Origin of the sequence: Hymenobacter mucosus (genome assembly GCF_900188255.1) — a bacterium.
GTDB classification, from domain to species: domain Bacteria; phylum Bacteroidota; class Bacteroidia; order Cytophagales; family Hymenobacteraceae; genus Hymenobacter; species Hymenobacter mucosus.
The window spans coordinates 53528-108656 of record NZ_FZNS01000011.1 but is presented as its reverse complement, the minus strand read 5'-3'; the positions used below and the strand labels follow the sequence as shown (position 1 = coordinate 108656).

Below are 55129 nucleotides of genomic sequence, written 5' to 3'. Positions count from 1 at the left end.
GGAGTAGATTGCTACTTCGACAACGTGGGCGGCGCCATCACGGATGCCGTGTACGACCTACTCAACAAACACGCGCGCATTGCTCTTTGCGGTCAGATTTCAAGCTACAACGACGCCCAAGCTCCTGTAGGGCCACGCCCCGAAGGCAAGCTGCTCAAGACTAGCACAAAGCTGCAAGGATTTATTGTGAGCGACTACTATACGCAGTGGCCCGAAGGTACTCGCCAACTTACGGAGTGGTACCAACAAGGCAAGCTACAATTCGAGGAAACCGTAACCGAAGGCTTCGACCAGATTCCGACGGCTTTCCTTGGCCTGTTTAAAGGCGAAAACACCGGTAAAGCGATTGTAAAAGTTGCCTAACAGCCGAACTCTCTGCTGCGGACTAGGCCTGCACCTATAACCTTGTCATCAACGGTTTATTAGGTTTAAACTCGCTTGCTACAGCGGACGTACATCCTTCTTCCCATGACCAATCAAGCCGATGTGGTTTGCGTAGCCGCCGAATGGCGCACGCAGCCTGAACATTCCGAAACCGTGCGCCAGCTGATGCAGCAAGCTGCGGCCGCGGTGCGCGCCAACGAGCCTGGCAACCTACAGTACGTAGGCCACCAGGACCCCAAAGATCCGACGCACTTCCTGTTCTATGAGCAGTATGCCAACCAGGCGGCCCTGGAAGCGCATGTGGCCTCTGCCCATTACAAAGAACTGGTAGCAACTCAAATTGTGCCCTTGCTTACTGAGCGCAAGGTGACGCTCTACAAACTTTTGGCGTAGGGGCCCTTCTTTTTCGCCCTCTTTATACCCACCTCAACCTCTCCTACCATGCGTATTCTATTGGTGCTGACTTCTCATGATCAGCTCGGCAACACAGGCAAGAAAACCGGCTTCTGGCTGGAAGAATTTGCTGCTCCGTACTATGTATTTAAAGAGGCTGGCGCCACCCTTACCCTGGCTTCTCCTAAAGGCGGCCAACCACCCCTGGACCCCAAAAGCGACGACCCCAGCGCCCAAACGGAAGCTACCCTACGCTTCAAGCAGGACGCGGAGGCCCAGCAGGCCCTTGCTACTACCGTTGCGCTCAACACCATTGCAGTAGCCGACTACGACGCCGTGTTTTACCCCGGTGGCCACGGTCCGCTCTGGGACCTAGCCGAGGACCCTACCTCTATTGCCTTGCTTGAGGAGATGTACGCTGCCGGCAAGCCCGTGGCGGCCGTGTGCCACGCGCCCGGAGTTCTGCGCCACGTGAAGGCTCCCGATGGTTCTTTGCTCGTGAAAGGTAAATCCGTAACCGGCTTTACCAACACCGAAGAGGATGCCGTGCAGCTCTCCGACATTGTGCCCTTTCTGGTGGAAGATGAACTGAAAAATGCCGGCGGCATCTACTCCAAAGTAGCCGACTGGCAACCCTACGTGGTACGGACCGATAACCTCATTACCGGCCAAAACCCCGCTTCTTCGGAGCCTGCCGCCGAGGAACTGCTTAAGCTACTACGCAAGTAGGCCCCGCGTTTCGTAACACAAGCGCCCTGGTTACTCTTCAAGTGAGAGTAGCCGGGGCGCTTGTGTTGGTACCTAGGCCTAGCTGACAAGCTCCGTATCTCTGGCTAGGCTTTTCTACTGCTGGGGTGCTGAGCTGGCGGCGTCTAGTGGGCGGTTTCGGCCAAAGAACAGGGCATAGAACCCCAGAATACGGCGCTTTTCCACCAGAAAAAACAGGATGGTACACAGCACGGTGGTAGCCATAATAACCGCAAACGTGATGGTCTGGATGGCCGGGCCACTGGGTACACCGCGCTGAGAAGGCAGGGTAGCTAGCACAGCGGCCCCGAGTCCCTTGGGAATCATCACGCTCATAAAGGCCATGTCGAACTGGGGGGTACGCAGGTCGGTGGTGGCGAGTACCACGGGAATGCGCACCAGAAACAGCAGCACCGTCATGCCCACACCCAGGGCAATAAGCTGCCAGTTATCCAGTACGATGGACATGCCCACGTACACAAAGAAGAAGGTGCGCAACAGGAATACGATTTCCGCGAAGAAGTCTTTTTCCATGGCCGTTAGCTCCACGTGCTCGGTAGGCTGGGGCAAGAAGCGGCCCAGCCCCCAGGGCCGCAGCAGCGCCACATTGCCGAGGGTAATGCTGAAGAACAGCACCGCAATGGGGCCACTAAACTGCATCATCTCTACCAAGCCGTACAGGATAAACACAAAGGCCGGCGTGGAAAACCGCGTCTTGAGCAGCGTAGGCACCCGGTTCAGCAGCACCGACCATAGGTAGCCTGTTGCGATACCCGCGAGAATGGCAACTATCAGGGAAGAGAGAATCTGGGTGAACAGGGTGGCTACGTTGAACGAGGAGCCGGTGTAAAAGCTGATTAAGGCAATGGGCACGGCTAGCGTAAACACGTCGCTCAGGGCCGACTCCATTACCAGGGTAGTAGAAGTTTGCGGTAGGATATCCACCTTACGAGCCAGCGTGGTAACCACCGCCGAAGACGTGCCTCCCAGAATGCTGCCCAGAATGAAGGAACTCAAGAAATCTAGTCCGCCGAAGATCTGCGCCAGGATTGCCACTAGCAGCGTCGTCATAATGAAGTTGAGCGTGGTAAGCCCCAGGGTGCCGCGAAATGCCGACCGAAGCTGCTCAAAGCGCACTTCCAGCCCACTTTCAAAGAGAATGAAGACCAGCACTACGTTGGAAAACACGCGCCCCGCCTGCCCAAACGCCGCAGGATTTATGAGATGGAAAACCGGTCCTAATAGGATTCCTACCAGCAGCAACCCCACCACGTCGGGGATTCTGGTACGGTCGAATAGTTGGGCCAGGTAATGACCCAGAAAGATTAGAAAACCAATCAGAATAATGAGAATGGGTGTAGTCATGCGCAGCGGACGAAGCCGAGTAAACAAGCCCGTAAAAGAAGGGCAGGCAAGACCATGCCTAGGGTAAAACTACTCATTCAGGCGGGGGTAGCCGCACTCCTACCCAATAAGGGGAGCAGTTTAAGCAACACTTCTTCCTGGCATTGTGCTACAAGCTCAACTGTCCAACTCTTGCTTTTATCCGCGCACTTTGGTTCGCTTTTCAGCTCTTCACTACCCGGTGTTTGCTACCCCAGCCGGCCATCAGCCGCGTAGCGCAGCTCGCCCAAGTCTACTAGTTCTCGCAGCAGCCCGGTAACGGCTTGCGCCTGCCCTGGCGCAAACTGCGTGAGCACCTCCCGGGGTGTTTGAGGTGTTGCCTTTACTAGTTGCAGCACTTGCTCCCGCAGTTCCGGTACCGGGGCCGCCTCCTGCCGGGCTTTTTTCTGCGCCAGGCAGTAGTCGCACACATTGCAGGCAGGCGCATCCAGTTCCCCAAAGTATTCGAGCAGCAGTTGCTGGCGGCAGCGCCCTCCCGCCGCGTACCGAATCACCGACTCGGTTTTGTGGCTGGCCAGTTCTCGGGCCTGGGTAAGACGCTTCTGATCCAGGGGTAGCTTGTCGGCATCGAAGCGGGGAGTAGTGAACAAGGCCTGGGGTGACTCGTGCTTGGGCTGATACTGGATGATGCCGGACCGGTGCAGGAACACGAGCATCTTGCGCACATCTACCACACTCAGGCGCAGATGTTGGGCTAGGCTGTTTTCCGAAATCCGCTGGAAGCCCGCAAACAACTCTCCCCCATTGAAGCGTAGCAGACTCTTGATGAGTTGATCGTGCTGGGCGTTGGCAACCTGAAAGCGGTACAGGTCGGTGTGGTCAATGGGGATGTGGACGCGGGCGGGGTTATTGACCGCCTCATTCAGCTGCACAAATCCTTCTCGCTCTAAGGTGCGCAAACTATTATGGGCATCTAGGGCCTTAATGCGGTAGGTTTCGGCAAATTGCTGAAGGTCGAAATCAAAGGCAACTAACTCGCCGCCGCCCAGGGCAGTGCGGGAAAAATTGGCCAGGGCCTGATACACACGGCGCACGGTATCGAGGGGCGGGTGGGCCTGCTGGGTGCGGCGGCGCAGCTCGTCGGCATCGTTGGGCCCTTGCAGTAGCACCGCAAAGGCGTACTTCTCGTCGCGGCCCGCGCGGCCTGCTTCCTGATAGTACGCCTCCAAGTTGTCGGGGGCGTCGAGGTGAACTACCAAGCGCACATCGGGCTTATCAATACCCATCCCGAAGGCATTGGTGGCTACTATGCAGCGCGTTTTGTTTTGCATCCAATCCTGCTGAGTGCGGGTGCGCTGCTCACTGGGCAAGCCGGCATGGTAGGGAGCCGCCCCTATCCCTTGTTGCCGCAGATACGTAGCCGCTTCCTCCGTTTGGCGGCGCGTGCGCGCATACACAATGCTGGTTTTGTCAACCCCTACCCCGCGCACTACCTCTAGGAGGCGCTTGAGCTTGTCTTCGGTACTCAGCACAGAGTAAGACAGATTGGGCCGCGCAAAGCTCTGCTGAAATACCTGGTACGAGGGGCCAAATTGCAGCTTCTCCACAATGTCGGCGCGCACCTGCTCGGTGGCCGTAGCCGTAAGGGCAATGCAGGGCACGCCGGGCAGCAGCTCCCGCAGTTCCTGAATACGCAGGTAGGGCGGGCGAAAATCGTAGCCCCACTGGGATAGGCAGTGGGCCTCGTCAATGGCCAGCAAGCGGACCTTCATTTTAGCCACTCGGGCCCGGAATATATCCGTCAGCAGGCGCTCAGGACTCACGTACAGGAATTTCACTGGCCCGTACACGCAATTGTCCAGGGTCTGGTCGATTTCCTGGTGGCTCATGCCCGCGTACACAGCTTCGGCCCTGATACCACGCTTACGCAGGTTTTCAACCTGGTCCTTCATCAGCGCAATCAGGGGCGAGACAACTAGGCATAAACCGTCCCGCGCCAGCGCGGGCACCTGAAAACAAATGCTCTTGCCGCCGCCCGTTGGTAGCAGTGCCAGCGTATCCTGCCCCGCCAGCACCGCCCGGATAATATCCTCTTGCAGCGGGCGAAACTGAGTGTGCCCCCAGGTTTGGCGCAGCACGTGCAAAATATCGTCGGTAGCAGGTAACAAGGCAGTGCGCAAGATATGAGGACTACGAAGGTAACGCCGCCTTAGCGTAAACCGCAACCGACAGGACTACTACTATGCCGCCTGCCTCCGCTACGGTTGTGCTACAAGTCAGACTCAGCCATTAAAAGCCGCGGCAGGGTACTGTGTTGAATTTTGTAAGTGCTCGGTACTGTGTGTGCCTTATCTGAATAGAAATAAATCAAGGTTATTTAGTTTTATATTTATTAACTCATCTATATATTGTTGTCCAGCTTACCCTGCTTAGATGCTGTTTTGCAGGTGTATTGCTAGTTCCGCACTCCTTTTCTTTTCCACAACCTGGTCACCCGTAGCCCATGAGTCTACAGCTACTTACTGAAACGTCGGCTATTTCCATCTATCTCGATGTGGACAACCAGTGGCTCTATGCTGACTGGCACGGACATCTTACCCTAGCGCGGGCTCAAAAGTGCTGCACTACCTTAGCCTACTACGTTTTACAGGGACAATACACGAAAATTATCAACGACAACACCAATGTACTGAGTATGAGTGCCGAGGTGTCATCGTGGTTGGCCAACGAGTATTTGCCTTATGTGGCAGTGGGTGGCATTAAGTTTATTGCCTGGGTGAACTCCCCGAGCATGAGTGCTCAGTGCTACACCGATATAGCATTAGGTAATTTAGCATCGCCTGTTGTGGTGCGCTTCACTGACACAGCTACGGCCTGTAGCTGGTTGCAAGGCGCCCAGTTTCATTCGCCCAATTCCATAGGTGCTCCCGTACAAAACACCCACCAGCTGGTAGAGCTACTGCAAGAACACCGCACTACAGCGCCCCTGGCCGAAGCCCTCAAAGCTCGGCTTATGAGCGGTTCTGTGTATGGGCAGAACAGAAGAAATGACAGACAATAAAAAAGCCTGACTTCAATAGAAGTCAGGCTTTCATCACCAGTAAGCGCAGTAACCTTAGGCCGCCGCCGATTGACCGTTCTCACGATCATCAATAGCTTTCTTAAGCTTGGCAATGGCTTGCGTAGCGCGCTCCTCATCCAAACGGTTGATGTTTAACAGCATCTTGGTTTTCTCTGGGCGCGTGATGACCGGATGGTTCAGCAAGCGAATGATTTCTTCTTTCTGCGAAGCCGAAGCGTAGGATGGAGCAGGAGTCTCTGCTACTACCGCTACGGGCTCAGCAGGCACTGCTTTCATAGCAGCCGGAGCTTCGGCCGCTGCCGGGGCTGGAGTAGCAGCTGGTGCTACCGTCATGGCAGGCTGAACGGTGGGCGTGTTGCCACCATACTCCATCTCCTCAGCTGGAGTAGGCTCGTAACCCGCCGCCCGGATAATCCAAGCCAGGATATTACGGTATGCTTTGCCGATGGCACGCGTCTGCGCCATACTCATAATGGCAAACTCCTGGTAGAACTTCTTGCCCTGCTCTTTATTGGAACAGATTGCGAAGCCCGCACCTACCGTGTGGCCCGACTTCATGTCGAACAGGGTCACCTTGGCCTGGTACTTAATTTCTTGCTCCGTCGAAACGTTGATGACATGGTCCACGATGGGCACAATACCTAAGCGCGAACCAGCGTACTGCCAGCCTTCCACGTTTACGAACTCTTTACCCTGCACCGTAGTGCTGAGCTTGTTGTCTTTGATGAATTTAGCAAGGTCCGTCGCCAAGTGCAGCGTCTCGTCGGAGCGCGAGATGTCAAAGCTCTCCACTTTAGTCTTACGAACCGGCTCTTTGATGTTCTTAGTTGCTTCGCTCATGGCGTCTTTCCTTTATGTCCTGTAGTACCGTTTGGTGTTCTGTGAGTATAACCTTTGCAGCAGCTAAAAGGTGCAAAAATCGTATATTTTTTATGTATTTTTTATTGTTGAAAACCAGATACTTATAAAACACATTTCCAAAAATATTAGTCACCCAACGATTTTGGAATTCAGGCCTGAATTTCTTCTTCTAAAACGCGTAAGACCCGCCCATAGTTCGGGCAAAAAAGAACCCACTGGCTTGTTTCCGGAAAACAAGCCAGTGGGTTTCGCTAAGCGGTTCTGGTCAAGGAGAACGCGCTACCAGGGTCAAACTATAAAGCGTATCTAAGCATGGCCCAGATACGCTTTATACGTGCTACGGAAGAGTTTGTTTAGCTGTTTGCCACTATACCCAGCGCAACAGCGCCTGTAGCATTCTACCCTTCCCAGATGTTGCCATCCTTCATTGTAATCTTACGGTCGGCCATTTCGGCTAGCTGATCGTTGTGGGTCACGATGACGAACGTTTGCCCCAGCTCTTTGCGCAATAGGAAGAAGATTTGATGCAGTTCCTGCGCGTTCTGGGAGTCAAGGTTACCGCTCGGCTCATCAGCAAAGATGATTTCGGGGGAGTTGATAAGGGCGCGGGCCACGGCGGTGCGCTGTTGCTCGCCCCCGCTCATTTCGGAAGGCTTGTGGTCGGCCCGCCGCTCTAGGTTCAACATGCCGAGCAATTCGCGGGCGCGCACCCGAGTTTCCTTTTCCGAGCGCCCCGCGAGGTAGGCTGGCAGGCACACATTTTCAAGGGCCGTAAACTCAGGCAGCAGGTTGTGAAACTGGAAAATAAAGCCAATATGGCGGTTACGAAAGCGGGCCAAATCGGAGCGGCCCAGGGAGCTAACCGACTCTCCATCGAAAAGCACCTCCCCGGAATCAGGATTATCTAGGGTGCCGAGGATATGCAGCAACGTGCTTTTGCCGGCGCCCGACGAGCCCACAATGCTCACAATTTCTGACTTCTCAATCGTCAGGTCGATGCCCTTGAGGACTTCCAGCGTGTTATATTTCTTGCGGACGTTAATGGCTTGCAGCAAAATCGAAACAGATAAAGTGAGCTGGCTACGGGAAACAAATCTACGCAATGTCGGCCGTTGCGGTAGTGCTGGCCGCTCAGAAACCTCACCCCCTGCCCCTACTAGTTGTACGCAGGCAGAAACAGGCTCCTTGCTTCACAACTAGAAACATGCTGCTTCACCTGCGTGGGGTAGTAGCGCGCTTTTCCGGTACAACTACTACCTTTCTTCCACCATGCTACCTGCCATGTTCGTCCCCCGTCCTGCTAGTTACCGTGTGCTATGGTTGTTACTAGTGGTAGCAGTAGCGGCTGGCAGCCGGTACTGGCAGTACCGAAGCCGGCTACTCCGCGGCACCGCCAGCGCCACTACCCAGCCAACCCTGGCTGTGCCCCGGGCAGAGCGAATGCGAGGCGTGAACTGGGTAGCCGCCGATTCCCTATCCGCTCAGGATATGGAGCCGCTAGTGCAGGCCCACGTGACGTGGATTGCCCAAACTCCTTTCGGCTGGCAGCCCGATGCTGCCAAGCCCGAAATCCGAGTGCGTACCGCATCCAACGGCCGCGGGTTCTGGGGCGAGGGCGACCAGGGGCTGCTTCGTACGGCCCAGTGGGCCCGGCAGCGCGGGATTCGTACGCTACTGAAACCGCATTTGTGGCTGCGCACCGGTGGCACTTGGCCCGGCGACGTGCGCATGACCAGCAGTGCCGACTGGCAGGCCTGGTTTGTCAGCTACTCCGCGTTCATGCTGCACTATGCGGCTCTAGCTGAGCAAGGCCACATGGAGGCGCTGTGCATTGGGACGGAGCTAGAACACGCCAGCACGGAGCACGAGACCGAATGGCGCGAACTGATTCGCCAGATTCGGGCGGTGTACCATGGCTCCCTCACGTACGCGGCTAACTGGAGCGGAGAGTTTGAGAAGATCCGCTTCTGGGACGCGCTCGATTTTATCGGCGTGCAGGCCTACTTTCCCCTCAGCACTACCAACCACCCCGATAAACAAGCCCTACTAAAGGCCTGGGCTGAACCTCGCCGCCGCTTAGAAGCCGTGCAGCGGCGCTACCACAAGCCCATCGTTTTTACGGAAGTTGGGTACAAAACCACGCCCGACGCCGCCATTGAACCCTGGAAGTGGCCCGACCGCACCGCGCTACCGGCTACCCCCGACGAGGCGACGCAAGCGGCCTGCTACGCTGCTATGTTCGAAACTTTCTGGCCCCGACCCTGGCTGCAAGGCGTATTTGTGTGGAAGTGGTACCCGGGGTTGCAGGCAGATGGCTCCGCGCGGCGCCATCTTGACTTCACCCCCCAGCACAAGCCAGCAGAGCGTATTATGGCGGAGTGGTTTGGCAAATAATAGCCCTTTGAACTAATGCCAACGGATCCTTTTAGCCTCGCTAACTCCTCAATGTGGCTCTCACTAAGCCTGCCAAACAGCAAAAACTAGGGTACCGAAACCAGAAACCAAAAACTCACAACTCATTTCTGCCTACTTTCGCGCTCAGTACATATACCACCCCCGAAACCCCTCTTAACTGACCTCTATGAACATTCACGAGTATCAGGGCAAAGAAATTCTGAAGCGCTACGGCGTGCGCGTACAGGAAGGCATCGTGGCCGACACGGCTGAGGAGGCCGTAGAAGCGGCGAAGAAGCTGACCGAAGATACCGGCACCAGCTGGCACGTGATTAAAGCCCAGATTCACGCCGGCGGACGCGGCAAAGGGGGCGGGGTGAAACTCGCCAAAAACCTGGAGCAGGTGAAAGACATTGCTGGCCAGATCATTGGCATGCAGCTCGTAACCAAGCAAACGGGTGCCGAAGGCCGCAAGGTGCATAAGGTGCTAGTAGCTCAGGACGTGTACTACCCCGGCGAGTCGGAAACCAAGGAATTCTACATGAGCGTGCTGCTGGACCGCACTACCGGCAAAAACGTAATCATCTATACCACCGAGGGTGGCATGGACATCGAAGAGGTGGCCGAAGCTCATCCCGACAAAATTCACCGGGAGCACATTGACCCCCGCGTGGGGTTGCGCCCCTTCCAGGCGGCTAAGATTGCCTTCAACCTGGGTCTGACGGGCCCCGCCCAGAAGGAAATGGTGAAGTTTGTATCGGCCCTGTACAAAGCGTACGACGAAACCGACTCCAGCATGTTCGAAATCAACCCCGTGTTGAAAACTTCGGACAACAAGATTCTGGCCGTTGACGCCAAAGTGACGCTGGACGAAAACGCCCTCTACCGCCACAAGGAGTTTGTAGAGCTGCGCGATACGAACGAGGAAGACCCACTGGAAGTAGAAGCTTCGGCCTCGAACCTGAACTACGTGAAACTCGACGGCAACGTGGGCTGCATGGTAAACGGTGCGGGTCTGGCTATGGCTACCATGGACATCATCAAGCTGTCGGGTGGTGAGCCTGCCAACTTCCTCGACGTAGGAGGTGGAGCCAACGCTCAGACCGTGGAAGCTGGCTTCCGTATCATCCTGAAGGACCCGAACGTGAAGGCTATTCTCATCAACATCTTTGGTGGCATCGTGCGTTGCGACCGGGTAGCAAACGGTGTGGTAGAAGCCTACAAGAACATCGGCGACATTAAGGTGCCCATCATTGTGCGCTTGCAGGGTACTAACGCCGAAGAAGGCGCCCGTATCATTGACGAGAGCGGCCTGAAAGTGTATTCGGCTGTGCTGCTGAAGGATGCCGCTCAGAAAGTAAAAGAAGTGCTAGCTGCCCAAGGCGCTTAGTAGTTTTTTTGTAGCTTGGAAGGCCCGTCTAGTCTACTAGGCGGGCCTTTTATTGTTTCGGCCAACCTGTTGGCTTACTGCTCCGTTAAGATCCGCTCACCACACCTACTTGTATGGAAAGAAATACCTATACTCTTTCCCTGCTGACTGCAGGTTTTTTGTTGGTAGTTCAAAGTCTCGCACAGCCACTAGCACTCCAGGCGGCCGACAATCCGGTAACGTACGTTACCGCCCCCGACCCAATTCCTTATACGTTTCAGTATAGCCCACCTAGTACGGCGTACCTCACCCGCCTGCGGGAGATGTACGGACTGGAGGCAGTAATAGCTTCTGAAACAACCGATTTGGGCCGGGCACGGGCCTTGTGCCAGTGGGTGCATCACCGCCTCGACCACGATGGCCATAAGCAGTTTAAGTCGCAGGATGCCTTTGCCATCCTGAACGCATCCATGCTAGGCCAGCAGGTACAGTGTGTGGAGTTTGGCCTAGTGCTCACGGCTGCTTTCAACGCCGTCGGCATTCCAGCCCGACCGCTTTATCTAAAAGCCGCTGATGTGCAAACGCGTACTTCGGCCGCTGGCCATGCACTTACCGAAGCTTGGCTGCCTGATCAAGGCAAGTGGGTTATGGTCGATAGCCAAGCTGACATCATCCCGATGCTGGGCAAAACCCCGCTCAACGCCGTGGAATTGCAACAAGCAATTCTTCGCAACGATGAGCAGCTCGCGGTGCTAACCTCCACCGATGCCAAGGCCAAACCGTACTTTAAATGGGTTGACCAATACCTGTTTTATTTCGATACGGTGATGGACAACCGCTATGGCGTGCGTTCGGCCCGCACTGGCCTGATGCTAGTGCCCGTTGATGCCCATAAGCCCGTCATTTTTCAGCGCACGGAGGCCATCCACAATATGCACTATACTAACTCCGTCACGACGTTCTACTCCCCTCCTACCGGAACTGATTGGATGCTAGCCGAACGAGAAACGCGTTAACTCGATACCCCACAGAAAAGGGCAGCGCACTCTATTGTGCGCTGCCCTTTTCTGTGGGATGTAGTAGCTAAAGTATGCTACCCTACAGTGCTATTGTACGCCGCCTTTTTCGGCTACGCCAGCATTTTCTTCGGCGTCTACTGGAATGACTTCGCCCTGCACGCGTAGTTCTACTTCCATGTTGCCACGCGTTCCTACTGAGTAAGGGCAAATTTTGTGTGCCTGACGAACCATATCAATGGTCTTTTCTCGGTCAAAGGCCTTCAGATCTACGTCTAGGATTGCCGACAGGCCATACCCCTCGCCTTCCTGGAACAAGGAAACCGAGCACTTCACTTCCGTTTGTGGGTCCAGCTTATCCCCAGCACGCTGAGCAATTACGAGCAGAGCTTGTTGAAAGCAGGATGAATAGCCCGCTGCGAAAAGTTCCTCTGGGTTGGTAGCGCCCTTCTTGCCGCCTAGCCCTTCAGGTACCGACATGTCGAGGTCGATGATGCCAGTTGCGGAACGAACGTGGCCACTCCGGCCACCTATAGCCGTAGCATCAGCAGTATACAGGGTCTTTTTTTCGGTGCTTGCCATAGAAATTTGGGTTCAGGGAAAGTTTGTAGGTATGCTAACTGGTCTGAGCCGTGGAAGGTTACTTGAAGTGAGTATAGGATTTTGCAGAAAAACCCGCTACGCGTTTGGCAGCAGGACATTTTCTCTCTAGTTTTGCCCTTCATTACTGGGTCGCGTAGTACAACGGATAGTATAGGAGTCTCCGAAGCTCTTGATCCAGGTTCGATTCCTGGCGCGACCACACAGATAATAAGCGGCCTGCCGACTGAGGACTTTCCTTGGCCGGCAGGCCTTTTTTTGGCCCCTACTGCCTGCTTTCGCGGTTGCCAGCGCGGGGCCTGGCCCGTAATCCGGCAACCAACTCGGGGGAATTGCCAAAACCGTTGGACAACTCGGTAACCGAAAAAGTCCCTTTATTCGCCGTTTTATCCACATTCGGCGGTTACCATGTACCTACAGTCTACTAATAGCGTTAGTATTACAGTTCTGTACCACTACCCTATTGCTATGACTGCTTACAAATTAAAGATGTCGCTACGCTTCTGGCGGCGCGCCAACCGTGAAGACGCGGTGGGGTGCGCGCCCATCTCCTTGCGGCTTACGCTCAACGGCCGGGCCGAAATCACAACCAATGTGGACGTACCCGCCGCCTACTGGGGTGGGCATAAAATCCGGGTGCAATTACCAGCTGCTAAAAAGGATCGCCGCGCGGGCATGAACGCGGACTGGGTGGATGAAATGAACCGCCGCCTGCAACGCATCTATGACGAACTCGATGAAAAGCGCGAACAGTACCGCAAGAAAGGCAGGCCCTACACGGCCAAACAAGTAGCGGAAGACTGGCGCGGCGGTGGATCGGCAGAGTCCAAACCCCTGCGACTAGTTGAGTTATTCGACCAGTTCGAGCAAGCCATGCAGCGGGCGGCACTGAAAAAAAGCCCCAGTACCCTGCGCTCTTACGCAACTCGTCTATCCAATCTGAAACTATTCTTACAAAAAGGCCTACGCCAACCAGATTTACTGGCTTCCGACGTGACCATGCAAACCGGCCTGAAGCTCGAGCAGTGGAGCCAGGACCACGGCCACAACGACTGGACCATGCGCAAGCAGGTAAACATGCTGCAAATGGTGCTGGCCTACGCCGCCAAACATGACCTGTTGCCGAGCAATGTGCTGTATGGGTTCCGCTACGAGTCGGCGGCCGAAGCCACCGTGCCCGTTTCGCTCCCGAGAGAAGACGTGCGCAAGCTGGAAACGGCGGTGTTTACGGACCTGTACTTGCGCGAGGTAGCCGATATGTGGCTGTTCATGTACTACACGGGCCTTTCCTACGTGGACTACATCCGGTACGCTACTGAACCTAGCACCTTCACCTACCGAACACTAGTCGATGGCAATCCCCAAGACTGGATTCGCATGGTGCGCCAAAAGATGATTCGTCGTAAACCCGAAGGCTTCTCGGTACCCATCTTAAAAGACGCTTCTCGGCTGCTGGAACGGCGCCGCTACGTGCTGCCACGACTAGACAACGCCTACACCAACCGCAAGCTTAAGGAAATATCCACGGCGCTGGAGCTGTCCCTGCCCCTTACCTGCAAGATTGCACGGGCCTCCTTCTCGCAGCACCACCGCGACCAAGGCGTAAGCGGGGAAACCGTCGCGGCTATGATGGGTGATACGGAAACTGTGATGAACCGGCACTACTCCAAGATTCGGGAGCAGCGCATTGCCAAGGAACTCGGCATCATGTACGTGAGCCGCACGGAAGACACCCCGCCCATGCGCGCCACGGGCACCGATGGGCCCGGCTGGCTCCCTCCCACCCCCGATGATTGGCGCGGCGCTGGCCCCGCCGCAACAGGTGATGCAGCTTTTAACTAACCTTCTCTCTTCTGCTATGAAAACCCTCTCCCTCCCCGGCACCCTAGGTAGTGCTACCATTATCTTTCCCCCTACCCCTGGCACTGTTGTAGTATTGCCACCCCCACCGCTAGAACAGCAGCAGCGAGCGGCTTAACCCACCACGAGGGTTTATTCGGATCGTCGTAGTCGTAGCGTGCGTACCGGGCCATAGAGGGTAAGATAGAATAAGAAACACGTTATTATACTTTCAGCCATCAAAGTATAATACTCCGCCCCACCTGTTACGAGCAGATGGGGCGGAGTTTGGGTATGAGACACAAAGGGGATAACGCTACTACGTTGCCAGCACCACCGCAAGTACAGAGCACAACACCACGCAGACCGCCTTTAAGCCAACGAATACCGGCCCGCTGATTCCCAGTTGGGCTACCTTCTTATCCGTTGCGGCTGTACTTAGGTCCGTACCGGTGTAGTGCCAGGCTAGCCCCCGGCGCTTATTTAGGTACAGGTCAAAGAGTAACCCAAAGAAGCTCAAGGCGGCGCCAAACGCAGCCACAGGTGCTAGTACCTGCCACCAGTCCGTTAGGCGTACGAGCAAGGTAGAATACGCCAGGAGGGTAAAGAACCCTAGCGCAATACCCCGTTGCCGCGCTTGCCATAGATGCGACACATCATAGTTGCGGGCAATCAAGTAGGCATCCTCTCCGGCGCAGGCGTTGGCGTACGCGGCTGTTGCACAGAGGGTCAGTACCAAGGGCAGCCAGTTCACGACTTATGCGCTTTATAGGACGTGTACCACGTCCCTAGAAAGAGGGCGAACCACACCAGAAAGGCGAGTACCCTAGGAGCACCTTCCGGCAAGTCCAAGAGCGAGATACCCCACAACAGCAGGGCAAAGACAACAAATACAAGCCAGATAGGCAGCCAACGAAAGAAGGAGTTCATACGAGTAAGAGAGTAAGGAGTGAAGAATTAAACCACGGAAACGGGAGCAGCTACCCCCGTGCTTTGCAGGAAGATGCGCCGAACATTGGGGGGTTGTCCTACTTGGAAGGGGGAGCGCCGGAAACCCACGGCGGCCGATTTGGGTAGGCGGGCAATGCACACCGCATTTCCCTGGTTTCCACCGAGCGTATGATAATGGGTGGTGTCCTCTCCCACGTACAGCCCGACGTGCCCACCCCCTACCCGGGTATAGATAATGGCATCCCCGAGCATGGGCTGCCCTACCGGGCGCCCCCAATTCAGCCAGTCTTTGGCACGCAGGGCAATGCGGGCGGGGGTGTACCCGGCATTCGCGGCACAAACCGCCATAAATAGGCCACACCACGGCGTTTCGTCCATCGTGTAGTCGCGGCTCATACCTAGTTTTCGAGCCCACGCTAGTATCTCGGGGCTGTGCTGCGCGCCAACGATTTCGCGGGTGCCGTACAGCTTCAAGGCTTCCACTAGAATCTTGGGTGCCCCCTCCCGGAGCAACCACACGTACTTGCTAGGCAACGTGAGCATATACTTAGAAGAGTAAAAGGAACCCAACCACTAGCACAACCAGTACTCCAAGCACCCACTTCCACCTACTGCGGGCGGGTAACCACACCTGAAGTTTCCCCCACAGCGTACCCGCGAGTAGGTACCACACCCCATAAAGCGCCGCTGGAATTAGGAACACCCAGGGGCTAATGCCTTTCGACTGAGTATTCGTGGCCGTGGCTCCCCTCCCACTCGCGGCGGCCCCGCCCCGCTGGCCTTGTTTGGTGTAGTCCTGCGCGACGGCACTATCCCCAATAGCCGTGGGAGCCTTGACCTTGCCGACCATAGTTGCGGTGGCCGTACCGGAGCCCGTATTAATACTGATAGCGCCTTTCTTATTATTCCGTGGCAGGATGATGGTGCTGCCCAGCGTCTGCACCTGCGCGGGCTTCTTGCCAAATACCTTGGCTAGTACTCTGCCGGCCCCTGTTTTGGGTGGGGTAGTCACACGTACCGTGGTTGTGTCTCCCGATGGCTGGACCACCTTGGTTACCGTGGTCGTGGGAAGGGCGCGGGCGGCCTTCGCTTCCTTGCGGGCGGCACGGCGGGCGGTGCTACAGCTGGCAAGCAGCAGGCACAGGATAATCGCCAGGTATAATAAGGATAGACACAGTGGCCTTTTATCAGTTAGGCGCCATGCCTCCCGTATTTCTAGGCGGTCACGCTTAAGGACGTAGAGTAGTTGTTTCATGAAGTAGGTGGTGCTGGTGGCACGTTAGGGTTAGGAACTTGCGGCATTGGAATGGGGGGCGAGTAGCCCGGCTCTGTGAGGGGTTGCCCCGCATCGGTGGCCGTTTTGCGGTTGGCGTAGTTCTCGTACACCTTCAGCCCCGCTGCCCCAAGGGAGTAGGCTAATAGAAATAAGGCTGGCTCGGGGCTAATGGGGCGACCTTTATTGAAGTCTGCATAGGCAATGAAGCAGCACAGGCTCACGCCCACGTAAAAGGCGGTGGCCTTGAACAAGTCTTTGGCGACGGTATGACCCGTGCGGGTATCCACGGTGATGTCGCGCCAGGTCTTTAGAAGTCCTAAGCGAGGCACGACAAACACCACCAGAAAGCATAGCAGGACAATTCCTAGTAGATGCAACTGCCCCGGTGGCAGCGTAGGCAGATCCCTCATAGTGGCGGGGTGAACACGTTATAGGAATGGTATTCTTCTAGCACTTCAAAGCCGTGCTCCTCATGCGGGGCTATCTCAAGGGTCTGCCCAGCTACTACTTCGCGCGCTTGATTGCCGGTATTGGCTTGCCACCAGCGCAGTCTCCCTTGGAGCACGTAAATGCGAACGTGGTGGTGTACGCTTACTTTCTCGCACCGCACCCCCACCCGACCCACGACACTCATATGGGAGTATGTCGCCCCGTGCGGGGAAGGAAGCAGGGCCATCTGCACTCCTTCCATACCGTGGGCGGAGGTGAACAAGGCCGCTTCGAGGGCCAGGGGTTGCGTGAGGTCGCCAATGCGCAGGGCCAGCGTGCCGTGCACGCGCAGGAGTTGGTCGCGCTGTCCGGCCAGATCGGCGGCCACTTCGCGCAGTGCTTGGCGGTACGAGGGTTCGGGCGTGTTACGGAGCATGACGGGGGCCGGCGCGCAAGGCCAGCTGGTTTAGGTGGTCGCGAATGGTGTCGAGCGTGTCGTTGTAGTGGCGGAAGTCCGCTTCGTGCCGGTCTAGGCGCTTTTCGTGGTTGGCGACGTTGGTCGCAATCCCAGTTAATAGGCGTTGGGCTTCGGTGAACTCTTTGAGAATGCCTGTGACGGCGGCCAAGTCGCTTTCGAACTTGAGCTTGTCTTCCGTGCGGGCGGCATCGGCCAGTCGTTTGCGCTCTTCAAAAGAGGCAGCCAAGGTGGTGTACACCCCACGTAAGGCAGCGACTTCGGCAGTTTGCTCCTTTTCAGCTTTCTCGCGCTTCTCCTTCTGCGCACTAGTCTCAGCAATAGCCCGGTTGCGGCCAGCTAGCCAGTACCCCACCCCAGCGCTGAGGAGAGAACTAATAAAGGGGATTAAGTAGGGCCATATTTCTTTGAACATGTGTCACGACCCAGGCGGGCCGGTGGGTATAAGGGTGGCACAGAAGGCGCTAGGTGTGATCGTAGAGAGGGGGCAGCTCAGCACCACCGTAGTAGTGCCGAGCGTACCAGGTAGAATTAGGCGGGGAAGGCTCGGCCAGCGCCGTTGTTGTAGAGGTAGAGCAGCTCGTTTTCAATCAGCGGGCGGCTGTAGTAAGAGAGTTCATCCCAGATGCCGTTCATGGTGATGTCCGTCGATTCTGAATACCCACCCACGGCAAAGGGGGTAGACGAGGGAGGCATTAGCGGGGTCACCAAGTCTTGACTAACTATCGTCGTAACGACTGCACCAGGGGCTTCTGCGTTGGTAGTTACGTAGCTGTTTTGGCCGTTGAAGCGCAAGGCCACGAACACCCGTTGCCCTGCGGCGGGGGCCAGGCACTCACTTTCCCGGTAGGCGTCGGTGCCACTGCCCGTAGCACGTATATTAAACTTGAGCTTACCGCCGTCTTGGTAGAAGACAAACTCCTGCCTTGCTGTATTGCCATCGGTCCACTTGGAGAGCAGGATTTGCGTGGCCGTGTCGTTGATTTTCATCCACCCGCACAGGGTAAAGCCAGTACCCAGGTTGATATTCGAGCCGCCGAGCAGGCGTTGCTGCAGGTTGCGGTCGAATGAAACCCCGCGCCCAAACTTACCGTCCGTAGTGCTGGCGGGGTTATTGGAGCGCGTGAGCGTGTGAGAACCAACGCGGGACGCGTAGTCACCGCTGGTTTCCTCAAACGACCAGTGTGCCACCAGGGCATTCGTGGGATACGTCCCCACGTTATCCCCCTCCTGTGGTGGCGGCGGGGGCGTAGCTCCTGTTTGCGGCGTGGCTGTTGCCGTATCCGATACCGTGCCGTTGGCGTTGGTGGCGGTGGCGTAGTAGGTAACCGGGGTGCCGTTGGCACGTCCTGTATCGGTATAAGGAAAGCTGGTGGAGAGCAGTATGCCACTGCTGTTGGTGCCTCTATAGAGCGCATACGAGGTGGCGCCTTGGCCGCCGCTGGCCTGAATCGTCACCTGCCCATCGCCTGGCGTGGCCGTGATGTCCAGTGCTGTGGGCGCGCTGCCCGCGGGCGGGGTGGTGCCACCGCCGCTGGTGGAAGTGCTGAAGGCATCTCCCCGCGTCAGGGTAATGGAGCCGTTATGATGGGTCGTGAAATACGGATCAAACCCGCTCATATTCGCCGCAGCGAGTGTTTTACCGCCCAAGTCGATATGTCCGTGCCCACTGAGTAGCCCCGTGCCACCGGCCCCTACCGTGTGAACTAAGCCGATGCTGCCCCCACTCCAAGCGATATGAGCCCCCGTATTCTTGGCGTACAATCCATTGGTTACAATGCGGCCCGTGCTGCCGGCTTCCTGCCGGAAGATAGCCGAGTTGTTGGCCGACCCCGGCCGCTCGTAGCTGATCGCGTTGAGAAACAGGTTGGCAATCTGTCCGCTGGAACGAATCACGTCTACCGTGGCACCACTGCCACTGTAGGCTTTCACCTGCGCCCGCAAGTTGTTGATTTGCCCCGTGCCGTGTACCCGGATAAAGGGCTCACTAGAACTAGTATCCAGGAAGTGACAGTCGATAAACTCCACATCCCGAATGCGGCCACCGAGGGCAAAAAAGCCGAGGCTATTCTGCCCCACCAAGCCGCTTACGTTTACATTCTTAAAGGTGAGGGTACTTAGGTTGCCCCCTCCATCGCCGGGGGCATTGTCGTAGAGAAAGTTTGGGCTTTGCCCCCCGATGGTGAAGTTGTCAATCAGGAATACCCCGCCTTGGGTGGAGCCGCTGACATTCTCGAACGTGTGGTTGTCCAGCAGGCTATTCTTGCTCATCACCCGCACGCACATGGCCGTATCTTCAAACACCAGGTTGCTGATATAGCCATTGGTGGCGCGGCCGTAGGTAGCGCGGGAGTCTACCCCCGTGTTGGTTTCGTTGCCGCCAGCGGGGAGTTGGGCGGCGGTAGGCACCCATACGTCACAGGCCACGCAGCTCAGAATATCGTCCTTGGTGTAGCCCCGCAAGCCTACTACCCGCAAATCATTGTAGGGGCCGCAGAACTTGAAGCCATCCAGATTGCCGTAGGGCGCCTCTTTTGGCTGGTCGGCAAAGGCTCCCATCACGCGCACGGCGTGGAAGTTGTTAATGAAGGAGCAGAACGTGCGGCAGTTGCGCATCCACGGATTAACCAGCACCACGTTCTCTACGCCCGCTAGGCGCAGCCCCACATTCCAGCCATCGGACCGGTGGTGGATTTGCTGGAAGGCACCGTTGCTGTAGCCGTTGCCGTTCACTCGCAGGTTGATAAACGACAAGTTTTTAGTGGTGTACACGCCTGCTTGTGTGCTATAGGTTGCATCCTCCAACACGTTGCAGTTGGAGTTAGGCTTCAGTACGATGGCCCCGCCGTTGATGAATTCAAGCGTCGTATCGGAGTTGAGCTTCAGCGGCGCTGACGTGGGGCACACGCGGTCAATGACAATGTGCTTCGGCCCGTTGATACTGAGCAAGGACTGTAGTATCGCCGTGTCGTCGGCGTCGGGCACGGCTCCGGTCAGGAAGTTGGCCCCGCCGACAGCACCCGCAGCGGAGGCGTAGTACTTGCCGTCAGTCCCACCACCGGCTACTGGGGGCGGAAGGCTACTTAGCCCGTCTGCAATAGACTGTACCAACTCCCGAAAATTGGCGTCTACTTCCTCTTTGGTCAGCTTGCGACCAAGAACATCTCTGTAAAACATACTTAGTCGTGTAAGGCGATGAGGTTGATAAAGCCCGCATTGGCGAGCAGGGTAATTCCATTATTGCGGGCCGTGAGGGTAATTCCTGTGGCTAGAAGCTTCTTTTGTTTATCTCCAAAGGCCATATCAGTCCACGTAATCGTCGTCTACATAGTCGTCTTCCACGTAGCTATTCCCTGTTGCTGGCGGGTCTACTGGTGGTGTTACCACGGTAGCCGGGCGGGCACCTGTTGTCCAGAGCATCGTATGCACCTTATCCCCTGGGTTTAGCTCGGCTAGCACACCCGCTGATAGCGTCATGGTAGGTAGGCTACCCGCGAGGTTCAGCGTGAAATGGCCGTCGTCCTCAAAGAGGCTTTCGTTCTTGTCAGCCACCACGGCGTGCACAGATAGTGTCCCAGCTAGCAGTGGATAGGTAGCTTGGCCTGCTTGGTAAGCGAACCAGTAATTCACTGGCCGGGGTGGGCGTGCTACCTGCACGTTGCTGGTTCCCGCGGCTGGTTCGGGGTGCTTTGGTTCTGCGCACCCCGCGTCTAGGATGATGGTTCCCCCGTTCGTACCTGCGTACCACGGCTGGGTGGGGCGGTTGATGGGAACAAGACTGGTCCCGTAGAGGTGGAACTGCCCACCCTCTGGCTTGAATGTGGTATCGTTGATGATGGAATTAAACAGCCGGGTACCTGGCACGCGGAAAGCGCCCGTAGGATGGGGGAGTACGCTTCCTCCGTCGCCCGCCAAGCGCACGTCCCGCACCACCGCCGGTAGTTGCAGGGTGTGGCCGTTGAGATACAGCACGTTGTCATTGCCGTTGAAGCCTTCTACTTGCGTAGTGAGCACATCCCGGCTTACATCGTAGTGGCTAACTAATTGCTCAATGGTGCCAAACCGCATGCGGGGGTCTTCGAGTAGACTCTCCAGGTCGTGCGAGTAAATAGGGAGAGCTTGCCGGAACCCCCACCCCCGAAACGATGCGTAGGCTAGGCTAATAGCGGTGTTGGCGTCCTGCCGAGCCCCCGTGGCTAGGTTCCGTAGCTCCGAATCATTGTAAGGAGCCGGAATAGTCGGCTTATTCGCCAGGTCGTTGTAGCTATTCGATTTGGCAACGGGAGCAAGTACCGAATCATCATAGCCAAGGCGCGTCCAGAACTGGGACCAGTTATTATAAGAACCGGGGGCTGCCGTCGCGTTTAGGTCTTGCTTGGCCCGGTACGAGAAAGTATCAACCGGATTGTAGGTGCCTGTACCTTTCTTGAATACCCCAGGAGCAAAGTCCGGGAACGGAACTCCTACGGTGTAGCGAGCATCGAAAAACGCCTCAATGGTCGTGCTATCGTTGGCAGTTCGGGGTAAATCCCGCCAGCCGTTGCGTACATCGGTGCGCTCGGTGAGGGTATCACTGGGAACGTAGTAAAAGAATACTTCCTCTACTCCTTCTACTCTAGCTAGGTGAGCATAGCCTGGGTACGGCTCATCAAAGCTGGCCCACACAATCGCACCAGCATGGTCATCCGTGTGCGCAGGGCGGTTGGTGATGCGGTAGGTTTGCCCGGGTACGATGGCCCGGTTTTCCGCCAGCGCAACCAGCGCCGCGTAGGTGATGGTTACCACCAGCGGGGCGTCCTCCCCCGTGGGGATAGTCGGCTTGTTGGCTAGATCGTTGTAATCATTCGTGTAGGCAACTCTTCCCAGCCCGGTTACCTGTTCGGCCGGGTGGGTGTGCTCGCTATTTGCTTTCCCGTTAAGTGCGTCCGTGGTGGCCTTTTGGGTCATGGCCCCATCGGTGTTCTGCCCCGTGCCCGTGTACAGCACGAAGTCGGCGCCCGGGTCCGTGGGCGTCCCATCAGTTCCACCCGTTGCATACAACTGCCACCCGGCCGCAGTCCCAATGTTCGCGTCGTCAACGAGCAGGACTTCTGTCGGCGTGTTGCTGTTCTCTGAGTCCGAGAGAATGCGAACAATGCTTACGTCTTGCTTAAGCTGATCCGCCTTCTCAACTAGCGCATACAGCTCCGCCCGGCTGGCAACAACGCGCCGCCCACCCCGCACCCCGTCGCTATCGACAATGGCGAGGTCGTCGTTTTGGTGCTCGTATAAATCAGGGCGTTTAATGGACATTACGAGAAGGCCAGCGAGTTGTTGAGGAAAGCATTGGGCGCGTTGCTGCGGTACACGCGCATGGTCACGGGCACTCCGTGGACGTTCTGTCCACGCACATCAGCTAGTTTTTGAAAGGCGCCTAGCACGGGGGCGGCGCCGTCTAGGATGATATTGGTTAGGTCGCCTGCGCTGGCTTCGTAGGCGTAGTAGAGGTACTGCCCACTGGCCGCGGTTACGCCGGTTACGGTTCTGCTGCGGCCGCTTTGCAACACCCCCCCGCCTAGCGCAAGCAGGCCCGCCATGTCTAGACTCGTTGCTGTAGATGTGCCGACATAGCTTTTCCAACGACCGCTAAAGAAGAGCGTACCACTCTGTAGATTCGCTTCTGCTGCTTGGGGAGCGCTAGAATTGCGCACTTGGGGCGTCCGCTCGTCTAAGCGCCCCGAAGGGAGAACCGGTTTGCGCGGGCCCGCGGCGTAATCCGCGCGGGCGTAGATGCGCTGAGGCGCCAAGGTGCGTGTCATGTTGACCTGCACGGAAAACGGATTGTCGAAATCCGCGCCGCCTTCCACTAACTGATCGTTTAGATAGATGCGGTGTTCCTCTAGTGCTCCCGCGTCGCCTTGGTTGAATCGAGCCGTGAGGGTGTTGGGTAGGGATTCGCCTACCTCCCCATCACTAGCCGCGGATTGCTGAATGCTTTCGCTTGCCGTGGAATAGGTCGGATAAATGTCCTCAATGGCAATGTCCCGCAGTACTTGCTCGAAGGATTTTCCTAGCGCTGGAATAGTAGACCCGTTGGGATATTTGCCCAGGGTTTTGCCGTTGCTCAGCGACACGGGAATATCGGCCAGGAACGTACTCTCTCCCCCGCCCGCGCCACCCATGCGCGCCGAGGTAAGCCCCGTGGATAGCGCGTAGGCCACAGGAAACAAAGGCTCATTCGCATCAGAGGCTACCTCGTAGGCTTCCTGCGCGGCGAAGGCAGAGGAAGTAAACGCTACCGCGAGCACGTCCACCAAGGGGTCGTCCACGCGGTTGGTGATGCGGTAGAGCAGACCGGGTACAAGTTTCCCGAGTAGGGCTTGGGCTTGCACAAACGCTTCATCAGCCACCACAAACAGCGGAGCGGGCGCCGCCCCGCTGACTTCCTGCCAGTTCACATCATCTAGCAGTCCCGTGGGCGCGGGGACTTCCCCACCGTCGTAGTTGGTGCGGAGCAGTTCTTGTGTGGCCGAGAAAAACCGATCCTGCCCCGCGATTGCATACCGAACCAACTCATCTTGTTGATAGTCCCTGGTGGAGGTGAACCGGCGGGCGCTGCGCTCCCCTCCCATTTCGTTCCACTCCGTCGTGTAGGGATTGCCCGTGTACGAATGGGTGTAGACCAGGCGCTTTTGCAGCTGGCTTGCGCTGTCGTAGGAGAAGTACAGGCCGAGCGCCGCCCCACCCACCGGAGCAAGTAGCTCCACAACGGTATAGCCGTCCTGCTCTTGGTTGTCGCGCTGCTCTAGGCCAATCTGCACCTGCGAGGCGTTGGCCCGCTGAAACAGGGGGTTGACGTAGCGGGCAACCGCTGTGGGGGGGTACTTGACGTTCTGCTTCGCTGGGTCAGGATTCTCTAGGTCTATCCCAGGAATAAAGTCCGTTGCATCTAGCTCGGACTTGTACTGAAACTCCGAAATCTTTCTATTCTCCGTCGCCATCTTCCGCTAGTGCGTACCCGCCGGATTGGAGAAGGATTGGGTCCTCATCTTCGGTGACGAGTAGCCCGTTGGGTTCAGCGGCCGGCAGCCCGAGCGACAGCAGCTCCACCGCCGTGAACTCAGTGGTGGCATCCACGTCGTTGATGGTGGCCGCGGTGATGAGGTAAACCGTAGGGGTCAGTTCCTGCGGGTCGGTGAGCAGGGCGCACGGATGCACCCGCCCACGTAGGGTGCCGGTGAGCTTTCCTACTGGCGTTGCTTGGAGTTGAGCCCGCTCAGCAAGCAAAACAGCAGGCAGCGTTGTAAGGGTAGTAAGTGCATCACGCTGAAACCAAGCGGAAGTAGGCAGCCCTGTAGGGCCAAGCATGGTGCCTTGTAAACGAGCGCCCGGTGTATCCGTGTGAAAGAGCGTAAGCGCTTTGTCCTCTAAGGTGAATAAGGCGTCGGATATTTCTTCGATGGAGTCTTGGTAGTTTTCGCGGGCGTAGTAGCTTCCCTCCCACTCCAACGCGAGCTTGGTGATTTCCACATCGTAGCGGGGCGCCGAGCCGCGGGTAATCTGATACAAACGAACAACCACCGGTTCAGCCAGTAAGCCAGGTTTGGAGTAGGCGTTCAACTGAATCGTGATGTCCTTATCCGTGGCATCAAATACCATTGGTTGCGTAAACACTTGGGTTTCACTCGTGCCCGAGTTACCCACGGCCAGCCACGTAGACCCCTGCCGCACGGCTACCTGCATGCGGGGCAGGGCGGCGTAGTCTAAATTCTCTGACATGGTTCCTCCCACGGCCACGATGCGCGCCGTAATCGTCACGTGCAAGGGGCCCACCGGATGCGGAGGCGAGACCAGCGGAATGGTGGGAGGCGTTTGGATATACAAGCCGGGCGGGCCGGTAATCGAGCCCTGCAACCGCAGCCCGTTGGGGTCGGATTTTTTAAGCGGGAGGGCGCGCGCCGTTGGAGCTGAGCCACCCCAGCCCACGGGCTTACCCGCCTCGTCAAAATCCTTTTCTGCCCACCGCACACTCGTGCCCAGTAGGTTGAGTAGCTCTCCTGGTTCAGCCGTAATTTCCACCCGGCCAACGGCTTCCAAAAAAGCTTTGCGCTGCTGCCCGCCCACGTAGAAGGGCCCGCCATCATCATTTGGGGGAGGTTGCGAAATAGAGTAGAACAGTACTTCTGGTTCAGGGTCCGGCAGCCGCTCCCCATCCGCCGAGTAGGCGAAGTACTGCATGGGGGTGATGGACAAATCAGTTAATCGCTCCAGTCGCCAGCACCGCACAAACGGGTCTTGGTAGATCCTTGCCCCGCGGCTATCCAGTAGGTGCCGTAATACTTGCTCGCAGCTCATCGCCTTCCCCTTGTCGGTTCGGTACGAGGCTACATCGACGGAAAACTGCGTAAATGAACTCTCTTGGGTGCTGGCTTCCTGGGGGTAGAGCGTATCAAGGACGTGAATCGGCAGGTCTAATTCTAGTCGATTAAGGCAGTGCAACACCACCTGTAAGGCCGTCCACTGCCCCGTGAGTAGGTTGCCCGCCGGATCAGCGAACGGCACCCCCGCTAACGCGCCTAGCCCATCCGTGCCCATTAAGTTAAACTCGTTAGGCGGAGACAGGTGAGCAATATCATATTGCCCAGGTAAGAGCCACCCACGCCAGCATTCTATGCCGTCCCGCAGCAGGCGCAGGCGTACGTACCGCTCATCAGAGGAGTAGGTATCCAGTAGTTGATTGCGCTCGGTGATGAGCACCCGAATATCAATGCTTGACCCCCGCAAGGCATTATCGACCACGTGGTTGCTTCCTTGGGGATAGTCCAGGCTGCACGCGTTGGACTGCCCTAGTAGGTCTTCGGTAAGGCCCGTGTAGCCGCGAAAATCAAAGAAGAGTTCGCAGGCTGTGTTGTCAAAATCCCGGTAGGGCATCCGGTAGCGGGGCCCGTACGTTGCCGTTACCCGAAACGGCAGGCTGGCCCGGCACCCATTGTCGCGGGTCTCCCGTCCGTACCCCACGTACCGCCCCACGGGGAGGGATTCAAAGTAGCCTTCGGGCTGTTCGGGGTTGTCGGGACTGCCCAGGGTGTACACCACCTCCCCCGTATTGCGCAAGGGGAGTAGTTCTTGGGCGCCCCGCCCCAACGGGCCCGCTGCTACGGTTCTGCCCAGGGCTAGGGCAAACGAGCAGGGCGGCACCGTGCAGGTACTCACGTTGTCAACTGGGGTGCGTAAGCTGGCTCCCTCCCCGCCGTGGGTCACGCGGATCTCTGTAAACGGAGCAATACCGTAGTCCGCGCACCAGCGGTCAATGATTTCCGTGGTGGGGCGGTAGTAATCCGGTAGGCGTCGCTCTTCGTTGCGCGTAGAGACGACCTCTACATCAGAGCGGGTGGAAGGAACGTAGTACTTATCGGTGTAGCGAAACACATCCACCCCACCCGAAACGGCCGCCCGGTAGAGCCGACGCAGCAGAATCCCTCCTACCGGGGCGTTGCGGTCATTGCCGGGGTGAACGCTCGTGGTGGCGCCTTCTCCCTCTCCCGTCCCACCACCTGCTACCGCACACTGCGGCGAATTGGCGGTAAAGACGAGGCGGGAGCGCCCATTCTGTGCGTCGGCGTGGTAGACTTCCACCAGCTCGGTTCCCTTGCAATAGGAACCGAGTAGCGTTGGATACGGAGGGGCGGATACGGTATCAAACCGGCGGGGGCTGAAGTTGACGTCACGCCGGGAGCTATCCTTGAACGTAGTCGTATCGTGGTAGTACGTCACGCGGTCGTACTGCCCTTCGGCGTTCAATTGAGCAACTTCTTTCAGGTCGATAAACCCCATGCCACGAAACTACCCGCCCCCTGAATGGAGTGGGGGCGAAGTGCGGGCAAGTTGTCGAACGGATCGGGCGGGGCGGGCTACAGGGGAGGGAAGTTCTCTACCCTAGGCTAGTAGGAGAGTTGAGGGGCAATTGCAGAAATGTGCATATGAGTGCATACTAGATGGGAGCAGCGCCCGTATATTTGGTTATACCAGGAGCCAACCAACCACAAACTACCATGTCAACCCAAGTCTTGAAACTCACTGGCCTTATTCAGCCAGGAGCATCGCCGGGCGTATACGTCGGGCGGATTCAAGAGATTGGTGGCATCTTCGCCCAAGGCAATACAGAAGAAGAGGCCTATCAAAATCTCTTAGAAACCACTGCTCACATGATTGAAGTGTATAAGCGCCCACAAGCGTTAGCGCTTCTAACCAGTCAAACGCACAATCCCGCTTTGGATGCCTTGCCAGCGGAAGAGAAGCTTGAATTTACACTTGAAAGAGAGCTTGCCTCTTGTTAATCAATGGACTTAGCTATTTTCGATAGTTATTTAAGCTATAAATACTGTTATCGAATTGACCAAAGGCGAACGCATTTGGTCTTTCGTAACCTTAAAAACGGCCAGATTACGTCTGTTCCTCGCTATTCTACACTTGATCAGTACATCATGTACCATGCTTGTCGAGAACTAGGCATCCCCATGCCAGAGGAATACCGCGAGTTTGAAGAGAAGATGAACAAGATTGCATAAAGAAAAAGCCCCGGTCAGCAACTGGGGCTTTTTTTCGTGCCTAATCACTACATTCATCCCCATGAAATCTATTCTATCTCTTCTGGCTCTATCTTTTAGTGTATTAACATCCTGCGAGAGCCAACCAAAACAACAAGGGCCGTACGTGCTTGAAGGGCAGCCCACTATTGAGCAAGATAGGGCCTTACTAGACAGTGCAGATAAGGCAATACGTCGGGCGGATTCAGTGCTTGCTCTGCCATAAAAACGAACAACCCCAACCGAATAGGCGGGGTTGTCAAATGCAATATAGCTCGCTAGCCGCGAAGCCTGACGCGTAGAAAAAGGCTTTTAAAGGTGATGTTCGGTAGCTACGCGGGCGCACTATAGAGGGAACAACACCGCTTGTTCTTGGGCTGGTTGCTTAAGCACGCCCAAGCTCTGTGCGGCCAACGGATAGAGAACATTGGTTATTAGTCCATCAATGTTGCTAAAGCATTCTTGGCGGCCTGCAAATACCTGTGAAGGAATATACTTACGTCCTTTATACAGAGCCTTAATTCGCACTTCTAAACGCCAAACAGACACGGCGTCCATTGACTGATACACAGCAAGTATCTGATGGGTATAAGGCAGGCCAGATAGCCGGTGCCCTACTTTGTTATAGGTTATGCCGACCTTATAAAATCGCTCTTGCTCCGATTTCATTTCTACCACATACAAGCTTGCAAAGCGTTCCTTTTGTCTTTCTGCCCACTTTGTACTACCCCAACCGCTACGGCTTCTTGCTTCTTCCCGAACGCACTTAGGGCAGCGGCTAGCCCTTACATGGTGCGTAGCCACTGGATTAAACAAGCCATGTTCAGGGCACAAAACAGGAATCTTGCGGGTGGCTAATATAGTGTCGGGTAATAGTTCATAGCTATACGCTGCGCCATGTTGCGCTTCAAATCGCGTTATCCATTCTTCACGCGGTACACCTGCTATTCCTTTGTTGTGCCCCCTAGAGCATTTTTGGCAACCAAAGACAGTCTTTGAACCAAGGTCTTTAATCACGTCAGCAGCCGTACGTTGGAACCGCCCATGTGTGGGGCAAATTAACGTAACCTTGTTATTTGCGCCAGTATAGATAGTTTCAGAAAAATCTAAACGAGGGCAAAGCTTTTTTGCCGCTGCTATAAATTCCACTGTTGTCCTATATTGCCCGTTGCACTTAGGACACATGCCACTTTTTTTGTGATTATGAGGTAGCACCGAAAAGACGCCATGCGCGGGGCAGATAACATTTATTTTGACCTGGGTAGTTATTTCATCTGGCAGTAAAGAATAGTCATACTGTCGGCCGTGCCTCTTTATAAACCGCCCCACCCAAACAGCCTTTGCTAGTCTTGCCCCCTCTTTACCTTCGTTCGCGCAACCCCAACAGCCAAAGCCGCCCTTCCCTTGGCGGCTCTTTCGATTAGTCACCAGTTCGCTCGCTACGGCTGTAAACTCCCCGTGTCTAGGACACACAACGCGAACCCGACCAACAATACCTGTATACTCAACTAGCGAGAAGTCTAAGTGTGGATACCGCCGCTTACACTCTTGCTTAAATGAGTCGGTATTCCACTTGCCCCGCCCAACACAAACAGGGCAACCAGTGCCCTTTTTGTGGCCGGATACATAGGGATTGAACACGCCATGTTCACGGCAAATCACAGGAATCTTGTCATTGGCAGTAAACCGATCGGGGACTAGTGAATAGTCATACCTATCCCCATGCATTTCTGCAAACCCAGTCAAAAAGTACTCGCGTCCTTTCCGTGATGCGCCAGTCCGACCGCAGGCTGCGCAGCCGCCATTGCTCCGAACAAGATTTGCGGCCTGCTTGGTAAGCTGCCCATGAACAGGGCAGCTTACTGTAACATAGCCGCGAATACCAGGATACTCTAGTACTTGCGAGAAATCAAGGTTAGGGTGCAACTCCTTGCACTTGGCTAAAAATGATTCGGTTGTATAGGAAGTTCCTTTGCTCATACGTCAGCAGTAATATGCTTTAAAATAAACGTTTTAGGCGGCAACAAGGCAAGCACTTGTTCAGCCGACGCGTAGCACTCCGTTTTACCCGCGAAGTCCAGCAAGGGCACGTAACGGCTTAAATCGGAGCTATGCAAGCGTTGCTCCAAGTCCCACACCTTGCCCGCACTGTAAGACGAATACCGGGCAATGGTGCGCCAGCGGTACGGCAGGTTTAGTTTGGTGAAGCGAGAGGCTAGGCAGAACGTAATGCCGACCTTGTAAAACACTTCCCCGTTGCCGTACAAGCGTATCACGTACAGCACTGCTTTGCGGCCCTTTTGGCGGGCTGCCCACTCCGCCCGACCCCAACCACAACGGGCTAGGGTCGGGCTTTTGCTAGTGGCTGGCATTGCTTACTTAGCCGGGCGCACCTCCCCTTCTATTGGTCGGATACTAGAAGGCAACTCTTGGTAGCGTTGAAGGACTAACGCGGCTGAAAGTGACTTAGGACGAGATTCTAGTATGTCAGCTACAATCAAGTTCAGCACCTCTCGCATCGTTGCCAAGGTTGTATTGCGTTGTTCTGCTTTAGGCCATTCAGCCCTAAAGCACTGCCCTTCACTATCCCAGTTACGAAAGCAAGTTGTGAGGCTGGTCTTAAACTCCCGAACATCCTTGCCCGCTACGGCTACTGTGCAGTACACCGTTCCGACCCTATCGGGTGTTGGCAAGTCTACTACTAAATCCCCTGGCTTGAGGCTTGCTAGTAGTTCCTTGCGGGCTTTGAAGGAAAGTGCGTTTTTACGCAACCATAATCTGACGTGAACAAGCGGGTGTTCTGGGTTGGGCACTAGCATCTTGCTTTTGCCCTTTGCGCCCTTTGGCTGCCGCAGGGTTGCCCGCCGCTCTCGCAGAGAGGGAATGGCAAAAAGCAAGCAGTCAGCAAATAGAATAGATGGATACTGTTGCATCGTCTTAGGCGCTAAACTTGAATTGCAGAACACGACACCCTTCCTCTGAATCAAAGCCAGGGGCCGGTAGAGGCGGTTCCGGCAAGCCTCCAAAGACCCGTTCAAACTCATTCACCACCGTGCGGTCTAAGAGCTTGGCGTATAGCTTCTCTGTTATCTTGATGCTGCTATGACCTAGTACCTTGCTAACTATTTCCATGCTGAGTCCAGCATTCAATAACTGTACTCCGGCGGTTTTGCGGCCAACGTGCGAGCTAATTTGCTTGCTGTCAAGTCCGGCCATTTCAACCACCTGCTTTAGATAGCGGTTGTACACTTGCAGGCAGGGAAGCGGCATCTTATTGCCGTAGAAAGCAAGTAGCCGTTCTGGTTCTTCTAGCAGCGGAATAACGCACTCATACCCTTTAAACAGGGTACTTTTCGCCCGACGAATGCGTAGGAACCGCCGCCGCTTGTAGACTTCCGCGTCCCGTTCTACATCCATTGCGGCAAGGTCGGAATAGGCTAATCCTGTCCAGCATTGGAAGATAAAGCAGTCTCGAACCCTACCCAAAGCAGGGACGGCAATCTCTAGGGTTGCCAGTGCTTCTAGTTGCTCAGGCGTCAGATAGGTTATCTCTTTCGGGGCGCTGTGTTTGAACTCGTACAACTCCATCGGGTTCTTCTCGATATACTCCCGACGCACTGCCCACCGCAGTACTTGGTCTACCCCTTGCAGATGCTTAAGCGCCGTGCTACGCTCTAACTTGTCCGTTATCAGTAGCCAGTGCAGGTACTTATCAGCCATGTTCACGCTGAAATCTTCGGGCCGTATATCTTCCAGCTTATGCGCTTGCAGAAAGGCTATAAACTTGTTGCGGCGCGACAAGTGAGAGCGTTGCGTATTGTTGGCAATCTCAATGCCTATCAAGCTTTGCCGTTCTTCTATGAAGCTGCCATATACAGCTTGCAGTGACAAAGGCGACACACCGAGCGTCTTATAGAGTTGGAATAACCGACGCGTAGTAACCGGGCGCTTTTGCCGTTCAAGGTCGGCGTGTATGTCGTTTAGGTCGTTTTCCAGCTTGACCAGCGCCCGATTAATACGGGCGGCGGTTTCGTCTGTGCCAGCAACCCGTTTGGCCTTACTATCCCATCGCTCTACCTCAATGAGTTGACCAGTTGAGAAGTTGACGCGGGGCTGGTCTTTGATAGTTAGTCGGCAGTTAATAACCGCCCTGCCGTTAATAGTACGGTTCTTGCGTACTAGAAAGAGAATGCGAAGGCGCGTTTTCATGCGTTCTCCCCTCCTTTCTCCATTAGAAGCTTGGCTTCTGCTACCAACGCCCGCCCAATAGATTCTTCGTACCGCTTTTGCAATACAGCAAGCTCGCGGCCACTATCGGCGCGAAGGATTTTGTAAATCCATAGTGCCGCTTTTGCCGACACGTTTTGCGTCAACACTGGTTGGTTTGCCCGTTGCAGGGTTACCGCACAATACCCCTCGTAAATTTGCTTTTGATAGTGGTTCTCCCTCCAATCCACTTCCGTGGGATTAGTAGGCGCGGCATCTTGTTCCCCGTACGTGATGTAGTGCGTTACCTCATAGAGGGCGAATGATTCATGCCCCCAATGCAGATTGGTTCGGGGGTCTATCTTGTCAGGGTATCTATCCCATTGCGTTAGAATACCCCGCTTTCGCAAGCCAGTGATGCGTAGTAGGCTGTACGTGTCGCACAGCGCCCACAAATACACGCGCCCTACTACTATATCCTGGCGACGCTTAATTGGCTTCATACCGAGCACGGTGCCAACAGGGAACCGCTCACCCATGAAGTCATTTTGCACCGTCCAATGAACAAGGGCGTTAAGCTCCTTAAAGCGGGCAACAGGGTAAAGCAATTCCCCTATGAAGCGCACACCGGGTTCTAGCTGCACAGCCGCAGGAACAGTAGCGGCTCCCGCCGCTACTGCCTTTTTGTTCTGCCGTGCCATTACTAGGCTTGTACTGGAATGTGAACGTACGAACCATCAGCAAACCCCATGCGCAGCGAAGCCTCGCGCTCTTGGTACACGCGGTACACGTTGCGGAACCAACGCTGCAACTGTGCCACGCACTCGCACTGATACACGCTATCATTGGCGCGCAGAAGCTCTACTTCGCTAAATAAGTAGGCGTCATTCATTACGGCCATAATGTTTGCCCGCATAGCCCGTAGGGTTTCGGCTTGCTGGGCGGCTTGCTTTACTTCTTCCTGGCGTTGCAGGAACCGGCCTAATGGCCCGGTGTAAGCGGGAAGGTGTTGGGCAACCGTTGCCGTGGTTGCTTTGGTGGTTGCAGTTTGCATACCTTTGTACTTGAACAGTGGATAATGGCCCTTGCCGGGGCTTTTGTCTGTGGGAGGTCAGCCCTTGCCGGGGCTGGCCTCTTTTTGTTGGTGCGACCCAACACTTCAAATATACGAACTTTTCTTACGTAACAAAACACGTAAGGAAATATTTTTATTAAGTATTTACTTACGTAGAAATATTAATTTATTTCTACCTTTACTCCCACTATGGAAGAGAAACCTAAGCGCACCGGACGCCCCGCAAAAGACCCCGCCCGGTTAAAGAAGGGCCGCACCCTTTCCTTTACCGATGCTGAGTACAAGCGGCTAGAAGAATTGGCGGCGGCGGCGAAGGTTGGCGTAAGCGAGTATGTGATTCTTAAGTGTGGGCTTGCGCAAACTCCATCCCTTTGAAAGCTCGGAGCGTTGTTACTACGCGTCCGGTTGCGCGGCTAGCGCGCTACATTGCTCTATGGTAAAGAAACGGCTATCTTGTATGCCAAAAATCCAGTCTGCCTAGCTCTAATGTTTACTCCTACCCCCGAAGGGAAATCAAGCATAAGCACCAGCAAAACCATTTTTCTTAGCTTGGTTGGGTTCTTTGTGTTGGGTATATTCTTCATGCAATGCGCCTGGCTAGCTGCCAATCCCGACGCGCTCAAAAAGGCTGTTGACGTGATTTTAGGGGCTAACACACCCTTGTAACAGGAATAGCGCGCTACATCGAATCGTTGCCGTATCTTACCACTTGCTGTTAGTGCAGTTAGAGGGGGACGATTCTCTAGGGCACCTAACAGCGAAGCCCGGCCGGTATCTGGTCGGGCTTCTTTGCGTTTACACCCTAGCTGAACAAGTGCTATACTGCACCCATGCAAAAGCTACCCCCTGAACAGCGGCGCTTGGCTCGCAACATTGGCTTGACCGATTCGGAGTTCAAGCGCCTGAAAGAACTAGCGGAGAAGGCGCGGTTAAGCCCTGGGCAATACATAGCTCGGCAACTCAATCTGTCTGACCTACCACCGAAAGAACCTAGCTACACCCTGCGGTGGGATTAGGTAGGCGTGTTTGAGCGACGTTTGAGCGGTGTTTAAGTTGCGTTTGGGCAACATTTGCTTGTCGTTTGGTTTGCGTTTGGTTGACATAATGTGAAAATATTTTTCACATGAACGTCTGTAAAAACGTTTTGCTTTTTACGTGCCGAAACATCAAACTGTGGCTTGCTAAGGCTTTTGTAATTGTACTTTAACCGGCAAATTTACTGTCAGCTACTGTCAGTGATAGTACATAAACCTGACAGCACAGGCACCCATTGCTTGCCGTTTGCGTTTACGCCTATATCTTTGGGCATAGAAAAGGCGGCTCACCAGTAGGGTAAGCCGCCCAATCGTTACCAGTAGTCCTTGATAAACTCAGTGACTACTGCTCTGAATCCGCTAGAAAGAAGTGCTAGAGCAAGTCTTTCTGCGAAACTTGGCGAGCCGGTTTCCTTCGGCTGCCTCACTTTACGCCGCTTCTTCATAGGGTAGAAGATTAGGTGTTTCCCCACCTACTTCTTCAGAACGCCGAGCTGCTCGCAACAGTCTCGGCGTTTCCTTTTTAACGGATACCCGTAGGGTGGCAAGGTGGGGGTGAATCCACCGTTAAGCGTAATGCCTCAAAGATAAGATAGTTTTCTTGAGGCGTATAGTCAAAAGCACGCTTGCAGGGTATCAATTCCCTACAAGCTACCTTTCACCCCGTATACAATCTCAGGTGCGCCGCTGTTAGGAGGGGGGCTATTTTATTCTTTGTCCTTGCCTCCTATCACACGTCCTAGGCGGTCAACATCCTGTTCTAGTTGACCTAACAGGTAGCCTGTGGGCAACTCTATACTTACTTTTTTACGTTCTGTTGCCTGTGCTAACAAGGTGTCTACTTTGGTAAGGAGTAGGTCAAGTTTTGCGTTGAGTTCGGTTGGGGTTGCCATGTTCTACTGCGGTTTAGTACATTGGTGGAATGAAAAAACTACTAGTACTATCGTTATTTACTTTGCCTGTTGGCGCTTTTGCGCAAACTGTGTCAAGCCAGCCTTTTAAAAAGGCGAACATTATTCTCATACAAACGCCTGATAGCGGGGTCGTTGCACTTAAAAAGATCGGTGCTCTCTTAGTAGATAAGGGGTTTGTTATTCAAAAACTTGATACAGACTTCAATACGCTCACTACCGAACCTAAGCAAATCAAGTCGGGTGTTACCCCAACCACGCTTACTGTTAAGGTAACTACCAAGGGAGCCCTTTTGCGCCTTAGTGGCTGGGCGGCTGTAGACATGAGTGCCTTTGATAGCAAACAGCATATCGTTCCTATTCGAGTGATTGCAAATGGGGTGAAACCCGGCTCGCTCTTTATGCAACTCATGGAACCCGCGCAAGCATATAGCGGCGCGTCGGTTCAGTACACCGTTGAGTAGGCTCTTACCGGGCCACAATCCGTCCAAGTCTGTCCCTATATAATTCGACGGACTGTGCAATCTGCTTGCCATCCACCATCACATTTACATACATCGTATTATTTTGCTCGGCGGGCGGCGCAACGGTTGGCGCGGTGGCGCGGGCTGTTGTTGGGGTAGATACCGTGGGAATGCCGGTTCGCGGTGTAGCTGTGGCTCCGCCACCTCGCGAGGCGGTTAATCCAGACCCAGCAGAGGAGGCAACCCCAGCGGCGGCGGCGAGTGCGACCCCAGCGGCAATTTGAAGCGCACCTTTCACGGGGTTAATAGCTAGGTTGGCAATACCCAGTGCAACAACCTTCTTGGCGTACTCTTTAATGAAGTCGCCAAGAATACCGAGAGCGCCAGCTAGCGCCCCGCGCATGGCGTCTCCAATAGAAGATACACCAGTTATCACCCCGCCAAAGGCTTCCCCTGTTAGTACTGCGAAATCAGTAAAACGGGTATTGATGGAGTCTAGCAACGGCTGCATGCTATCATTAAATGCCGCAATTGCGCTAACTGCGGCATTTGACATACCCGTTGTCGAGTTCACTACCCTGCTTGTTAAGTCTTCAATAGCCGCAGTAGAGCCTTGAAAGGCGGTGTAATCAAACGGCGCAAGGGTAATTGGCACACCCGCAGCGTTTCGGGCGGCATTCAGTTGTTCAAGAAGGGCACTAGAGTCTAGGGGTGAGAATACAAGCGGTTGCGAGAGGGCCGTGCGGGCCCGAATCAGACTTGCATCAATATTCTCCGGTAGCTCTGCCAGCGGGTTGGTATCAATTGCTTGTACCTGCTCTACCTTGGGAGCGGGGATGCCTTTGCTTAGCCGCGTGGCTAGTTGCTCAGTAGCCACGGCGGCGCTGTTAAGCTGCCCTACGTAGCGTTGAACAGTAGTTCCTAGTGGATCAAAGCCAACCTTTACTAGGGACTCAATGCCAGACTGCAAGACTTTTACGCGGCCACCAACATAGTCATAGCTAGCCCCGAATGCTTGGGCTTGCCGGTAGTTGTTCAGCAATGCTGCCCGCAATGCCTCCAAGGCCTTTACTTGATCTTCCGTAAGGGCCGCCGCACCTCCTGCGGCTTTACCCGCTTTCTCTAGGGAGGCAGCTATATCACCTCCCGCGACCGCACCAGCAACCATCTCCTCGTCCAATTTGCGGGCGGCTTCGGCGGCGGCATCAAATTGCCCTTTAAAGAACTCGCCAATGGAAGAGTTGGGCTGTTGCGAGGTAAGCCCAAGCAGGCGCCGTACAGGTCGCGTAAGCGCTTCGAGTACCGCCCCTGCTTCGTTGATTGACGTGATGAAGTCCCCTCGAAACAAGGCCGAAACGGAATTAACCGACGCCGTGATTACATCAAATACCGCCGTTACTCCCCTCCCTAACTCCTCAAACACAAACCCAAGCGCAGTGGCTCCCGAAGCGAGGTCTGCAAATGTGCCGCCCCCAAGTCCCGAGAAGGCATCGCTTACTGCCTTTACGGCCGCTTTCGCTGAGGTTGCGAGTCCCGAAAACACCTTCCCCCCTTCACCTGTGGTGAAGTAAGCAACCAGCTTGTCCCAGTTCTCATAGATGAGGTAGCTAGCCGCAGCGACGGCTAAAGCTACCGCCCCTACCGGGCCCGACAAGACCAGCATACCCGCCCGTAGCGTTGGGATAGCCTTGGTAATTGCGCCAATCCCAAACAGTACAGGCCCCGTGGCGGCGGCTAGTCCCGCTAGTGTGAGGCCTGCCTGTACAATCGTTGGGGAGATGTTTTTTAATCCATCTGATAGACCACCAATCGCACTCGTCCCCGATTTGATAAGCGGGAGTAGACTCGCGCCAATGGTAATGGCAATGTCATTCAGCCGGTTTTTGGCAATCTGAATCTGAGAAGCAGTGGTTTCGTAGCGTTGCCCTGCCTCTTTGGCGAGAGCAGTGTTCTCGCGGAAAGCATCTGTGCCCAAAGCAACTGACCGCCGCGCCAAATCACCCGCCCCTGATAGGCGCAATAAAGAGTCGGATACGCGAATGTCAGCAAGGTCTAGCTCTGTTAAAGCCTGTAGGGTGGAGCCTCCTTGCTCCTTGATACGCCCCAAGCCTTCCACAAAAGATAGGGTAGCCCCCGCAGCGTCGGTCTGGAAAGCCTGTTTGAAGGCACTCGCACTCAGCCCAGCCACCTTGGCAAAGCCATCCAAGGTTTTGCCCCCGGTTTCAGTGGCTCCCTGAATCCGTTTAATTACCGTACTGAACGCAGTACCACCAGCTTCTGCCTCAATACCCACGCTAGAAAGAGCCGTAGCAAAGCCCAGGGTTTGCGCTTCTGTGAGACCAACTTGCTTGCCGGCGCCCGCAATCCGCAAGCCCATTTCGGTAATCTCCCGCTCTGTGGTGGCGAAGTTGTTCCCTAGCGCAACGATAGTAGAGCCCAGGTTTTGGAACTGCGTCTGCGGCAGTCCAGTGATGTTGGCTAATCGAGCAAGGGAGGTTGCAGCGTCGGAGGCGGCCAGGTTGGTACTATTGCCCAAGTCCACCATGACACGGGTAAACTCCAACACGTTCTCGCGTTTGATACCCAACTGCCCCGCGGCTTCCGCTACCCCCGCTATTTCGGTTGTAGCAGCGGGAATTTCCCGCGCCATTGACCGAATACCCTCCGCCAAACGACCATATTCGGCCGTGGTTTCGGTAGCCGACAGCCCATTCGTGTTCAGTGTTTTCTTGACCCCTGCAAACGCTGACTCAAAATCAATGGCTGCTTTGCCTGCCGCCGCCACGGCGCCGGTAATAGGTAACGTGACGTAGGTAGAGAAGCTTTGTCCAATAGATTGTAAGGAATCCCCAAGTCTACCAATGCCTTGCTCTAGTCCTTTACGGGTGTTGTCGGCTTCCTGAAAGCTACTAGCCAGGCGTAGGTTTACCTGCGACAGAGCACTGACGCCCGCTACGGCTCCCGCCGCAGAACCGCCAACATTGCTGGCCGCCGCCGCCGCAAGGGCTGCTGTAGAAACAAACCGCCCATTTGCCCGCTCCGCTGTCCCTAATCCAGCCGCGTACGCCGAACCGCCCCGCGACGCACTTGTCGCCAGGCGGTCCATTGCGGCTCCACCTTGCGCGCCCGCCCGGTCAGCTACCCCACCGATGGAGCTAATAGCCCGCTCGGCTCGGGTAAAACCAGCGGTTTCGAGCTGAGCGCCAATGGAAACAAAGAGTTCGTCAATTAAAGCCACGGGCGGTGGATATTAGTCGGTTTCAAATACAATAGGGGTGCCGTACTTCTTTTCGAGGTAAGCCCGCATCCGTTCGTTGGGCAGCTCCTTGGGCAGGGCTTCGGGTTCGGGCCCATCAATCAAAGACAGCGGCCAGTACGCCCGTGGTGAGGGAGAGAACTGCGGCTTCTTCGCCCCACTCATCATCTGCGTCAGGTTGTGGGTTTCCCACGCAACCTGACGAGCCCCAAGTAAGGAGCGTTGGTAGGCCCGCTCATATCCGTAGTAGATGCTGTCTAGCTCCAGCCAGGTTAGATACCGGGCCTCCCGCGAGGGCAGGCGGAACTCCCCCAAGAGGAAGTCCCACACTGCCGCCCACGTTAGTCCTTTTTCTTCGCTGCCTTGCTGCCCCGCTTCGCTGCTGGCGGGGCTTGGGCGTTTCCCGCCCGTTCGGCATCCCGTTCAGCACGCGCTACTACCTGTTTGAGCATCTCGGCAATAGGCTTCGTGGTTTCTTCGGTTTGGGCGTCGTCCACCCAGGCACGAACATGCAAGGGGGTTAGCTCTACTCGAAGTCCATCCCATTCCGCTCCTGCGACCAGGCTTGAATACACGAAGTCGGCAATGTCGCCGGCTGTGAGATTCTGCGCCTGCAAGTTCTGCGGGCTGAACATCTCGCTATACGCCTTGATGCTCATGTTGTGGAGGCGGCAGAAAATGTCGGACTGGTGGGTACCTACGTGGAAAGGTCTTTCCTGTCCTCCAATCTGCATGAGGCCGTAGCCGCTAGGTTTCGTGCTCATGGTGATTACGCGTTAGCAACGATAGCCAGCGGGCCCGTGCCTTGCAACGACACGCTGAAGGTCACCTTGCCGTTCTCGGGGCGGTTCTGCGAGAAGCTGCTGATGTAGGCATTGCCCTCAAAGCGCACATCACCGGAGATGTTGGTACCAAAAGATACTGGAATCAAAGTTTTGGCAATCTGAAGCTGGAGCAGGTCTTTGAAGGTTAGTTCATTGGTAGCATCCGTACCCGTAGCAATGCGAGCCAACGCGTCCGAATCCACCGTCCAGCCGTGGGTACCGGGAATGTACTCTTTCCACGCACCTGAAGCCTGGCAGGATGCCTCGTCCATGTCGGTTTCTACCGATAGCCCAGCGGAGGTAGAGCAACCAAAGGGTTTGCCGTTTACTTCTAGCGTTACGTCGCTAGCATCGAGCTTTTGAATAGCCATGAGTGAAAAAGAGGGTAAGAGTGAGAAGATTAGTTGAGAATGAGCACGAAGGGTAGCTCGGCGGCTATCGTGTTGTAGAGGCCAGCGGGAACCTGTGTTGCTGTGGGCGTGGTGCTGTGCAGGCTGAAGTCGTAGCGGGTTGCCGTGCCGGACAAGGGGATTTCCACAGCTACTTGGGTGTTGTTCTCCGTCTTGGAGCAGACCACCAAGGCGTTGCGACCCGCAGCGTTCTGCAAGCGGTCTACCAGCGGGCTTACTTGCTCTGCATGACGATAGCCCGTGAGCAGTTGCCGGGCCTGCACCAACAGGTTGCCGTTGGGGCGGTACTGCACCGTATTTACCCCATTGACCGTGACCGTTTCCAGTACCCCCATCGTGGAGTAGTTCTGGTAGGGGGTGGCGGGGGAATCGTCCGTGAGTTGGTAGTGTACCGCGTACTTAAAGCCTCCGCGCTTGTGCAAGTAGAAGGCCGTGCGCAGGTAGTGCACGGCCTGCCATTCCTTTTGGGTGTAATTGCTTCCTACTGGGGGGTACACGAGGTAAGGAGACTGCACCTCATGCACGTTCACGTTGTCGTTGTTGACGTAGTTGATCTTCCAGCACGAGCCGATCTCCCCCATAATCAGGGGTTTGTTCCCTAAGAACCGGGCGTTGGCTTCTTGCAGGCGGTCAAGCGAAGCGCCCAGCGAAGAAATCTCAGGCATCATGGCCCGCGTTTTCTCATTGGTGTTCTGCTGCCCCGACCCAGAGTTGGAGTAGGCGTGTACCTGCAAGTAATCCCAGGGAATCAACGGGCTGCCGTCCGCATTGAGCGGGGCAATCTTCGCCATCGTTTCGGCGCAGTCCATCAGCCAGTCGGGGGTTGCTCCCGCAAGCCCCGTGCAGCTTACCTGCACTGTGGGGTCGGCGTCCTGCACCCCTAACCAGATGGAGTACGCCATATAGGCATACTCGGCGCCGGAGGTGTACACCTTGATTCCCTTCCAATCCTTGTCCGCCTCATTCCAGATTTCCAGGATTTTCAGCGTCCCTAGTCCAATCTCTTTGGTGTAGACGATATCAGGATTACCCGGGTACAACTGGTCGGTGCGGGCCTTGACCGTGGCTGGGTCCAGGTTCTTGTTGGAACCATACCGCGCCACGATCTGATACGCGAGGTCACGCGCCCACGCCCAGGCTTCCATTGTGAGCCGATTCGCGTAGGGCGGGTTAACTGGCGGCCATTCCCGGGTGCCTTGCGTCGCGTCACGGTCAGCTTGCGTGTACTTGTTATACAGCCACTCCGGCACCTCCTTTACATCCAGCACGGTGGCTAGATTGTCGGTGTGGATTTGCTGCATTAACTCATCTTGGTCGTTGCCGGCCGCGTCAATATTGAAGATGTAGCGACCCTCTTCCGTGGTGATGCGCTTGGCGTCCTTGTACACGCGCCCCCCGCCTAGTGCTTTCCACAGATTGTACACCGGCCAGTTGATGCCTTGCTGGTTCATCAACTCGTAGTCGTGGGCGTGCACCAGGGTAAAGTTTTCAAACCCGTACTTCTCCCGCGCGGGCAAAGCAGGATACGCCACGTCGGTGTACTCCCCTAGTAACCGCAGTTGAGAGGGGCTGTTGGCCCCAATGAGTTGATACCGCAGGGTGGAATCGGGGGCGGTGGGCTCAATCGTTCGGGTCGTGGGCGTGCCGCCCGTGTACTGCAATAACTCCCGTTGAGTGCCGTCTTTCTTGACTTCAAAGATGCGCAAGTCAAACCCCACGTTCGGGCGGTTGTCACCCACGGTGATTTGCTTGATAACTGGGTTTTGCCCCTTTCGGAATCGGTGACGAGAATAGCTGAGCAGTTGATTATCTGCCGTTCTAAACTTGCCGTAGTAGAAGGTCCTGTTTTCGTTTATAATGGTGGCTGGGTCGTAGGCGCGGCTGAAGTAGTCTGTAGCTGGGGCTTGCTCCGAAATAATCTCCATGTCAGCGTACACGGGAATCTCTCCGCTAAGACGAGGCTTAGGCGTTTCTTCTACGGGTAATACCCCCTCTCCTTGTAGCTTGTAGACATTCAGTAGTCCCGTAGAGGAGTTGAAGGTAGCGTTACGCGCCCCCTGCACGGTGACGCTCTCCGCACCGGGTACGAGGTAGCTCAGGTCTTGGTAGAAGCAGTCTGCTAGTTCTACCTCCCACGTCACCGAGTTGCCTGACACGATGGGTGCCCCCACTGTAGCTAACCGCTTTTGACGGCGGTAGTCTGCCAGCTGCTGCGGGTTGGGCATCCAAAGGGCTACGCCTGCTTCCGCTGCTTTAGCAATGATGGATTGAATGTATAAGCGCAGGTTGGCCCCGCCCCCGACAAAGGGATTGTGTCCGAAGATGGGGGCGGCGTGCTTCTTGGTTTTGGCAATGGTGATGTGCCGGTCACGCCAGCCGGAGAGGTCGCCAAAGTTGGCTAGGCTCAACTGCCCATCCATTGCCCAGCGGGAAGAAACCACGTACGGCTTCGCGTAGGTGGTCATATTAATTTCCTCCCCCCAGAAAATATCAGGCTGGTAGATACCAGCGCCGGTGTTGTTGTAGTTACCAGACAAGGCCAAATCATAGCTCATGTCCTGAATGGAGGGCTGCACCTGACCAGCAATACCCGCTACGACTACCATCGTACTCGGTACCCGCCCAGTTTCGCGCACAATGGTTTCGTGCCCTGCCTGAAACTCCAGCAACCACGTGCCAAGCTTGTTGTCGTGGTTTTGGCTGTGGTTGACGGGCGCGAACTGGTAGTAACTGTAGATTTCGCGGTACTCAGGCCAGGTCGTACTCGAACCTGGCTGCCCATTGCGCTCAGGCGTGTGGTGCAGGTTCTGCGTAGGAGCAGCGGCAATAGTGGCAAAGCCGTACCCTACCGGAATGGTACCGCCTGCATTATCGCTAGTGGTCAAGTCCCGCACATTCGGGAATACCTCCGTGTAGTCGGGGTAGTACGAATCATCCTTGTGCATCACCACAGCCAGCCGGGCGTCGGCTAGCATGTCGGCAAATGCAAGGCTAGGGGTCACAGGTGCACTCGGGAATGTCGCCGTGATGCGTACGCGGTTCGTGCTCGCCGGGGGCACCACGGGCGGCTTCTTCTTCGGTTTAAAAGGGAACGGAACCTTTGCCATTACACGAGCGCGTCAATGTCAATGCGATCCAATCCAGCCCCCGCAGCCACCGCCCCACACCGGTAGCCAGCCATGTTCCAGTTGTCGTACTTGGCGGCTTCCGTGGGGTTGATGTACCAGGTGAGTTCTGGTAATTGCACATCGTTGAGAAAGCACAGAATATCCCGCCCCGTACCATCGGCTCGTTTTTTGGTATCGACCCGAAATTCAGGGGTTGAGTTGGGGGCAACCAGCGCCGTGGAGGTAATTGCTAGTTGGGTAGCCCCGTCGTTTTCAATGCGTAAGAGTTGAATCTTGCCCGTATTCGCTTCGGTTACCATCACAAAGCGGTTCTGCTTGTTGAGGGCGTTGAAGATGATGCCCTGCGACACGAGCGTAGCCCCGTACGTGAGCTTACCCCGCACCCGCATGCTAGAGGAAGGAGCCGGCAGGAAGGCGTAGCCATTGCCGCTCACCAAATAGGCAGTCCCACTACGAATACCCAGTACACCCAACGCGTCCACTACCCAGGACTGCCCGGTTTCGGCGGTACCGAGACTTGTAGTCGAGTCGGCGCGGGTAAACGTGTCATTCACTACCCCCGCCGTAGGGGTGGGTGTGGTGGTAGCGGGGGCTTTGGGCGTGGCGGTGTCGGTGTCGGACACTGTACCACCCGCATTGGTGGCCGTGGCGTAGTACGTTACCGCGGTACCATTGGGGCGGCCCGTATCGGTGAAAGGCAGCGCCGTTGCAATGAGCGTCCCACTCGCAGAGGTGCCCCGGTACAGGGCGTACGTTACGCCCGTACCTTCCCCACCGGTTTTGCTAATCGTTACCTGTCCGTCGCCAGGGGTTGCCGTAATATCCAGTGCCGTAGGTGGGGTGGGCGTTGTCGTGTTGCCTGAACCAATGGGCGCGTACGTGGCGTCTAGCTTCGCTTTCAGCAGGGCGAATAGGCTGTCTACGTTGACCACTAGATCACCCGCTGCGTTTAGATCGTAGCCCTGTATGTCTCGTTCGGGCAGGATGCTTTCTGGCGCCTTGCCGGTAACGGGGTCTTTCTTTATCACCGTAGATGGCAACACACCTTCGGGCAAAGCACCATTCACCAGCCGCACCAGGTTTGCAGCAAGCACCCCGTCCTTGATCTTGCCATTGGTATCCAGCACAGCCGAGAGTAGCATAGCGGGCAAAGAAATTCCCTCCACGGTCTGCGAGCCATCTATTACATCAGCTATCAGACCTAGGAAGGTCTTGACTTGGTTAAATTCCGCCGCAGAAAGCGTTTGCCCGCTGGTCTTATCTGGGACAGTTGGTTTGGTGAACTTAGCCATCTATGCGAGCGTAAGGGGGAACGTGTAGGGGAAAGCGGTATTGGGCGGGATAACCGGCCCTGGGGTGCGCGTATGCTGGGACACCGTGAACCGTACTCGTAGGTAGCGGTGGATATCTACTTGCTCCCCATCGAAGGCGTCATCCAAAGGCGTGATTTGCTCCACGTCCGCTGGGGAGGCTTCCAAGTCAGCCCCTAGGTAGAGCCGCGCCCCGTCGAGACGCTCGCTTACTAGGTCGGCTAATTCGTCCACCGCGACACTGCTAGAGCGGCCGGGCTGGGTGAGGCGCACGCAGTCCAGTAAGACGGTACAGGACCAGCTTTTGCAGCCTTGGGCCCCGCGCTCTTTGGTAGCGGTGGGTTGTTTGATCTGCACGTACAGGACGTCCTTGAAGCCCTTGGGTAGGTACTGGTACACCTTCGGTTGCACGCCTGCGACAGCGGCCAGCGGGGGGCTGGTGAGCGCGGCATACACAGCAGGAAGGATGTACTTGGTTGGGTTCATCTACTCTGCTTTATGGGGTGGGATAACTCGACCCATTCTGTCATAGTAGAATTGTAATGCCTCTCCAATTTGGGCGGGGCTTGGCTGGTCTATAAACACACGCGCCGATTCAGGCGAAAACGCTTTAATGCGCTCTAGCTTTTCGATCAATGTATCCGCCTTGGCGGTAAGCGCATCAATAGCTTGATCGGCCTGTGATGTGTCAATGGTGATAGCGAGTGGTTCTAAGGCAGCCATATTAGCGGGTTCTAAGAGCAGCAATGATGTCCGTGGTATAAGCGGGGCGTAAGGCTTCCGCAGCGGGGAACAAGAAGGGCTGGGCTTGAATTAGTCGCGTGCCTAGCTCGACGTACATAGCGTATTCGGCCTGTACTGCTACCCGGCCGCCCAACCCATCGGGGGTGGGGTCAGCGTAAATCGAGGCCCGCAACCGGCCCGTATCTACCGGGGCGCGGCGCTTGGCTTCGGATTCAATGAGCAGCAAGTACTTGCCGACCACGGCCTTTACCCGCGCTTTCTTGTCTACTTGGTAGAAGCGTAGCTTTTGAATCAGCCGGTCCACTCCTGAGACCTTGATGTTAATTCCGGCCATTGTCCACGCAGGTTAGAAGCGAGAACTCCCGCCGGGTATCATGCTCCACGTGGCGAACACTGTAGGTTTGTCCAGTTTTGGTGGTCAACCGGGTATCACTAGTAGCGCGGGCGGTGTAGCGTACCGTGTAGAGAGCAACCTCTCCCCCGAGTACTTGCCCGAGTCGGAGGGCTTCGGACCCACTCAGCACCTTGCGTTCCGCGTGTACCGTGCGGGTCCATTCGGGACCACTCTCGCTCTCTAGCCACCCGCCTTGCCCATCTTCAATGGCTGCCGACGCGTTGGTGAGCGTAACGCGCTCAGTAAGACTCCCAGCGGCGAGGCGTCCCATTAGAAGAGAGCGGGATGCAGCACCAGGGGCGCTAGTTTCACCTTGTAGCTAACCGGTAGTTCCCGTGGTACAATACCCGCCGCAGAGCTGGTTTCGCGGTTGCGGTAGAACTCCGCCCCTAGCTCCAAGATGGCTTCCTGCATCAGAGCAGGGCACAACGAAGAAGCTGTTTCGGGCAAGGTTACCGTCACTGTGTAGGTCTGCTGGGCAGCATACCCCAGGGGCCATTGCCGCTCTACACTGCTTCCTTTTAGGTACTCTACCCAATGGAAGTTTTCCAGAGAGGCAAGGGACGTGTGAAACCCGCGCACGGCGGTTGCGACAGCCCCGGTAGGTAACTTGTACTCCTCATCTAGGCGGAAGGTCAACTCCAGCGTCTGGCCGCCCGCCACGTAGCGACCCGTGTAGGCTTCTACGAGTTGGCGGGCGGCCGCTAGCTTGCGCTGAATTAACCGACGTTCGGCCTGGGCTGCTTCGTCCGTATCTGTCGCAACCAAGTCCAAGCGCCATTCAACCACGGCATCGGCCACGGTCACGGGTTCGGTTACAGGGTCAGCAGTAGACAGGACGACAACAGTAGGCATGAGGATTACTTGGTTTCCGTGGGGCCCTTGGCGGGCTTCGTGGCGCGGGCGTCGGCAGGCTTATCTTCCTTTTCCTCCACGGCCACGGCTAGCTTGCGCTTGATAAAGGCCTTGGCAACCGAATCAGGGGAGAGGTCTACTACTTGCCCGGCTTGGCCCACAACCGGCGGACCGGTTGGGGCGGTGTCCTGCGTGCCGTTATGCGGCAGGGCTACGTCTTTGAGCAGCGTCACCTTCATGGCTTAGGAAGCGAGGTCGGTTTTGGCGGCAGCAAACGTGCCGTACACGAAGGCATCGGGACGGTAGGTAGCCAGGGCGTGACGCTCCTCTACACGGATGGTGATGAGGTTGCGTACCACGTTATCACGGTCCTGATCGAAGAACTCAATGGTGATGCCTTGGCGCTGGAACAACTGAGCACCCAAGGCAAAGTCGCCCACGAGGAACTTGCCCCGCATGGCGGCCATGTGGGTTTCGGCTACGCGCATCCCGTTCAGGGTGCCGGTTTCCCGCAGCTCAGGGAAGAGGTAGCGGTTCTGGCTGTCCTTCATCAGCTGGAGCATCAGCAAGTCAGCCGAGTGGATCACGGCGCCGTTGGCGATGTACTCCGCCATCGTGGCTTGGAAGCCAGCGGCGGCCAACACGTCCCAGTTATTGGGAGCCTGCACGATGATGTCGGCGCCAGGTGCGAAGGCCGAGGCAACAGTAGTGATGCCTTCGAGTTGCCCGCCCGTACCCGAACCGAACAGGATGGCGTTTTCCTTCACGTACTGCATCTTGCGGGGAGCGCGCGACGTGATGTAGCCCACCAAGGCAGGGAAGTCGTCCATCAACTGCTTGCTAATGCGCAAGGTGGTGGCGAGCGTCTGCACCGTGGCGGTTTCTTCCGACAGGGTCAGGTCATCCTCTGGCTTCAACTGGCCTTCGGCTACGTAGGCGGCGTTGCTGGTGTAGGCCTGCTCGCGTACGTACTGAATGGTGTTGGCCGTGGTCGGAGCCGTTGCCAGAATATCCAAGATGGTCGAACGCAACGGGGGCGCTACGATACCCGCTTGGTATTGAGGCTGAATCACCGTGCCGGGAGCCACGGCAGGCGTTAGCAGGGTGGCTTTCAGTTCGGGGAACTCCAGCACCGCGCGGCCCTTGCCTTTGCTGCGCAGTGATTTGAAATCATCTGAGCTTTCGAGGGCTTCGCGAATCTGGTCGGCAGGCATCTTCTGCTCCTCACCAAACAGGCCATTCAACCGATTGCGATTGGCTTTTGCCTGCATCTGGTCGAGCTGGTCTTGCTGGTCTTGGTACTGCTTTACCAGTTTTTGAATTTCGGCGGTTGCCTCCTTGGCAATCTTCTCGCCGTTCTCCGCCTTGGTGTTGATCTCATTAACCTTCTGGTCAATGTCTTTGCCAAGCTTTTCTACGTCCTGCTTCACTTGCAGATACTCTTTGTTCTCGTCGGCCATGATGGCTAGTTGTTGAGGAAAGTGAGAGATTTTTTTAGGGTCTCCACCAGTTCAGCCCCAGCCGGCTCGTCTACCACGGGTGAAGGAGTGACCACCGGGGCCGGCTCCTGCGTGGGAGGGAGTGAGAAGAGTTCTTTGTAGGCGGTTTGAAGTGAGGCTAGTTCAACCTCAATATTCTCGTAAGTCGAGTCCTGCATATTGCCCGTGCGCAACGCCTTGACCAGCTTGTCCATGCGGCCATTCAGGTAGTCGATTTGCTCGGGTAGCTTGAGGGATTTAATCCCTACTAATGGGGTCATTTCATTTGCCCCCCACGTGACGGCCGACACCTCCCACAGCTTTACCTCCGTCAAGCGACGGATGCCCGTGGTGTTGTCGTATTCCTGCTTGATGGTGTTGAACCCTACGGAGTGCTCGTACACGTTCAACTCGTACAGGGCCAAGGCATCGTTGCCATCGGCGTTATCAGCCAGCACCGAGGTGCACAGCAAGCCAAACTCATCTTCGACCAGCTCGGTGAACTTGCCAATGATGATTTGCCGGTTGTGCTGAGAAAGGTGCTGAATGCGGGGGCGGCCAGAAGCAGGGCCGTTCTCCTGAATCGTTTTGGTGAAGGCCCCCTTCACCATAATGTCTTCATCACTATCGACTACCCCGAAAGCGGAACCGTAAAACTGTACGGTGCGACCAGTAGTGTCAATATCCTTGATGCGGAAGTAAGGCAGGCTCTGCTTTTGCATACCCAAACCTACCCGCCTGCCCTGCCTTACGTGGTACAGGAGGGGGTCAAGTTGTCGAACGGATCGGGCGGGACATAAAAAAGCCCCACCAGTGTAGGTGGGGCGGGGCTAATTTGCAGAGAAGCGACTAGGGGTGGCGCTCTTTTAAATCATAGATGTCTTGCAGTACTCGCTTGCTTATCCATTCTTTTATATAAACGTTATGTGTTTGCTGTAAGAACTCGCGACTTACACGGGTTCGGCAACTTATTTTTTGCCCATCAATACTAGTGTTGATAGCAAATGAGACGATGTGAGGACACAACACAGCCGGGCCTTCTACTACGAAGTCATGTGCGTGCAACTGGTCTAGACTAAGGGTCAACTCTTGCTCAGCATAGTCTAATTCGCCTGTTTCATCAAAGAAATAAACAGTGCGGTAAGCTGGCGTATGATGTAAAACCAAGCGAAGAGGATGATTTTTATCCAGCATATGTGGGGCTATAGAGCCAAGGCGGTTTGCTATTGCAGTGTAGTCATTCATGGGAGTAGTTAGTTAATTCGCAGAGAAGCAGGTAAGGCTAAACTGATACACTCTCGCTCCGTTGGGGTACTGGGCTCGTTGCATGGTGCCTACCCACTCTTGGAGGATGACAGAGGGAGGATGGCGGGAGCGGCAGATAAGGGGGAGGTGTTCAGCGGAAGTAGGGTGGCTAGGCACGGGGCGTTGTTATATCAACGGATTCGGCGGCTTGCAACAACTCAATATAAGCCCTCAGGTCTTTTTTTAGCGCTGCAACAGCTTCTTCCTCTGTGGCGCCATAGCCAATCAGATTAGGGTCTTGTATGCTATCCGATTGAAGGTTAATAGTCGCTTCCCATGATTGCCACTTACCTTTCTTGTCGTCGTACGTTTCAATGAGTGCCATATTTAAATCTAGTTAATCAATCGGAACATAGGTTTGTGTACACCGACATCTCGCCCGCTCTCCCACCGGTAAGAGTGGGTCGCCTGGGTATCGTCCTCTCCCCTGCCCTACGGAAAAGAACCCATCCAAGGGCGCCTTCTGCCCGTTGGCGGCAACGTGGGTCGGGCGGGCCCGGCCATCCTTGGTATCCAGCCATTGTTTCTGCAACGCTAGTCCGGTGGCCTGTGCTCCCCAAAGAGAGCCCGCATTGCTTGACGCGTTAATCTCTGTTCGGCAGATGGCAATAGCCCGTTCCCGTGCAATCCCGGTTACTGTCTGCCGCAGGCGTCGGGCGGCGTCGGGAATGGACAAACCCAGTTCCTGCGCGGCCTCCAGCACATCCCGTACAACCCCTTGGGTGCGCTCCGTAATCCCTTGCAAGGTCATGCGTCCTTCCCCCCGCAGAAAGTCCCGGGCGCGGGCTACCCATCCATCTGCCAGCGTTCCTGGCGCTTGGGCTTTCTGGCCTTCTGTGAGGGTATCGTACGTACGCTTGGCTTCGTCTACCGCTACGGTGCGGTAGAGCTGTTCTAGCACAGTCCCAACATGGGTATCCTTCACGTAGGCTGCGGCCAGGCTAGGGGTAGCCCCCTGCTCGTACGCGGATATAGCTGGCTCTACACTCTTGATGAGGGCGGCCGCTAGCTTGGGGATGAACCTACTCTCATAGGCATCAAGGCGAGCAATACGGGCTTCGGGGGTGTCGGTGGGCATTAGTAATGAAGGTCGAGGTAAAGCCTATTGTCATTATCCCAGCGCACAGGACAGTGTATTGAGATGTATTCTGTCATGCCACAGTCGCCTTCCTTTTGAACGGTGGGCCACCCTGTTGACTTGGAGCCTTCTGGGTACACCCCGTAGGTTCCATCGGGCAAGAGTCCGCGCATTCCACTTATGTTAAACCCCTCAAAGTGTATGTATTCAACACGCTGCACTAACACCTCTGCGTTTCTATCCACATTGTGGAGATAGATGTATTCCAGCAACTCTCCTACTGTCATGTGGCTTAATCTTTAGGGTTCGTAACCAATGCTATTAGCCACTTGAGCCAACTCAACGTCACATGGCTTAACACCAATAAGATCAGAAAGCTGGTTACCATAGCAGCGGCAATCACACCCCATGTATAGGGCCGAAAGTCTACCTTATAGGCCATCCGAGCCAGGGTGAACAAGGCAAGGGCAATAGCTTGGAACCAATGTTTACTGAGTCTCATACCTTATTCAGTTAGTTAGTTCTTTCACCACCCGTGGATACTGCCGCGCCTCACGCTGTTGTTGTACCCATGCTTCAGCGGCTTCTATGGAATCGAAGTGTATAGGGCATTCGTGCTCCTCTCTTCCTCCTGTGCAGGGGTCGCAACCGCGATACACCCTGACGGCATAGTTAACCCACTCTTGTTTGCGCCATAACCACCACCCACGGCATTCCAGTTGTTGTACAGCGTAGGTAGTGGGGCTTGTTTGGACAATGCGGAGGGTCGGCCTAGCAACCATTATATTCTCGCGCTCTTCTTTGGGCACATAGGGTAGTCTTATTGCATTATGCGCCATACCCCTACTCCCCTCTCTCTGGTTGTCCGATCAACTCCGTAGGGGTCAGACTATGCAGGTAGTGCGTAATCGTGGTACCCAGGGGGAAGGGTTTGGAGGTATTGGCATCTACCCATGTGTTCCACGTCTCGTCATAGCGGGCGCGGCCTAACCATACGGAGTCAGATGAATTGGGTGTCGTGCCAGCCACCTCATAAGCGCGGTTGTACTGGTGCTGACCGGCGTCGGTGGCTACCCAGGAGGGAAGGATGCGGTCTAGCTCGGCAAGGAGGTCGCCTATAGCCGTATTTTCATCCTCATACGTCCAGTACGCGTTGTTCTTGCTGTTGGCTTGCTTCAACGTCTCCCGTATCTGCTCGCGGCGTTTGTTGCTTAGTTTCTGTGACATGGGGAAGAGCGGTTACAGGTTAATTCCAGCCAGGTACCTCTTTGGCGTCGGCTACGGCTAATCGGATGGCTTCTGCTGACGCTGCTTCGCTTACCAGTACCCCGTTTGGCGTTTCTACATACTCCTCTCCAAGATTGCGCATGGCTTGTCGCAGGTAGTCAGCAGGGGTTTTGGCTACAGGGGCAGGTGTTGGCGGTTCACCCTGTAGGTAGCTGAGCATGGCACTGGTATCATCACGTAGTTCATTGTTAATGGGCATGGTCTCACTGAAAGAGATTGACAATCGGATACAGGCAGAGCGAGGCCCCCACGGCGCAACAGGCGAGGCCGAGCAGAGCAATGATGAACTCCAGTAGTCCCGCTTTATCCTTGTCTGGCAAAGCACTGAAGAACCCAAGCCCTAAGAGGAAGGCTACTATGCCTGCTGTGAACAGGCTTACTTGACCAAGGATGTACAAGAAGAGGTTCATGACTACAGGGGGTAAGTACAGTTAGCGTTACAGGTGAACCCCGCCTTCGTTCGTGACAGGGAAGGCGAGGTTAAGCCACAAGTGGGCCTGGTTGCTGAGGCGTTGCTACTTGCCACAGAAGCAAGCTGGGGAAACGCCCACCACTATTAGGTTTAAAGCTGGCATCAGCTGCTTCAGCAAACCGCTGTTCTGCCTCGGGGTAAAACTTGTCGCTCTTGAGTGTAGACCAGATAGCGTCAAAGCTTTCTCCTTCCGCTAAAACGCACATGGAACATGTGCCCTTATCATCCTCTGTATCCCGATAGCCTGTGCAAAAGAATGTATGTCCAGGGTCGCCTCCAATACTGCGGGGGTCGTCTGCCCAAAAGGATATCCAGTAGCGTTGCATTGGCGTGGTTCCCGTGGCTTATTTAACAACCTGAAAGGAAATGACCCATACCCAGGGGTTGGCCTGCCAGGAGCCGGGGCCGTTGATGGATTCCCACAGAGTTTCGTAGGCTTCCTTTGCGCTGCACTTGGCTTTGGCCTGCTTATCTACTGTTTTCTCAGACCATAGGTAGTTCTTCCACATACCCCAAGTGCCGGGCCCTAAAGCGGGAATGATATGCTCTTCTACCCCCTCAGCTACTGCATCAGCCTCGGATATATCCTGCAACCGCTCCACTCGCACCGACACGAGTTCTAGCAGGATGCGCGAAGCAACGCGCTTCATGAAGATGGAAGGGCGCCACACGAACTGCTTATCGTAGTGGTCATAGTACTTGCCATCCTTTTCGTAGCAGTACACGCCGTGGTGGGTGCGCTTGTCTACATCAGTGGCACGGTAGAGATAGCCGCAATCTGAAACGTGGGTGGAGAAGCCCATCTGGTGAGTTTCCTTCACCCACAGCCGGTCACCCTCGACACCATAAGGGCACCGAACTTGCACACGGTCATCACCACAGGTAAACAGCCAGTGCTTACCATCCTTAGCAGGTACCCACTGCCGTTGCCAGCAACTGGGGTTTTCATTGATAAAGTCTAGGCCAGTGGTCCGGCGCGTCTGGGTCTTCGTGCCAGCGAGTAGGGCGCGTACCATCGCACCACTGAAAAGGATAGGACGTTCTTTAATAGCTGTTTCCATGCAGGCATACCAGTTAATAGTGTAACCGTAACAAATATAACCGTTATCTTTATAACGTTCAAATTATAACGGTTAAACTTTTACCTTCATGCGCCAAACCTTGCGAATACCTCAGAACCCGATGCCCACTACCGACCCCGCCATCAAGGCGTACCTTGCCCGATTAGCGACTATCAAGCAATACGCCGACAAGGAAGGTATCTCTGTTACCCAGGTGTACCGGCGCATTGAAGAAAAGCGGGCCGACACAGAAGAGGTTGGTGGGAAAGTGTTTGTGGTGCTACCTGACGCTGCCACCCGCGAACCCAACGGCCCGCCTACTCCCCCTACTGTCTAACCTAGCTCAGGATAGTGTTTCCACTGTCGTACTACTGGCCCGGCGAATACCAAGGTCCATACCTCTTCATTGTATAGCTTGGTAATACGGTGAATGCAGTCTGCCCCAATGTGGTGGCTACTACCTGGCCCCCATAGTTTGAACATTGGGCCAGGGCAAAAGACCTGCTCACAATAGCTGCCGTGTATGCCATGTGATTCCATATCACACGGATGGTCGTGCGGGCTGCCTGCGTCAGCTTCCGTTAATCGGTGCAGCATAGCCCACCTTCCATCTGGCATTTCGCCTAACGTGTACTTGGTCAGCGGACCAAACTGCTCCACCTTGAAGGGGCGCACCGGCCAGAGGTTGCCTAACAGGGGGGCGTAGTACGTCGCTGTGCGTTTCAAGTAGCTGCTCTAGTGGGGAATCGAAGGGCATGGTCATGAGGCTACCTGTTAAAGAAGGCACTTGCTGAACGAATGGGCACAGGCTTCACCACATTATGCGTGTTGCACAAGGGGCAAGGGATGTAGTAATACCCAGGGTCCCTTTGGTCGTCATCGGTATACTTCAAATCAGACTTATCCGCCTCTAGTTCCGATTTGCAGTGCCCACAGGTCAAGCGCATTGGGAAGGTGAAGCGGTTCTCTACTCGGTTGTCTCGAATAACTTTCATTTCAGTAGCTGTTACGAGTGATACAACGCCCGCCCGTGCTTGGGCAACGCCTCCCGCTGTCCTTCTCCACGCAGGGCGGCGCGTAGATCATCCGCAGACCGGATGTAGTAGCGGGCCACGACCTTACTGGCGCCCGTGAACTCCACGGCTGTTTCCATGCCGGGCCGTGGGCACAGGGTCAGGTAGTTGTCCGACCCTTGCATAGGAGCGAAGTAGGCGCGGGTGGGATAGGGCTGGGCGGGGCTGTTGGTGCGGAAGCCGAGTTGTAGTAGTTCGGCTTCTTTTGGCTGGTAGGGCATCGTTTTATCCTATTAATACGGTGGGAAGTGTCCAGATTTACAGGGGTAGTACCCGACGAAGGGTGAGTATAGTGCAATTACTCTGCCGACACGCCGGGGTATTCATTGTAGCGGCCTAGCAGCTTCTGGCCTTCGTCGGTAAGGGACTCGCTGAGTTCTTGTGCGTTCTTGAAGTACTGCAAGCCTGCTGGTATCAGGTAGCCTTTGAAAGCCGGGTCGGGGGTTTCGCCCAACATCTCTACCCGCCGCTCAATCGGCAGCAGATACATGCTCATTATGCGCTCTGTTTCGGCCTTTTTATCTTCCTGTAGTTCAGGAATACCAGACGTATCCACTTCCAACCACGCCTGTTTTGGTTTATAGCCAAACAACGGGCACAGCCAGCGCGACAACTCCCCTGCGTTGCTGTTGGCGTAAGGAACCAACGCATCGGTGTAGAAGGCTTTGCGGGCGTTCTGGTAGTTGTTGTCGGTGCTGGCTTCCATGTCGCCCAACAGGACCGACGAAAAGCCAAACCAGCCGCATACTTCGCGGAAGTTGGCCATGCGCAGTTCTAGGATAGCCAAGTCCACAGCAGTAGCGCCAGTGCTAACAAACTCCACCTTCTCCGTCACAATCGGAATCTTGCCCCGATTTTCAGGCCCACTATAGCGCGTATCAAAGCGGTTACGGATATCGAAAATGGTCGGGGCTGAAAGCGTGATAGCCGTGTCCTTATCCGGCGGAAACGAGATAATACCGGGAGGCCCTCCATGCTGCATTAAGCTGTTTTGCGCGTCGGAAGTGCTTTTGTCGGTGGTGACTTCCCGGTAGGCCGA

Annotated in this window: 61 protein-coding genes and 1 tRNA gene (2 of these 62 cut by a window edge); 16 read left to right on the top strand and 46 right to left on the bottom strand. The window is 55.6% G+C overall.

What is annotated here, in order from left to right; all coding sequences use genetic code 11:
- The 3 genes from CHB83_RS19955 to CHB83_RS19945 all read left to right on the top strand — a co-directional run.
- Positions 1-363, top strand: the 3' end of a protein-coding gene (locus CHB83_RS19955; protein ID WP_089333961.1) for an NADP-dependent oxidoreductase. It extends 633 nt beyond the left edge of the window; only the last 363 of its 996 coding nucleotides appear in the window; its start codon lies off the left edge, out of view; the stop codon is at positions 361-363.
- Between the two features lie 105 nt (positions 364-468).
- A complete protein-coding gene (locus CHB83_RS19950; RefSeq protein WP_089333960.1) occupies positions 469-777 on the top strand; it encodes a putative quinol monooxygenase in 309 nt (102 codons plus the stop codon).
- A 48-nt stretch (positions 778-825) separates the two neighbouring features.
- Positions 826-1506 carry a type 1 glutamine amidotransferase domain-containing protein gene (locus CHB83_RS19945; protein WP_045687968.1) on the top strand — a complete coding sequence of 227 codons (681 nt, stop codon included), beginning with the start codon at positions 826-828 and terminating at the stop codon, positions 1504-1506.
- 114 nt (positions 1507-1620) lie between these two features.
- Here CHB83_RS19945 and CHB83_RS19940 read toward each other — a convergent pair whose 3' ends face one another.
- Positions 1621-2889 carry a cation:proton antiporter gene (locus tag CHB83_RS19940; RefSeq protein WP_089333959.1) on the bottom strand — a complete coding sequence of 423 codons (1269 nt, stop codon included), beginning with the start codon at positions 2887-2889 and terminating at the stop codon, positions 1621-1623.
- Between the two features lie 227 nt (positions 2890-3116).
- Positions 3117-5048, bottom strand: a complete 1932-nt coding sequence (locus CHB83_RS19935) for a RecQ family ATP-dependent DNA helicase (RefSeq protein ID WP_245855388.1) — start codon at positions 5046-5048, stop codon at positions 3117-3119.
- Between the two features lie 323 nt (positions 5049-5371).
- Here CHB83_RS19935 and CHB83_RS19930 point away from each other — a divergent pair, with 323 nt between their 5' ends.
- Positions 5372-5929, top strand: a complete 558-nt coding sequence (locus tag CHB83_RS19930; protein WP_089333958.1) for a hypothetical protein — start codon at positions 5372-5374, stop codon at positions 5927-5929.
- Positions 5930-5983: 54 nt separating this feature from the next.
- On the opposite strand, the gene CHB83_RS19925 is transcribed toward CHB83_RS19930, so the two are convergent.
- Positions 5984-6790 carry a hypothetical protein gene (locus tag CHB83_RS19925; protein ID WP_089333957.1) on the bottom strand — a complete coding sequence of 269 codons (807 nt, stop codon included), beginning with the start codon at positions 6788-6790 and terminating at the stop codon, positions 5984-5986.
- A 419-nt stretch (positions 6791-7209) separates the two neighbouring features.
- On the bottom strand, positions 7210-7866 hold the full coding sequence (locus CHB83_RS19920) for an ABC transporter ATP-binding protein (protein WP_110979954.1): 657 nt from the start codon (positions 7864-7866) through the stop codon (positions 7210-7212).
- Positions 7867-8092: 226 nt separating this feature from the next.
- Between CHB83_RS19920 and CHB83_RS19915 the strand changes: the two genes are divergently transcribed.
- The 3 genes from CHB83_RS19915 (at position 8093) to CHB83_RS19905 (ending at position 11590) form a co-directional block, all read left to right on the top strand.
- Positions 8093-9205: a glycoside hydrolase family 113 gene (locus CHB83_RS19915; protein ID WP_143437221.1), complete on the top strand. Its 1113-nt coding sequence runs from the start codon at positions 8093-8095 to the stop codon at positions 9203-9205.
- Between the two features lie 187 nt (positions 9206-9392).
- A complete protein-coding gene (gene sucC / locus CHB83_RS19910) occupies positions 9393-10595 on the top strand; it encodes an ADP-forming succinate--CoA ligase subunit beta (protein ID WP_045687964.1) in 1203 nt (400 codons plus the stop codon).
- A gap of 113 nt (positions 10596-10708) precedes the next feature.
- On the top strand, positions 10709-11590 hold the full coding sequence (locus CHB83_RS19905) for a transglutaminase-like domain-containing protein (RefSeq protein ID WP_089333955.1): 882 nt from the start codon (positions 10709-10711) through the stop codon (positions 11588-11590).
- A 90-nt stretch (positions 11591-11680) separates the two neighbouring features.
- On the opposite strand, the gene CHB83_RS19900 is transcribed toward CHB83_RS19905, so the two are convergent.
- Entirely contained in the window at positions 11681-12172 is a 492-nt protein-coding gene (locus tag CHB83_RS19900) for an organic hydroperoxide resistance protein (protein WP_045687961.1), read from the bottom strand.
- A gap of 148 nt (positions 12173-12320) precedes the next feature.
- Between CHB83_RS19900 and CHB83_RS19895 the strand changes: the two genes are divergently transcribed.
- Positions 12321-12392, top strand: a tRNA-Arg gene (locus CHB83_RS19895).
- Positions 12393-12658: 266 nt separating this feature from the next.
- A complete protein-coding gene (locus CHB83_RS19890; RefSeq protein ID WP_179225578.1) occupies positions 12659-14032 on the top strand; it encodes a phage integrase SAM-like domain-containing protein in 1374 nt (457 codons plus the stop codon).
- A gap of 316 nt (positions 14033-14348) precedes the next feature.
- On the opposite strand, the gene CHB83_RS19885 is transcribed toward CHB83_RS19890, so the two are convergent.
- The 12 genes from CHB83_RS19885 to CHB83_RS19835 form a co-directional block, all read right to left on the bottom strand.
- Positions 14349-14783, bottom strand: a complete 435-nt coding sequence (locus CHB83_RS19885; protein ID WP_089333953.1) for a hypothetical protein — start codon at positions 14781-14783, stop codon at positions 14349-14351.
- Positions 14780-14959 carry a hypothetical protein gene (locus tag CHB83_RS19880; protein WP_089333952.1) on the bottom strand — a complete coding sequence of 60 codons (180 nt, stop codon included), beginning with the start codon at positions 14957-14959 and terminating at the stop codon, positions 14780-14782. Before CHB83_RS19880 ends, CHB83_RS19885 begins: the two co-directional genes overlap by 4 nt.
- Before the next feature lie 27 nt (positions 14960-14986).
- Positions 14987-15523 (bottom strand): TIGR02594 family protein, encoded by a 537-nt coding sequence (locus CHB83_RS19875; RefSeq protein ID WP_089333951.1) that lies wholly within the window; start codon positions 15521-15523, stop codon positions 14987-14989.
- Between the two features lie 4 nt (positions 15524-15527).
- A complete protein-coding gene (locus tag CHB83_RS19870) occupies positions 15528-16235 on the bottom strand; it encodes a hypothetical protein (RefSeq protein ID WP_089333950.1) in 708 nt (235 codons plus the stop codon).
- Positions 16232-16666 carry a hypothetical protein gene (locus tag CHB83_RS19865; protein ID WP_089333949.1) on the bottom strand — a complete coding sequence of 145 codons (435 nt, stop codon included), beginning with the start codon at positions 16664-16666 and terminating at the stop codon, positions 16232-16234. Before CHB83_RS19865 ends, CHB83_RS19870 begins: the two co-directional genes overlap by 4 nt.
- Positions 16663-17121 carry a cupin domain-containing protein gene (locus CHB83_RS19860; protein WP_089333948.1) on the bottom strand — a complete coding sequence of 153 codons (459 nt, stop codon included), beginning with the start codon at positions 17119-17121 and terminating at the stop codon, positions 16663-16665. The genes CHB83_RS19865 and CHB83_RS19860 overlap by 4 nt, the downstream gene beginning before the upstream one ends.
- Positions 17111-17575: a hypothetical protein gene (locus tag CHB83_RS19855; RefSeq protein WP_089333947.1), complete on the bottom strand. Its 465-nt coding sequence runs from the start codon at positions 17573-17575 to the stop codon at positions 17111-17113. Before CHB83_RS19855 ends, CHB83_RS19860 begins: the two co-directional genes overlap by 11 nt.
- Before the next feature lie 116 nt (positions 17576-17691).
- A complete protein-coding gene (locus CHB83_RS19850) occupies positions 17692-20337 on the bottom strand; it encodes a LamG domain-containing protein (RefSeq protein ID WP_089333946.1) in 2646 nt (881 codons plus the stop codon).
- Between the two features lie 2 nt (positions 20338-20339).
- Positions 20340-20462 (bottom strand): hypothetical protein, encoded by a 123-nt coding sequence (locus CHB83_RS24250; RefSeq protein WP_262490739.1) that lies wholly within the window; start codon positions 20460-20462, stop codon positions 20340-20342.
- Position 20463: 1 nt separating this feature from the next.
- Positions 20464-22452: a hypothetical protein gene (locus CHB83_RS19845; protein WP_089333945.1), complete on the bottom strand. Its 1989-nt coding sequence runs from the start codon at positions 22450-22452 to the stop codon at positions 20464-20466.
- The gene (locus tag CHB83_RS19840; RefSeq protein ID WP_089333944.1) at positions 22452-24140 is read right to left on the bottom strand and encodes a hypothetical protein; all 1689 of its coding nucleotides are present in this window, start codon (positions 24138-24140) and stop codon (positions 22452-22454) included. Before CHB83_RS19840 ends, CHB83_RS19845 begins: the two co-directional genes overlap by 1 nt.
- Positions 24124-26973 carry a hypothetical protein gene (locus CHB83_RS19835; RefSeq protein WP_089333943.1) on the bottom strand — a complete coding sequence of 950 codons (2850 nt, stop codon included), beginning with the start codon at positions 26971-26973 and terminating at the stop codon, positions 24124-24126. The genes CHB83_RS19840 and CHB83_RS19835 overlap by 17 nt, the downstream gene beginning before the upstream one ends.
- A gap of 218 nt (positions 26974-27191) precedes the next feature.
- On the opposite strand from CHB83_RS19835, the gene CHB83_RS19830 reads away from it, so the two are divergent.
- A complete protein-coding gene (locus CHB83_RS19830) occupies positions 27192-27476 on the top strand; it encodes a type II toxin-antitoxin system HicB family antitoxin (RefSeq protein ID WP_143437220.1) in 285 nt (94 codons plus the stop codon).
- Positions 27477-27551: 75 nt separating this feature from the next.
- Positions 27552-27707 (top strand): hypothetical protein, encoded by a 156-nt coding sequence (locus CHB83_RS23920; RefSeq protein ID WP_179225577.1) that lies wholly within the window; start codon positions 27552-27554, stop codon positions 27705-27707.
- 363 nt (positions 27708-28070) lie between these two features.
- Here CHB83_RS23920 and CHB83_RS19820 read toward each other — a convergent pair whose 3' ends face one another.
- The 5 genes from CHB83_RS19820 to CHB83_RS19795 all read right to left on the bottom strand — a co-directional run bounded on the left by CHB83_RS19820 (position 28071) and on the right by CHB83_RS19795 (position 32985).
- Positions 28071-29705 (bottom strand): DUF723 domain-containing protein, encoded by a 1635-nt coding sequence (locus CHB83_RS19820; RefSeq protein ID WP_089333940.1) that lies wholly within the window; start codon positions 29703-29705, stop codon positions 28071-28073.
- The gene (locus CHB83_RS19815) at positions 29702-30097 is read right to left on the bottom strand and encodes a hypothetical protein (protein WP_089333939.1); all 396 of its coding nucleotides are present in this window, start codon (positions 30095-30097) and stop codon (positions 29702-29704) included. Before CHB83_RS19815 ends, CHB83_RS19820 begins: the two co-directional genes overlap by 4 nt.
- 565 nt (positions 30098-30662) lie before the next feature.
- A complete protein-coding gene (locus CHB83_RS19805; RefSeq protein ID WP_089333937.1) occupies positions 30663-31934 on the bottom strand; it encodes a site-specific integrase in 1272 nt (423 codons plus the stop codon).
- Entirely contained in the window at positions 31931-32632 is a 702-nt protein-coding gene (locus tag CHB83_RS19800; protein WP_089333936.1) for a hypothetical protein, read from the bottom strand. The genes CHB83_RS19805 and CHB83_RS19800 overlap by 4 nt, the downstream gene beginning before the upstream one ends.
- Before the next feature lie 2 nt (positions 32633-32634).
- Positions 32635-32985 carry a hypothetical protein gene (locus CHB83_RS19795; protein ID WP_089333935.1) on the bottom strand — a complete coding sequence of 117 codons (351 nt, stop codon included), beginning with the start codon at positions 32983-32985 and terminating at the stop codon, positions 32635-32637.
- A 210-nt stretch (positions 32986-33195) separates the two neighbouring features.
- Between CHB83_RS19795 and CHB83_RS19790 the strand changes: the two genes are divergently transcribed.
- From CHB83_RS19790 to CHB83_RS19770, 4 genes are all read left to right on the top strand, one after another.
- The gene (locus tag CHB83_RS19790) at positions 33196-33381 is read left to right on the top strand and encodes a hypothetical protein (protein WP_089333934.1); all 186 of its coding nucleotides are present in this window, start codon (positions 33196-33198) and stop codon (positions 33379-33381) included.
- Positions 33382-33492: 111 nt separating this feature from the next.
- The gene (locus CHB83_RS19785) at positions 33493-33672 is read left to right on the top strand and encodes a hypothetical protein (protein ID WP_143437219.1); all 180 of its coding nucleotides are present in this window, start codon (positions 33493-33495) and stop codon (positions 33670-33672) included.
- A 164-nt stretch (positions 33673-33836) separates the two neighbouring features.
- Positions 33837-34022 carry a hypothetical protein gene (locus CHB83_RS19780; protein ID WP_089333932.1) on the top strand — a complete coding sequence of 62 codons (186 nt, stop codon included), beginning with the start codon at positions 33837-33839 and terminating at the stop codon, positions 34020-34022.
- A 940-nt stretch (positions 34023-34962) separates the two neighbouring features.
- Complete coding sequence (locus tag CHB83_RS19770; protein WP_089333930.1) at positions 34963-35415, top strand: hypothetical protein; 453 nt, start codon at positions 34963-34965, stop codon at positions 35413-35415.
- Between the two features lie 4 nt (positions 35416-35419).
- Here CHB83_RS19770 and CHB83_RS19765 read toward each other — a convergent pair whose 3' ends face one another.
- From CHB83_RS19765 to CHB83_RS19650, 21 genes are all read right to left on the bottom strand, one after another.
- A complete protein-coding gene (locus CHB83_RS19765) occupies positions 35420-38653 on the bottom strand; it encodes a phage tail tape measure protein (RefSeq protein ID WP_089333929.1) in 3234 nt (1077 codons plus the stop codon).
- Positions 38654-38665: 12 nt separating this feature from the next.
- Positions 38666-39001 (bottom strand): hypothetical protein, encoded by a 336-nt coding sequence (locus CHB83_RS19760; protein WP_089333928.1) that lies wholly within the window; start codon positions 38999-39001, stop codon positions 38666-38668.
- 11 nt (positions 39002-39012) lie between these two features.
- A complete protein-coding gene (locus CHB83_RS19755) occupies positions 39013-39435 on the bottom strand; it encodes a hypothetical protein (RefSeq protein ID WP_089333927.1) in 423 nt (140 codons plus the stop codon).
- Between the two features lie 5 nt (positions 39436-39440).
- A complete protein-coding gene (locus CHB83_RS19750) occupies positions 39441-39866 on the bottom strand; it encodes a phage tail tube protein (protein ID WP_089333926.1) in 426 nt (141 codons plus the stop codon).
- Between the two features lie 29 nt (positions 39867-39895).
- Positions 39896-42907 (bottom strand): hypothetical protein, encoded by a 3012-nt coding sequence (locus CHB83_RS19745; RefSeq protein ID WP_143437218.1) that lies wholly within the window; start codon positions 42905-42907, stop codon positions 39896-39898.
- A gap of 104 nt (positions 42908-43011) precedes the next feature.
- Complete coding sequence (locus CHB83_RS19740) at positions 43012-44325, bottom strand: hypothetical protein (RefSeq protein WP_089333924.1); 1314 nt, start codon at positions 44323-44325, stop codon at positions 43012-43014.
- Positions 44326-44829: a hypothetical protein gene (locus CHB83_RS19735; protein WP_089333923.1), complete on the bottom strand. Its 504-nt coding sequence runs from the start codon at positions 44827-44829 to the stop codon at positions 44326-44328. It abuts the gene before it with no gap.
- Positions 44830-45066 carry a hypothetical protein gene (locus CHB83_RS19730; protein ID WP_089333922.1) on the bottom strand — a complete coding sequence of 79 codons (237 nt, stop codon included), beginning with the start codon at positions 45064-45066 and terminating at the stop codon, positions 44830-44832.
- A gap of 1 nt (position 45067) precedes the next feature.
- Positions 45068-45421 carry an HK97-gp10 family putative phage morphogenesis protein gene (locus CHB83_RS19725; protein WP_089333921.1) on the bottom strand — a complete coding sequence of 118 codons (354 nt, stop codon included), beginning with the start codon at positions 45419-45421 and terminating at the stop codon, positions 45068-45070.
- Complete coding sequence (locus tag CHB83_RS19720; RefSeq protein ID WP_089333920.1) at positions 45408-45752, bottom strand: phage head closure protein; 345 nt, start codon at positions 45750-45752, stop codon at positions 45408-45410. The genes CHB83_RS19725 and CHB83_RS19720 overlap by 14 nt, the downstream gene beginning before the upstream one ends.
- Positions 45752-46336 carry a hypothetical protein gene (locus CHB83_RS19715; protein WP_143437217.1) on the bottom strand — a complete coding sequence of 195 codons (585 nt, stop codon included), beginning with the start codon at positions 46334-46336 and terminating at the stop codon, positions 45752-45754. The genes CHB83_RS19720 and CHB83_RS19715 overlap by 1 nt, the downstream gene beginning before the upstream one ends.
- A gap of 5 nt (positions 46337-46341) precedes the next feature.
- Entirely contained in the window at positions 46342-46575 is a 234-nt protein-coding gene (locus CHB83_RS19710) for a hypothetical protein (RefSeq protein ID WP_089333918.1), read from the bottom strand.
- Positions 46576-46578: 3 nt separating this feature from the next.
- A complete protein-coding gene (locus tag CHB83_RS19705) occupies positions 46579-47796 on the bottom strand; it encodes a phage major capsid protein (protein ID WP_089333917.1) in 1218 nt (405 codons plus the stop codon).
- A 5-nt stretch (positions 47797-47801) separates the two neighbouring features.
- Entirely contained in the window at positions 47802-48536 is a 735-nt protein-coding gene (locus CHB83_RS19700; RefSeq protein WP_089333916.1) for an HK97 family phage prohead protease, read from the bottom strand.
- A gap of 127 nt (positions 48537-48663) precedes the next feature.
- Entirely contained in the window at positions 48664-49059 is a 396-nt protein-coding gene (locus CHB83_RS19695) for a hypothetical protein (RefSeq protein WP_089333915.1), read from the bottom strand.
- 169 nt (positions 49060-49228) lie between these two features.
- Positions 49229-49444, bottom strand: coding sequence for a hypothetical protein (locus CHB83_RS19690; protein WP_089333914.1), 216 nt, complete (start codon positions 49442-49444; stop codon positions 49229-49231).
- Positions 49445-49456: 12 nt separating this feature from the next.
- Positions 49457-50197, bottom strand: coding sequence for a phage minor head protein (locus tag CHB83_RS19685; protein ID WP_089333913.1), 741 nt, complete (start codon positions 50195-50197; stop codon positions 49457-49459).
- Positions 50198-51040: 843 nt separating this feature from the next.
- Complete coding sequence (locus tag CHB83_RS19670) at positions 51041-51424, bottom strand: hypothetical protein (RefSeq protein WP_089333910.1); 384 nt, start codon at positions 51422-51424, stop codon at positions 51041-51043.
- A gap of 19 nt (positions 51425-51443) precedes the next feature.
- Entirely contained in the window at positions 51444-51683 is a 240-nt protein-coding gene (locus CHB83_RS19665; protein WP_089333909.1) for a hypothetical protein, read from the bottom strand.
- 4 nt (positions 51684-51687) lie between these two features.
- Positions 51688-51894 carry a hypothetical protein gene (locus tag CHB83_RS19660; RefSeq protein WP_089333908.1) on the bottom strand — a complete coding sequence of 69 codons (207 nt, stop codon included), beginning with the start codon at positions 51892-51894 and terminating at the stop codon, positions 51688-51690.
- A gap of 406 nt (positions 51895-52300) precedes the next feature.
- Entirely contained in the window at positions 52301-53017 is a 717-nt protein-coding gene (locus CHB83_RS19650; RefSeq protein WP_218823203.1) for a hypothetical protein, read from the bottom strand.
- A gap of 88 nt (positions 53018-53105) precedes the next feature.
- Here CHB83_RS19650 and CHB83_RS19645 point away from each other — a divergent pair, with 88 nt between their 5' ends.
- Positions 53106-53354, top strand: a complete 249-nt coding sequence (locus tag CHB83_RS19645) for a hypothetical protein (protein ID WP_089333906.1) — start codon at positions 53106-53108, stop codon at positions 53352-53354.
- Here CHB83_RS19645 and CHB83_RS23630 read toward each other — a convergent pair.
- From CHB83_RS23630 to CHB83_RS19635, 3 genes are all read right to left on the bottom strand, one after another.
- On the bottom strand, positions 53351-53743 hold the full coding sequence (locus CHB83_RS23630; RefSeq protein ID WP_143437216.1) for a hypothetical protein: 393 nt from the start codon (positions 53741-53743) through the stop codon (positions 53351-53353). The two genes, CHB83_RS19645 and CHB83_RS23630, sit on opposite strands and share 4 nt — an antisense overlap.
- A 280-nt stretch (positions 53744-54023) precedes the next feature.
- Positions 54024-54311 carry a hypothetical protein gene (locus CHB83_RS19640; RefSeq protein ID WP_089333905.1) on the bottom strand — a complete coding sequence of 96 codons (288 nt, stop codon included), beginning with the start codon at positions 54309-54311 and terminating at the stop codon, positions 54024-54026.
- 77 nt (positions 54312-54388) lie between these two features.
- Positions 54389-55129 carry the 3' portion of a phage portal protein gene (locus CHB83_RS19635; protein WP_179225576.1) on the bottom strand. The gene runs 666 nt beyond the window's last position, so the window shows 741 of its 1407 coding nt (coding positions 667-1407); its start codon lies off the right edge, out of view — the gene reads right to left on this strand; it ends in the stop codon at positions 54389-54391.

What these genes read in the sequence shown, in the direction of transcription:
- CHB83_RS19950 (WP_089333960.1), top strand. Translation starts at nt 469, where the DNA reads ATGACCAATCAAGCCGATGTGGTTTGCGTAGCCGCCGAATGGCGCACG.
- CHB83_RS19945 (WP_045687968.1), top strand. Translation starts at nt 826, where the DNA reads ATGCGTATTCTATTGGTGCTGACTTCTCATGATCAGCTCGGCAACACA.
- CHB83_RS19940 (WP_089333959.1), bottom strand. Translation starts at nt 2,889, where the DNA reads ATGACTACACCCATTCTCATTATTCTGATTGGTTTTCTAATCTTTCTG.
- CHB83_RS19930 (WP_089333958.1), top strand. Translation starts at nt 5,372, where the DNA reads ATGAGTCTACAGCTACTTACTGAAACGTCGGCTATTTCCATCTATCTC.
- CHB83_RS19925 (WP_089333957.1), bottom strand. Translation starts at nt 6,790, where the DNA reads ATGAGCGAAGCAACTAAGAACATCAAAGAGCCGGTTCGTAAGACTAAA.
- CHB83_RS19915 (WP_143437221.1), top strand. Translation starts at nt 8,093, where the DNA reads ATGTTCGTCCCCCGTCCTGCTAGTTACCGTGTGCTATGGTTGTTACTA.
- sucC (WP_045687964.1), top strand. Translation starts at nt 9,393, where the DNA reads ATGAACATTCACGAGTATCAGGGCAAAGAAATTCTGAAGCGCTACGGC.
- CHB83_RS19905 (WP_089333955.1), top strand. Translation starts at nt 10,709, where the DNA reads ATGGAAAGAAATACCTATACTCTTTCCCTGCTGACTGCAGGTTTTTTG.
- CHB83_RS19900 (WP_045687961.1), bottom strand. Translation starts at nt 12,172, where the DNA reads ATGGCAAGCACCGAAAAAAAGACCCTGTATACTGCTGATGCTACGGCT.
- CHB83_RS19890 (WP_179225578.1), top strand. Translation starts at nt 12,659, where the DNA reads ATGACTGCTTACAAATTAAAGATGTCGCTACGCTTCTGGCGGCGCGCC.
- CHB83_RS19880 (WP_089333952.1), bottom strand. Translation starts at nt 14,959, where the DNA reads ATGAACTCCTTCTTTCGTTGGCTGCCTATCTGGCTTGTATTTGTTGTC.
- CHB83_RS19875 (WP_089333951.1), bottom strand. Translation starts at nt 15,523, where the DNA reads ATGCTCACGTTGCCTAGCAAGTACGTGTGGTTGCTCCGGGAGGGGGCA.
- CHB83_RS19870 (WP_089333950.1), bottom strand. Translation starts at nt 16,235, where the DNA reads ATGAAACAACTACTCTACGTCCTTAAGCGTGACCGCCTAGAAATACGG.
- CHB83_RS19865 (WP_089333949.1), bottom strand. Translation starts at nt 16,666, where the DNA reads ATGAGGGATCTGCCTACGCTGCCACCGGGGCAGTTGCATCTACTAGGA.
- CHB83_RS19860 (WP_089333948.1), bottom strand. Translation starts at nt 17,121, where the DNA reads ATGCTCCGTAACACGCCCGAACCCTCGTACCGCCAAGCACTGCGCGAA.
- CHB83_RS19855 (WP_089333947.1), bottom strand. Translation starts at nt 17,575, where the DNA reads ATGTTCAAAGAAATATGGCCCTACTTAATCCCCTTTATTAGTTCTCTC.
- CHB83_RS19850 (WP_089333946.1), bottom strand. Translation starts at nt 20,337, where the DNA reads ATGTTTTACAGAGATGTTCTTGGTCGCAAGCTGACCAAAGAGGAAGTA.
- CHB83_RS24250 (WP_262490739.1), bottom strand. Translation starts at nt 20,462, where the DNA reads ATGGCCTTTGGAGATAAACAAAAGAAGCTTCTAGCCACAGGAATTACC.
- CHB83_RS19845 (WP_089333945.1), bottom strand. Translation starts at nt 22,452, where the DNA reads ATGTCCATTAAACGCCCTGATTTATACGAGCACCAAAACGACGACCTC.
- CHB83_RS19840 (WP_089333944.1), bottom strand. Translation starts at nt 24,140, where the DNA reads ATGGCGACGGAGAATAGAAAGATTTCGGAGTTTCAGTACAAGTCCGAG.
- CHB83_RS19835 (WP_089333943.1), bottom strand. Translation starts at nt 26,973, where the DNA reads ATGGGGTTTATCGACCTGAAAGAAGTTGCTCAATTGAACGCCGAAGGG.
- CHB83_RS19830 (WP_143437220.1), top strand. Translation starts at nt 27,192, where the DNA reads ATGTCAACCCAAGTCTTGAAACTCACTGGCCTTATTCAGCCAGGAGCA.
- CHB83_RS19820 (WP_089333940.1), bottom strand. Translation starts at nt 29,705, where the DNA reads ATGAGCAAAGGAACTTCCTATACAACCGAATCATTTTTAGCCAAGTGC.
- CHB83_RS19815 (WP_089333939.1), bottom strand. Translation starts at nt 30,097, where the DNA reads ATGCCAGCCACTAGCAAAAGCCCGACCCTAGCCCGTTGTGGTTGGGGT.
- CHB83_RS19805 (WP_089333937.1), bottom strand. Translation starts at nt 31,934, where the DNA reads ATGAAAACGCGCCTTCGCATTCTCTTTCTAGTACGCAAGAACCGTACT.
- CHB83_RS19800 (WP_089333936.1), bottom strand. Translation starts at nt 32,632, where the DNA reads ATGGCACGGCAGAACAAAAAGGCAGTAGCGGCGGGAGCCGCTACTGTT.
- CHB83_RS19795 (WP_089333935.1), bottom strand. Translation starts at nt 32,985, where the DNA reads ATGCAAACTGCAACCACCAAAGCAACCACGGCAACGGTTGCCCAACAC.
- CHB83_RS19790 (WP_089333934.1), top strand. Translation starts at nt 33,196, where the DNA reads ATGGAAGAGAAACCTAAGCGCACCGGACGCCCCGCAAAAGACCCCGCC.
- CHB83_RS19785 (WP_143437219.1), top strand. Translation starts at nt 33,493, where the DNA reads ATGTTTACTCCTACCCCCGAAGGGAAATCAAGCATAAGCACCAGCAAA.
- CHB83_RS19780 (WP_089333932.1), top strand. Translation starts at nt 33,837, where the DNA reads ATGCAAAAGCTACCCCCTGAACAGCGGCGCTTGGCTCGCAACATTGGC.
- CHB83_RS19770 (WP_089333930.1), top strand. Translation starts at nt 34,963, where the DNA reads ATGAAAAAACTACTAGTACTATCGTTATTTACTTTGCCTGTTGGCGCT.
- CHB83_RS19755 (WP_089333927.1), bottom strand. Translation starts at nt 39,435, where the DNA reads ATGAGCACGAAACCTAGCGGCTACGGCCTCATGCAGATTGGAGGACAG.
- CHB83_RS19750 (WP_089333926.1), bottom strand. Translation starts at nt 39,866, where the DNA reads ATGGCTATTCAAAAGCTCGATGCTAGCGACGTAACGCTAGAAGTAAAC.
- CHB83_RS19740 (WP_089333924.1), bottom strand. Translation starts at nt 44,325, where the DNA reads ATGGCTAAGTTCACCAAACCAACTGTCCCAGATAAGACCAGCGGGCAA.
- CHB83_RS19735 (WP_089333923.1), bottom strand. Translation starts at nt 44,829, where the DNA reads ATGAACCCAACCAAGTACATCCTTCCTGCTGTGTATGCCGCGCTCACC.
- CHB83_RS19730 (WP_089333922.1), bottom strand. Translation starts at nt 45,066, where the DNA reads ATGGCTGCCTTAGAACCACTCGCTATCACCATTGACACATCACAGGCC.
- CHB83_RS19725 (WP_089333921.1), bottom strand. Translation starts at nt 45,421, where the DNA reads ATGGCCGGAATTAACATCAAGGTCTCAGGAGTGGACCGGCTGATTCAA.
- CHB83_RS19720 (WP_089333920.1), bottom strand. Translation starts at nt 45,752, where the DNA reads ATGGGACGCCTCGCCGCTGGGAGTCTTACTGAGCGCGTTACGCTCACC.
- CHB83_RS19715 (WP_143437217.1), bottom strand. Translation starts at nt 46,336, where the DNA reads ATGCCTACTGTTGTCGTCCTGTCTACTGCTGACCCTGTAACCGAACCC.
- CHB83_RS19710 (WP_089333918.1), bottom strand. Translation starts at nt 46,575, where the DNA reads ATGAAGGTGACGCTGCTCAAAGACGTAGCCCTGCCGCATAACGGCACG.
- CHB83_RS19705 (WP_089333917.1), bottom strand. Translation starts at nt 47,796, where the DNA reads ATGGCCGACGAGAACAAAGAGTATCTGCAAGTGAAGCAGGACGTAGAA.
- CHB83_RS19700 (WP_089333916.1), bottom strand. Translation starts at nt 48,536, where the DNA reads ATGCAAAAGCAGAGCCTGCCTTACTTCCGCATCAAGGATATTGACACT.
- CHB83_RS19695 (WP_089333915.1), bottom strand. Translation starts at nt 49,059, where the DNA reads ATGAATGACTACACTGCAATAGCAAACCGCCTTGGCTCTATAGCCCCA.
- CHB83_RS19690 (WP_089333914.1), bottom strand. Translation starts at nt 49,444, where the DNA reads ATGGCACTCATTGAAACGTACGACGACAAGAAAGGTAAGTGGCAATCA.
- CHB83_RS19685 (WP_089333913.1), bottom strand. Translation starts at nt 50,197, where the DNA reads ATGCCCACCGACACCCCCGAAGCCCGTATTGCTCGCCTTGATGCCTAT.
- CHB83_RS19670 (WP_089333910.1), bottom strand. Translation starts at nt 51,424, where the DNA reads ATGTCACAGAAACTAAGCAACAAACGCCGCGAGCAGATACGGGAGACG.
- CHB83_RS19665 (WP_089333909.1), bottom strand. Translation starts at nt 51,683, where the DNA reads ATGCCCATTAACAATGAACTACGTGATGATACCAGTGCCATGCTCAGC.
- CHB83_RS19660 (WP_089333908.1), bottom strand. Translation starts at nt 51,894, where the DNA reads ATGAACCTCTTCTTGTACATCCTTGGTCAAGTAAGCCTGTTCACAGCA.
- CHB83_RS19650 (WP_218823203.1), bottom strand. Translation starts at nt 53,017, where the DNA reads ATGGAAACAGCTATTAAAGAACGTCCTATCCTTTTCAGTGGTGCGATG.
- CHB83_RS19645 (WP_089333906.1), top strand. Translation starts at nt 53,106, where the DNA reads ATGCGCCAAACCTTGCGAATACCTCAGAACCCGATGCCCACTACCGAC.
- CHB83_RS19640 (WP_089333905.1), bottom strand. Translation starts at nt 54,311, where the DNA reads ATGCCCTACCAGCCAAAAGAAGCCGAACTACTACAACTCGGCTTCCGC.